At 34.2% G+C, this 43,663-nt stretch carries 33 protein-coding genes and 1 other RNA gene (1 of these 34 running past the window's edge); 22 read left to right on the top strand and 12 right to left on the bottom strand.

Annotation, left to right across the window (positions count from 1 at the left end):
• From ACFSR1_RS19590 to ACFSR1_RS19570, 5 genes are all read left to right on the top strand, one after another.
• The coding region (locus ACFSR1_RS19590) for a T9SS type B sorting domain-containing protein (RefSeq protein ID WP_378294746.1) at positions 1-5,344 on the top strand (5,344 nt) is incomplete at its 5' end.
• A gap of 56 nt (positions 5,345-5,400) precedes the next feature.
• Positions 5,401-6,363: a PorP/SprF family type IX secretion system membrane protein gene (locus tag ACFSR1_RS19585; RefSeq protein WP_378294745.1), complete on the top strand. Its 963-nt coding sequence runs from the start codon at positions 5,401-5,403 to the stop codon at positions 6,361-6,363.
• 15 nt (positions 6,364-6,378) lie between these two features.
• On the top strand, positions 6,379-8,346 hold the full coding sequence (locus ACFSR1_RS19580; RefSeq protein ID WP_378294744.1) for an OmpA family protein: 1,968 nt from the start codon (positions 6,379-6,381) through the stop codon (positions 8,344-8,346).
• 575 nt (positions 8,347-8,921) lie between these two features.
• Positions 8,922-9,578, top strand: coding sequence for a TrmH family RNA methyltransferase (locus tag ACFSR1_RS19575; RefSeq protein WP_378294743.1), 657 nt, complete (start codon positions 8,922-8,924; stop codon positions 9,576-9,578).
• Positions 9,579-9,780: 202 nt separating this feature from the next.
• A complete protein-coding gene (locus ACFSR1_RS19570; protein ID WP_378294742.1) occupies positions 9,781-9,924 on the top strand; it encodes a hypothetical protein in 144 nt (47 codons plus the stop codon).
• A gap of 295 nt (positions 9,925-10,219) precedes the next feature.
• On the opposite strand, the gene ACFSR1_RS19565 is transcribed toward ACFSR1_RS19570, so the two are convergent.
• The gene (locus ACFSR1_RS19565; protein ID WP_378294741.1) at positions 10,220-10,921 is read right to left on the bottom strand and encodes a hypothetical protein; all 702 of its coding nucleotides are present in this window, start codon (positions 10,919-10,921) and stop codon (positions 10,220-10,222) included.
• 185 nt (positions 10,922-11,106) lie between these two features.
• On the opposite strand from ACFSR1_RS19565, the gene ACFSR1_RS19560 reads away from it, so the two are divergent.
• Entirely contained in the window at positions 11,107-11,472 is a 366-nt protein-coding gene (locus ACFSR1_RS19560; protein WP_378294740.1) for a VOC family protein, read from the top strand.
• A 26-nt stretch (positions 11,473-11,498) separates the two neighbouring features.
• On the opposite strand, the gene ACFSR1_RS19555 is transcribed toward ACFSR1_RS19560, so the two are convergent.
• From ACFSR1_RS19555 to ACFSR1_RS19545, 3 genes are all read right to left on the bottom strand, one after another.
• Positions 11,499-12,263, bottom strand: a complete 765-nt coding sequence (locus ACFSR1_RS19555; protein ID WP_378294739.1) for a carboxypeptidase-like regulatory domain-containing protein — start codon at positions 12,261-12,263, stop codon at positions 11,499-11,501.
• Between the two features lie 117 nt (positions 12,264-12,380).
• Entirely contained in the window at positions 12,381-14,153 is a 1,773-nt protein-coding gene (locus tag ACFSR1_RS19550) for a DEAD/DEAH box helicase (RefSeq protein ID WP_378294738.1), read from the bottom strand.
• A gap of 117 nt (positions 14,154-14,270) precedes the next feature.
• Entirely contained in the window at positions 14,271-15,350 is a 1,080-nt protein-coding gene (locus tag ACFSR1_RS19545; RefSeq protein ID WP_378294737.1) for a glutaminyl-peptide cyclotransferase, read from the bottom strand.
• Between the two features lie 87 nt (positions 15,351-15,437).
• On the opposite strand from ACFSR1_RS19545, the gene ffs reads away from it, so the two are divergent.
• From ffs to fsa, 3 genes are all read left to right on the top strand, one after another.
• An RNA gene (gene ffs, locus ACFSR1_RS19540) (signal recognition particle sRNA small type) lies at positions 15,438-15,536 on the top strand.
• Between the two features lie 91 nt (positions 15,537-15,627).
• Entirely contained in the window at positions 15,628-16,449 is an 822-nt protein-coding gene (locus ACFSR1_RS19535) for an SDR family oxidoreductase (protein ID WP_378294736.1), read from the top strand.
• Positions 16,450-16,626: 177 nt separating this feature from the next.
• Positions 16,627-17,280 (top strand): fructose-6-phosphate aldolase, encoded by a 654-nt coding sequence (gene fsa / locus ACFSR1_RS19530; protein ID WP_378294735.1) that lies wholly within the window; start codon positions 16,627-16,629, stop codon positions 17,278-17,280.
• Between the two features lie 35 nt (positions 17,281-17,315).
• On the opposite strand, the gene ACFSR1_RS19525 is transcribed toward fsa, so the two are convergent.
• Complete coding sequence (locus tag ACFSR1_RS19525; protein WP_378294734.1) at positions 17,316-18,785, bottom strand: TlpA family protein disulfide reductase; 1,470 nt, start codon at positions 18,783-18,785, stop codon at positions 17,316-17,318.
• A 315-nt stretch (positions 18,786-19,100) separates the two neighbouring features.
• Between ACFSR1_RS19525 and ACFSR1_RS19520 the strand changes: the two genes are divergently transcribed.
• Positions 19,101-20,726 carry an ABC-F family ATP-binding cassette domain-containing protein gene (locus tag ACFSR1_RS19520; RefSeq protein ID WP_378294733.1) on the top strand — a complete coding sequence of 542 codons (1,626 nt, stop codon included), beginning with the start codon at positions 19,101-19,103 and terminating at the stop codon, positions 20,724-20,726.
• A 52-nt stretch (positions 20,727-20,778) separates the two neighbouring features.
• Here ACFSR1_RS19520 and ACFSR1_RS19515 read toward each other — a convergent pair whose 3' ends face one another.
• Positions 20,779-21,381: a TetR/AcrR family transcriptional regulator gene (locus tag ACFSR1_RS19515; protein WP_378294732.1), complete on the bottom strand. Its 603-nt coding sequence runs from the start codon at positions 21,379-21,381 to the stop codon at positions 20,779-20,781.
• A gap of 86 nt (positions 21,382-21,467) precedes the next feature.
• On the opposite strand from ACFSR1_RS19515, the gene ACFSR1_RS19510 reads away from it, so the two are divergent.
• A complete protein-coding gene (locus ACFSR1_RS19510; protein ID WP_378294731.1) occupies positions 21,468-23,321 on the top strand; it encodes a fatty acid desaturase in 1,854 nt (617 codons plus the stop codon).
• Positions 23,318-24,877 carry a GMC oxidoreductase gene (locus tag ACFSR1_RS19505; RefSeq protein WP_378294730.1) on the top strand — a complete coding sequence of 520 codons (1,560 nt, stop codon included), beginning with the start codon at positions 23,318-23,320 and terminating at the stop codon, positions 24,875-24,877. The genes ACFSR1_RS19510 and ACFSR1_RS19505 overlap by 4 nt, the downstream gene beginning before the upstream one ends.
• A 1-nt stretch (position 24,878) precedes the next feature.
• Here the strand turns inward: ACFSR1_RS19505 and ACFSR1_RS19500 are convergent, their stop codons facing one another.
• The 4 genes from ACFSR1_RS19500 to pheT form a co-directional block, all read right to left on the bottom strand.
• Positions 24,879-25,079 carry a hypothetical protein gene (locus ACFSR1_RS19500; protein ID WP_378294729.1) on the bottom strand — a complete coding sequence of 67 codons (201 nt, stop codon included), beginning with the start codon at positions 25,077-25,079 and terminating at the stop codon, positions 24,879-24,881.
• A gap of 6 nt (positions 25,080-25,085) precedes the next feature.
• A complete protein-coding gene (locus ACFSR1_RS19495; protein ID WP_299222978.1) occupies positions 25,086-25,313 on the bottom strand; it encodes a putative signal transducing protein in 228 nt (75 codons plus the stop codon).
• Between the two features lie 9 nt (positions 25,314-25,322).
• Entirely contained in the window at positions 25,323-26,042 is a 720-nt protein-coding gene (locus ACFSR1_RS19490; RefSeq protein ID WP_378294728.1) for a hypothetical protein, read from the bottom strand.
• A 173-nt stretch (positions 26,043-26,215) separates the two neighbouring features.
• A complete protein-coding gene (gene pheT, locus ACFSR1_RS19485; protein ID WP_378294727.1) occupies positions 26,216-28,642 on the bottom strand; it encodes a phenylalanine--tRNA ligase subunit beta in 2,427 nt (808 codons plus the stop codon).
• Between the two features lie 127 nt (positions 28,643-28,769).
• Between pheT and ACFSR1_RS19480 the strand changes: the two genes are divergently transcribed.
• The 8 genes from ACFSR1_RS19480 (at position 28,770) to ACFSR1_RS19445 (ending at position 37,671) form a co-directional block, all read left to right on the top strand.
• Positions 28,770-28,973 carry a hypothetical protein gene (locus tag ACFSR1_RS19480; protein ID WP_378294726.1) on the top strand — a complete coding sequence of 68 codons (204 nt, stop codon included), beginning with the start codon at positions 28,770-28,772 and terminating at the stop codon, positions 28,971-28,973.
• A gap of 64 nt (positions 28,974-29,037) precedes the next feature.
• Complete coding sequence (locus ACFSR1_RS19475) at positions 29,038-29,766, top strand: hypothetical protein (protein ID WP_378294725.1); 729 nt, start codon at positions 29,038-29,040, stop codon at positions 29,764-29,766.
• A 140-nt stretch (positions 29,767-29,906) separates the two neighbouring features.
• Positions 29,907-30,287: a hypothetical protein gene (locus ACFSR1_RS19470; protein WP_378294724.1), complete on the top strand. Its 381-nt coding sequence runs from the start codon at positions 29,907-29,909 to the stop codon at positions 30,285-30,287.
• Between the two features lie 95 nt (positions 30,288-30,382).
• Positions 30,383-31,609 carry a peroxiredoxin family protein gene (locus ACFSR1_RS19465; RefSeq protein WP_378294723.1) on the top strand — a complete coding sequence of 409 codons (1,227 nt, stop codon included), beginning with the start codon at positions 30,383-30,385 and terminating at the stop codon, positions 31,607-31,609.
• A 231-nt stretch (positions 31,610-31,840) separates the two neighbouring features.
• Positions 31,841-32,941: a DUF2911 domain-containing protein gene (locus ACFSR1_RS19460; protein ID WP_378294722.1), complete on the top strand. Its 1,101-nt coding sequence runs from the start codon at positions 31,841-31,843 to the stop codon at positions 32,939-32,941.
• 322 nt (positions 32,942-33,263) lie between these two features.
• The gene (gene pta, locus ACFSR1_RS19455; RefSeq protein WP_378294721.1) at positions 33,264-35,357 is read left to right on the top strand and encodes a phosphate acetyltransferase; all 2,094 of its coding nucleotides are present in this window, start codon (positions 33,264-33,266) and stop codon (positions 35,355-35,357) included.
• A gap of 19 nt (positions 35,358-35,376) precedes the next feature.
• Positions 35,377-36,561, top strand: coding sequence for an acetate/propionate family kinase (locus tag ACFSR1_RS19450; protein WP_378294720.1), 1,185 nt, complete (start codon positions 35,377-35,379; stop codon positions 36,559-36,561).
• A gap of 246 nt (positions 36,562-36,807) precedes the next feature.
• Complete coding sequence (locus ACFSR1_RS19445) at positions 36,808-37,671, top strand: type IV pili methyl-accepting chemotaxis transducer N-terminal domain-containing protein (RefSeq protein WP_378294719.1); 864 nt, start codon at positions 36,808-36,810, stop codon at positions 37,669-37,671.
• A 262-nt stretch (positions 37,672-37,933) separates the two neighbouring features.
• On the opposite strand, the gene ACFSR1_RS19440 is transcribed toward ACFSR1_RS19445, so the two are convergent.
• Positions 37,934-38,128 (bottom strand): hypothetical protein, encoded by a 195-nt coding sequence (locus ACFSR1_RS19440; protein ID WP_378294718.1) that lies wholly within the window; start codon positions 38,126-38,128, stop codon positions 37,934-37,936.
• 476 nt (positions 38,129-38,604) lie between these two features.
• The gene (locus ACFSR1_RS19435; RefSeq protein ID WP_378294717.1) at positions 38,605-38,796 is read right to left on the bottom strand and encodes a hypothetical protein; all 192 of its coding nucleotides are present in this window, start codon (positions 38,794-38,796) and stop codon (positions 38,605-38,607) included.
• Positions 38,797-39,168: 372 nt separating this feature from the next.
• Here ACFSR1_RS19435 and ACFSR1_RS19430 point away from each other — a divergent pair, with 372 nt between their 5' ends.
• Together ACFSR1_RS19430 and ACFSR1_RS19425 are read left to right on the top strand one after the other, a co-directional pair.
• Complete coding sequence (locus ACFSR1_RS19430; RefSeq protein ID WP_378294716.1) at positions 39,169-41,376, top strand: endonuclease; 2,208 nt, start codon at positions 39,169-39,171, stop codon at positions 41,374-41,376.
• A gap of 949 nt (positions 41,377-42,325) precedes the next feature.
• Positions 42,326-43,663, top strand: the 5' portion of a protein-coding gene (locus ACFSR1_RS19425) for an SMODS domain-containing nucleotidyltransferase (protein ID WP_378294715.1). Its footprint extends 144 nt past the window's final position; 1,338 of the gene's 1,482 nt are visible here — the first part of the coding sequence; the start codon lies at positions 42,326-42,328; the stop codon falls past the right edge of the window.

The raw sequence follows: 43,663 nt of genomic DNA, 5'->3' as shown, positions 1-43,663 counted from the left end.
CTTCAGAAGTATTTTAGATGCCGATAATGATGGTATAGCAGATAATGTAGATGAAGACGATGACAATGATGGTATTCCTGATGTGGTGGAGAGTGATGGTAACGATCCAAGCGGGGATGATGATGGTGATGGTATCCCGAACTACCAGGATGTGGACCCTGATGGACTACCGGGCACTCCAGATTTAGCGGACAGTAATGGAGATGGTATTCCGGATATTTATGACAATGACAATGATGGTGTTCCGAATCACTTCGACTTAGACAGTGACAATGATGGTATCTATGATATCATTGAGACGGGCAATGCCGGATTAGACAGTGATGACGATGGACAGGCCAATGGTAGTGTTGGATTGAATGGTATTCCAGATGTTGCAGAAGATGGTAGTGTTGATGGAGCAGGAGTTAGTGGAACCCCTGTTAATACTGATGGTAATGTAAACGACGGTCCAGATTACTTAGATATCGATGCTGATGATGATGGTATCGTTGATAATATCGAGAGTCAGACGACAGCGGGTTATATCGCTCCGTTAGTAGATGACCCTTTAACCCCTTTAGTTGATGAATCCGATACGGATGGTAATGGTGTTAATGACGCTTACGATAGTAACGGTACTGCTATAGACCCTACAAATACAGATGGGTTACCTGATGGAGCAGATTATATAGATCTTAACTCAGATGAAGACGGAGAAAGTGATACTATAGAAGCTTATGATATAGATGATGATGGCGTAGCGGATACATTACCTGCAAATAACGATGCCGATGGTGATGGATTAGATGATAATTATGATACAGATGATACTAGTTTAGATCCAACTAATGGAGGACAAACTGCCACTAATCCTTTCCCGAATACGGATAATCCTACAACTCCAGAACCAGATTGGAGAGATACAGATGATCAAGTTGATCTTGTAATAGGAAAGGTAGTTGATAATACTGCTCCAGATGAAGGAAGCATTATTGTTTATACTATTACTATTACTAACAATGGAGCTCCTTTAGCAACTAATGTTAATATTATCGATCAGTTACCAGTTGGCGTGACATATATATCTGATACACCAAGTCAAGGAAGTTATAATGATACAACAGGTGTCTGGACAGTAGGAGACATCCCTAATGGGAATAATGCAACTCTTGCTATTACTGCCACGGTGGATGTTGGTACAAGTGGAGATACGATTACCAATACTGTTACCGGAGTTGCCTTGGATCAGACAGATAATGATACTACAGCAGATGATCCAAGTGAGGATATCACGGTTAACAATGAAGTAGATTTAGTAATAGCTAAAATAGTTGATAATCCTACACCAGATGAAGGAGGTACAGTTAACTATACGATTACTGTGACCAACAATGGTCCGGCTACGGCAACCAATGTGTCTTTGACCGATGCATTACCGACAGGGGTTACTTTTGTGAGTGCTACACCAGCAGCGGATTATAATTCATCTGTAGGTATCTGGACAATAGGGAATATCTTGAATGGTGGTATAGAAACCTTAACCATTACTGCTACGGTGGATGCTGGTACAAGTGGAGATACGATTACCAATACTGTTACCGGAGTTACTTTGGATCAGACGGATAATGATACCACAGCAGATGATCCAAGTGAGGATATTGTGGTGAATAACGAAGTAGATTTAGTAGTTGCTAAGACGGTTGACAATGCTACACCAGATGAGGGAGGTACGGTTAACTATACGATTACTGTTACTAACAATGGTCCGGCACAAGCAACAACAGTATCAATTACCGATCAGTTACCAGTTGACGTGACCTATGTATCGGATACACCAAGTCAGGGAAGTTATGATGATACTACAGGGATTTGGACAGTAGGAGATATCGATAGCGGAAATGCAGTGACTTTAGTATTGGAAGCTACAGTGGATGTTGGTACGAGTGGAGATACGATTACCAATACTGTTACCGCAGTTACTTTAGATCAGACCGATAATGATACCACAGCAGATGATCCAAGTGAGGACATTGTGGTGAATAACGAAGTTGACTTAGTGGTTGCAAAAACGGTTGACAATGCTACACCAGATGAAGGAGGTACAGTTAATTATACGATTACGGTTACTAACAATGGTCCGGCACAAGCAACAACAGTATCAATTACCGATCAGTTACCAGTTGGAGTTACGTATGTATCTGATATCCCAAGTCAGGGAACGTATGATGATACTACAGGGATTTGGACAGTAGGAGATATCGATAGCGGAAATTCAGTGACTTTAGTACTGGAAGCTACAGTGGATGTTGGTACGAGTGGAGATACGATTACCAATACTGTTACCGCAGTTACTTTGGATCAGACGGATAATGATACTACAGCAGATGATCCAAGCGAGGACATTGTGGTGAATAACGAAGTTGACTTAGTGGTTGCAAAAACGGTTGACAATGCTACACCAGATGAAGGAGGTATGGTTAACTATACAATCACGGTTACTAACAATGGTCCGGCACAAGCAACAACGGTATCGATTACGGATCAATTACCAGTTGGCGTGACCTATGTATCTGATACCCCAAGTCAGGGAAGTTATGATGATACGACAGGTATCTGGACAGTAGGCGACATCGATAATGGCAATGCAGTGACTTTAGTACTGGAAGCTACAGTGAATGTTGGTACAAGTGGAGATACGATTACCAATACTGTTACCGGAGTTACTTTGGATCAGACGGATAATGATACCACAGCAGATGATCCAAGTGAGGACATTGTGGTGAATAACGAAGTTGACTTAGTGGTTGCAAAAATAGTTGATAATGCTACACCAGATGAAGGAGGTACAGTTAACTATACGATTACTGTTACTAACAATGGTCCGGCACAAGCAACAACAGTATCAATTACCGATCAGTTACCAGTTGGCGTGACCTATGTATCGGATACCCCAAGTCAGGGAAGTTATGATGATACTACAGGGATTTGGACAGTGGGAGATATCGATAGCGGAAATACAGTGACTTTAGTATTGGAAGCTACAGTGGATGCTGGCACGAGTGGAGATACGATTACCAATACGGTTACCGGAGTTACCTTAGATCAGATGGATAATGATACTACAGCAGATGATGCAAGTGAGGACATTGTGGTGAATAATGACGCTGACTTAGTTATAAGTAAGATCGTAAGTAATTCAAATCCTAGCGAAGGAGAAACAATCACGTATACAATTACAGTTACTAATAATGGAGTTGCCCAGGCAACAAATCTAATCGTTAATGATCAATTACCAAGTGGAGTCACGTATGTAGATGATACCCCATCACAAGGTAATTATGTACCTGCTTCAGGTGATTGGAATGTGGGTATACTTGATAATGGTGATACGGCAACAATAGATATTCAAGCAAGTGTTGATATTGGAACGAGTGGAGATACTATTGTAAATTCTATAACTGTTACCTCAGATCAAAATGACCCTAATATAACAAACAACGATCTTGAAGAGACTATTGTGATAACGAATTTGGCAGATCTTGTTATTAGTAAAACAGTAGATAATAATAATCCTAACGAAGGAGATACCATCAACTACTCAATTATAGTTAGAAACGATGGCACTGAACAAGCAACACAATTAATAATAAATGACTTGTTGCCTGCCGGAATTACATATACTTCTGATTCACCTAGTTTAGGAACATATAACAATGCAACAGGAGATTGGATAATTGGTATGTTGGATGCAGGAGCTACAGCAATTTTAACGATCACCGCTATCGTAGATACGGGCACAAGTGGAACAACCATTAACAACGTAATTACCTTTACAATGGATCAAACCGATCCAGATCTTACCAATAATGATCTTGAAGAAGAGATAAACGTAGTAAGTGATATTGATCTTGTAGTGTCAAAATCTATAGTAGAACCAGGTCCTTATGTACTGGGAGGAACCTATACCTATAGTATTACCATAGCTAATTCTGGCCCTGCGCAAGCTACCAATGTTACTATAACAGATCAGTTGCCAACAGGTATAACGTATCTTTTAGATATACCAGATCAGGGAACCTATGATAATGTGACTGGAATCTGGACAGTAGGTACTATCCCACCTGATGAAATCAGATTACTTACGATTAGTTTCTCTGTGGATGCTGGAACTGCAAATAATAGTATTACAAATGTGATCACTGATGTAACCCTAGATCAGGTAGACCTTAATATTATTGAAGATGACTTAGATGAAACCATTATTATTGATGGAGACAATGATAGTGATGGAATATCGGATAGTATTGATATAGATGATGATAATGATGGTATTCTTGATGTTGTTGAAGGAACAGTAGATATGGACGGAGATGGTATTATAGATTCATTTGATCAGGATAGTGACAATGATGGAATTCCAGATAATGTGGAAGGACAAACTACAGACGAATATATCTCTCCTACCGGAAATGATAGTGATGGTGATGGATTGGATGATGCTTATGAAGGAACAGGAGATGAAGGGATAAATCCAGAAGACACAGACAGAGATGGAGTTCCTGATTATTTGGATGATGATAGCGATAATGATGGAATCCCGGATGAAGTAGAAGGATTTGATTATGATAACGATGGAATCCCAGATACACTGCCAACTGGAGAAGATCTAGATAATGATGGGTTAGACGATGCTTATGATGGAGATACAACTGGTTACGAAGATCCTAATGGGGATATTGTTAATGATGATCCTGACACAGATCTTAATAATACAGATGGAGAAGGAGAACCGGATTATCGGGATACTGATGATGATGGAGACGGTGTAGATACTGTAGAAGAAAATTATGATGGAGATGAAGATCCTTCAGATACGGATACAGATGGAGATGGTATTCCTGATTATTTAGATACTGATGATGATGGCGATGATATTTTAACAGAGGATGAGAACCCTGATCCAAATAGCGATGGTATTCCTGATGATGCTATAGATACCGATGGTGATGGTGTTCCTGATTATTTAGATCCAAATGGCCCGGTTGACCCTAATGCAGAAGATGGAATTGAAATCTTTACAGGTATTTCTCCAAATGGAGATGGTATTAATGACGTATTTGTGATTAGAGGAATCGAAAATCTAGAGAATACCTTAGAAATCTACAACAGATGGGGAGTAAAAGTGTTTGGCACTGATAACTATGGTAGGAATGATAATTTCTTCAGAGGTATTTCTAATGGAAGAGCCACCGTAGAGACCAAGGATGAACTGCCAATAGGTACATATTACTATGTCTTAGAATACATTCTGGATACCGGTGAACGTAAAAGCAAGGCAGGATACTTATACATCAACAGATAATCGATCAAAGCAAAATACCCACGAGTATAATATTCGTGGGTTAAAACGAAATACATATGAAAAAAGCATACATAGTTCTAATTATTGCGGTGATTTTGAGTTTTGTCAATCAACAGACTAATTATGCACAGCAAGATGCTCAATACACCCAGTATATGTACAATACAATTAGCGTAAATCCTGCATATGCAGGTAGTAGAGGAGTAATGAGCATTACAGGATTACATCGCAGTCAATGGGTTGGGTTAGATGGAGCACCTCGTACTCAAACATTAGCATTGCATACACCTATTGGCGAGAATAACCGTGTAGGATTAGGCTTGTCCATTATCAATGATGAAATCGGACCCACAGATGAAACCTATTTTGATATTGATTTTTCGTATACAATTCCTACTTCTGATAATGGGAGATTAAGTTTTGGATTAAAAGCAGGAGGGCATTTATTAAATGTAGATTTTCAGCGATTGAGTCAGTTTGATATCGATGATCCTAATTTCGAAAATAATATTGATAATAAATTTAGTCCCAATGTGGGAGTGGGAGTATATTATCACACCGATAAGTTCTATTTTGGATTAAGTGCTCCTAATTTATTAGAAACAGATCACTTTGATGAAGAAGCCACGGTCAATAGCAATGATTCTTCAACTTTTATAGCAGAAGAGCGAATAAACTATTATCTAATTGCAGGTCATGTTTTTGATCTTAATGATAACCTAAAGTTTAAACCCGCAGTGTTAAGTAAGTTGGTTTTTGGAGCTCCCTTGCAAGTTGATGTATCTGCCAACTTCTTATTATATGATCGTTTAACTTTAGGAGTAGCATATCGATGGAGCGCAGCTTTTAGCGCTATGGCTGGTTTTCAGGTGTCTGACTCCCTGATGGTTGGATTTGCCTATGACAGAGAAACTACAGAGCTTGGAACATCACAATTCAATGATGGAAGTTATGAAGTAATGCTTCGTTTTGAACTCTTTAGAAAATATAACAGAATGCTAACACCTAGGTTCTTCTAGAAAAAAATAGAGATTATGAACTTAAAAAAATACTTTGTCAATATATCTTTAAGTATTATTCTATGCAGCACAGTAAATGCACAGGAAAAACGTTTAGAGAAAGCAGATGAAAATTTTAATCGATATGCTTTTGTAGATGCCCGTAAAATCTATCTGGATGTAGCTAGAAGTGGTTATGCATCTGCAGATTTGTTCAAAAAATTGGGAGATTCCTACTATTTTAATGCCGAATTAGAAGAATCTGTAAAATGGTATGAAGAATTAGTAGCAAACTATTCTGATGAGATAGATCCCGAATATTTATTCAGATACTCTCAAAGCCTAAAAAGTGTCAAACGATATAAAGAAGCAGATCAGGTAATGGAAAAGTTTAATACTGTTACCGGTAATGATCAACGAGCAGAATATTTTGTAAGTACAAGAGATTACCTTCGGTTTATAGAAATGCAATCCGGAAGATATACCCTTAGAAGGCTCTATATCAATTCTAAATTTTCAGAATATGCGCCTAGTTTTAATAATCAGGGGCAAATGATATTTGCTTCCTCCAGAGGTGGAGGAAACTCTATGGTAAAAACACTACATGAGTGGAATGAAATGCCATTTCTGGATTTATACACTTCAGATATAATAGGGAAAAGAAATGCGTTAACTGAGCCTAAAAAAATAAAAGGAGATATTAATACCCGGTTCCACGAATCATCCAGTACGTTTAGCAAGGATGGACAAACTGTATATTTTACAAGAAATAATTACACAAAAAGAAAACTTGGTTCTGATACCAATGGTACTATTCTTTTAAAATTATATCGTGCCACTCTGGATGGAGAGAAATGGATAAATGTAGAAGAGTTGCCTTTTAATAGTGAAGAATATTCTGTAGCACATCCTGCATTAAGCGCAGATGGTACCAAGCTATATTTTGCTAGCGATATGCCGGATAGTAGAGGACTGTCTGATCTATATGTTGTGGATGTGAATGAAGATGGTAGTTTTGGAACCCCCATAAACCTCGGGGATAAAATAAATACTGAAGGTAGAGAAACCTTTCCGTATGTAAGCGATTCAGGAAGATTGTATTTTGCCAGTGACGGTCACGTTGGATTAGGTGGGCTTGATATATTTGTTGCCGTACCTGATGTATTAGGGTTTTCACAACCCTTTAATGTAGGTAAACCCGTTAATAGTTCTGAGGATGACTTTACTTTTGTTTTAAATGAAGAAACTAAAATCGGATTCTTTGCTAGTAATAGATCCGGAGGTAAAGGTAATGACGACATCTATAGTTTTAAACAAACAGACGATTTGATTACAACTTGCGGTCAATATGTAGAAGGAACGATTACCGATGCTTATACTAGAGAGATTCTTCCAGGGACAGAAGTATTACTACTGGATAGTAATAATCAAGAATTAGGAAGAACTACAACGAATACCAAAGGAAAATATAAATTCCCGGTATCTTGTGAAACAACCTATATCGTTCGAGGATCGAAAGAGAACTATAGTCCTACAGAAGCCCCTCTGGAAACAAACACGGCATTAGAATATACACACCAGCTACCGTTACAACTAGGAAAAGGTGGATTGAGCGGACAAGAAGTAAAACCTGGAGATGATTTAGCTAAGGTGCTAAACCTACAGATTATTTATTTTGATTTGGATAAATCGTTTATAAGATCAGATGCCGAAGTAGAATTACAGAAAATTATTGCTGTGATGAAAGAGTATCCACAAATGAAGGTTGATGTACGCTCTCATACAGATAGTCGTGCCTCAGACGATTACAATATGTACTTAAGTGAGCGACGTGCAAAAAGTACGATTAAATATATCGTTGAAAAAGGAGGGATTGATAAATCTCGACTTTCAGGGAGAGGATATGGAGAAACATCACTTATAAATAAATGTAGTAATAATGTTAACTGTAGTGAATCAGAGCATCAGCAAAACAGAAGAAGTGAATTTATTCTGCTAGAATAATAGTATAATTCTTTTAATAGCCTCTGGATTGGATGCAATGAATTATATGTAAAGGTGATTAGATAGGAACCGTAAAAATTAAAAATATGATTTGTTAATAGGAGCTAATTTAATTTCAAAAATGACTTGGTTTTTTATTTTTATATGACGATGGGAATAAAAACGTTAAGCAACAAATTTTCTTACAATAGTTTTTGATCTTATTTTAGTACAGACCTCTCTAAGCGTATGGGTAACGAAAGAGAGGTCTTCCTTATTAATAGAAATCTCATTAGATATTTTTTTAAGAAATTGTTTATCATAAATGTCTTTGTTATGTAGACGTTTACTTCCTTGAAAAACTTCGTATTTGTGTAGTATCAAAATCACTTTTTTCCTTTCTAATACCAGTTATATTTTGAATTTACTTTAAAAGAAAATCAACTATTTTTTGTCTGTGTGAAGAAGAAAAAATAAGCATAGCCATAGCTACGGTTAATTTTTATTCTAAAACATAGGCGCAAAAGAGTATTTTATTGCTGTAAATTCAGAGTGTAAATGGTATAAAATATCAATGTTTCCTATTTTAGCGATCTATGATTGATCAAAAGCTATTAGAATATTTAGAATCTTTTCTCACGTCAAGAAGACAGAGTTTGTATAAAAAAGTTATCGAACAGCGTACCAATTACTTTACGGTAGCGGTAGAAGATGTCTATCAATTGCATAATACCAGTGCTGTTATTAGAAGCTGTGATGTTTTTGGGATTCAGAACGTACATGTGATTGAAGAGATAAACGCAAAACGTATCGATAGAGAAATCGCAATGGGAGCTCAGAAATGGGTGGATATTAATAGGTATACTACTACAAAAGAATGTATTAATTCGCTTAAGAAGAAAGGTTATCAAATCATAGCGACGACTCCGCATGACGATTCGATAAAATTAAAGGATTTTGACATCAGTAAACCTTCAGCGTTTTTCTTTGGGCAAGAACAAGAAGGATTAAGTGATACTGTCCTGGACGCTGCAGATACAAAATTGCATATTCCTATGGTTGGATTTACAGAAAGCTTGAACATTTCTGTTTCTGCAGCTATTATTTTACAACAAGTTACTTCACTTCTTAGAAATTCAAATATTGATTGGCAGTTATCCGAAGAGGAAAAACTAGAAAAAAGATTTGATTGGGCTAAAAAAGTGATTAAAAGTCACGAAAAAATTATAGCTAGATATGAAGAAGAGAATTAATGACAAATACTAATCAACGAATTGCGAATTACGAATAATGGACTACAAATTCTAATCAGGAACCTTTTGTTTTAGCTGTAATTTGCTTATAAATAATGGTTTACACGTAAAATGTTAATGTACTTAAATCAAAGGTTTTAAGAAATAATTCCCTATATTTGATAAAGACTAAACGTTTTAACTCCCTAAAAACACCCTTGTCATGAGCAAAAAACAGTCACCTACTAACAAAATGAAAACGTTTTTAAAGCATGTAAAAACAGGCTTTAAATCAAACAAAACAGTAATCAACTATCCAACAGAAGTTGTTCACGATATCTTTCAGAAAAGAACAAGTACTTCTTAAGAAATTTCGAATTTCAAAATATAATAGGATATAATTTAAAACAGCTCTTTGGCTTTTTAGATTACTGAATATCGGTAATAAGTAATATTTCTATAATAGTGTCGTGCTGAATTTATTTCAGCATCTCATAAAGATACGGTTCATAGTGTTCTGTGAATTGAGACCCTGAAACAAGTTCTGGGAGACGCATGGATTACGAGCCTTAACGAACATTGAATTTATATAAAGAATAATAAGGCAAGGTTTAAAAGTTAGTACTAACTTTTAAACCTTGCCTTATTTTATATTTGTGGTATTACCTTTTAGTTAAAAATACATTTTGAGTAAAATAATTGTTGTAATAATAGTTTTCTTTTACCTCGATAGTTCTCGAAAAATTTTGATATCTAGAGTCAGTAACTCTTAGCTCCCAGGTTCCCTTTGGTAGTTGTAATGCATATAATCCGTTTTCTGATAAAGTAGAAAAATGTCTGATCCCATCTTTGAATACTTCAACGGATATCGGGTGTTCGATTCTTAGAAACGTACTATTGTCTATAACTTGCCCTTTTACATTATAAAAACTCTTTAATACGGGTTCTCTTTTGGATGTTTTAGACCCATTCCAATTGTACCAGGTAGTTGCATTATTCCAGATCCATTTACCGGTGAAAGAATTATTATAATTAGGATTATTCATTTCAAAACGAATAACACCCTTTCTATTCATGTTATAGTTTTCAAAAGTTCCCTCAAAATATTCCTTACCATTGATATAATGTCTATATCCATAAATAACTCCGATATTGGCATAATCTCCATAAATAAGTTGACCTCTTTCTACTAACCTCAACTCTCCATAAGTTGAGTTCCAGGTGCCGGTCCAATCGATAGCTGAGTAGCGACTATTTTTCTGAGATATAGACGTATCTTCGATAAATAACCCATCGTCTTCGTTAGAACAATTAAAGAATGCTAAAGAAATAAATAATAAACCGAATAGTTTTAATGTTTTCATGTTTTGTATTAGTTTTAATTACTCTTATTAGTGTTCAGTAATTTGTGAGGTTAACATAAAAATTAAATTTTCCTAAATGTTTATTTTCAATTCTAGATAACAGTCAGTAAATTACTAACAACTAACAACTAACAACTAACAACTAACAACTAACAACTAACAACTAACAACTAACAACTAACAATATGGTTACTTGGTTTGAAATTCCGGTTACAAATATGGATCGTGCAAAAACTTTTTATGAAAAAGTTTTTCAGATCGAAATAGGGCTTTATAAAATGGAAGGATTACAAATGGGATGGTTTCCTAACAAAAACCAAACTGGTGTGGCTACAGGAACGTTAATTGATGCAGGAGAGCATTACAAACCTAGTCAGGATGGTGTGTTGATTTATTTCTCTTGTGATGATGTCGCCAATGAGATAGGTAGGGTAGAAGCAGCTGGAGGTAAGGTATTGTCTGATAAAAAACAAATATCACCGGAGCATGGATATATGGGATATTTTATAGATTCTGAAGGAAACAGAATTGCACTGCACTCTCAGAAATAAGAATTAAATCAGAAATAGTATTGATATTACTTTCTATCCAAAACTTTGTACTCTTCGTAGCAGTCACTAATGGCATCAAGAATTTGAAGATCATTAGCGAATTTTATAAAGTCAACCGAATAATTACAATTCCTAAGTATTTCGTCAATATCAAGACGCTCTACCTGTAAAAGAGCCATTAAGGTTGCTCTATCGAATTTTGTTTCCAATAGATTTCTAATTTCATCATCTTTCTTCATTTTTCTCAGCTTACGCAATTCATTAGAACGTTTACCGAATATATTGTAAAGAAAATCCGCAGGATTAAAAATGGCTCCGAGTACTTTATTTACAGCTCCAGGCTGTCTGTTACCACCTTCATATCCAGAGTTTAACCCAGAGATACTGTATCTGTAATTGTTGTACACCGGAATTTTTTTGGCATCGATTTCCAAATATCCGGTAAGCTGAACATCTGCCACAACCACTTCTTCTAAGGCGATACCAAGCTCGGTCATTTTGATTTTTACTTCACCAAATTTTTTCCAGTCATTAGTTACTCTAACTCTAAGAGGTTTGTATCCAATATATGTAAAATATAAGGTGTCATTTACTTTTGCTTTTATTTCAAAATTACCTTCATCGTTGGTAATGGTTCCTATTACCTGGCTAAGGTTAACCACATGAACATTTTGCAATTTGATATCAGTAGAGGCATTAAGTACTTTTCCGGATACTGTTTCTGATTCAGTTTCTTGAGCATATGTACCAATGCCTATAACAAGTATTATGTATATAAATATTCTTCTCAAAAGTTTATTTTTTGTAGTAATCTTATATTAACTATTATATTAGAACGACCAATTTATACGAACATAACATAAAAATCGGACCAAAAATCATATAGTTTAGTTAATTCAGAAAAAAAATTATCTACGATCACTACGTTTTCTTCGGTCTCTTCTGCCGCTGCCTCCTCGATCACCGCCACTGTCATTATCCCGACGGCCTTTTCCTTTTGGCTTAAATCCATCGCTTCTGCGTTTTCCTTTAAAACCACCTCCGCTATTATTGTCTTTTCTTCGTCTACCGCCACCTCTACTGCGACCGGAATCTTTAGAAATCTCTACGTTTACTTTTCTTCCTTCTAGTTTGAAATCTTCAAAAACGGCTAGGATATTATCCTGATGTTCTGAGTCTGTGTTAAAGAAAGAGAAACTTTCTTTGACATCTACACGGCTTACTCCATCTCTGTCTAGTCCCAAAGTTTCTTTCAGGAAATCTTTAAGGGTCATCCAATCAAATCCATCTTTTTCACCAACATTAATGAAATAACGGGTACTGCCATCTCTTCCTCTACCGCCATCTCCACTTTCTCTGGAAGCATTAAGATCTTTAGCTTTCTTATAATAATTATGAAAACGCGAAAATTCTACCGAAAAGAATTTTTTAATAAGTTCTTCTTTAGTAAAATCTTTCAGCACTTCATTTATAGAAGGTAAGTAGCTATCGATCTCATGATTAATTTCGGCTTTAGCAATATCATTGGCTAAGTGAAATAACTGAACCTGGCAGATTTCTTCACCACTAGGTATTTCTTTTTCTTCGAACTTCTGTTTAATGATTCGCTCTACGGTTTTAATCTTTCTAAGTTCACTTTTAGAAACAATAACCATAGATACTCCACTTTTTCCTGCACGTCCGGTTCTACCACTTCTATGGGTATAGGTTTCGATCTCGTCTGGTAATTGATAATTGATTACGTGCGTAATATCATCTACATCAATACCACGTGCAGCTACATCTGTAGCAACCAACATCTGTATCTGACGGTTTCTAAAACTCTTCATAACCAGATCTCGCTGATTCTGACTAAGATCACCATGTAAAGCGGCAGCATTATATCCATCTTCGATAAGGCTTTCTGCAACTTTTTGCGTATCTCTTTTTGTACGACAAAAAATTACAGAGAAGATATCCGGATTCGCATCTGCCAATCGTTTTAGAGCTGCATAACGATCTCTGGAGTTTACTACGTAATACTCGTGAGAAACATTCTTAGAACCTGTATTTTTATGTCCTACAGTAATTTCTACCGGATCGTGCATAAAACGCTTAGCGATCGTAGAAACTTCTCTTGGCATAGTAGCCGAGAATAACCAGGTACTTTTATCATCAGGAGTGTGGGATAAGATAGCAGTGATATCTTCATAGAATCCCATATTAAGCATTTCATCTGCTTCATCAAGAACGCAATAACCAATGTTAGAGATATCCACCATTTTTCGGTTAATCATATCTTGCATTCTTCCCGGTGTCGCAACAATGATTTGTGCACCGCGTTTAATCTCTTTAGCTTGGTCGTGAATACTGGCACCTCCGTAGATGGCAACAGTACGTAATCCTTTACTAAATTTTGAATAATTTTTTAATTCGTTGGTAATTTGTAAACAAAGTTCACGCGTAGGAGATAATATTAATCCTTGTGTAACTCTACTTTCGCTGTCTACTTTTTCAATTAACGGAAAACCAAACGCTGCCGTTTTTCCCGTTCCGGTTTGTGCTAATGCAACAATATCCGTCTCTTCATTAAGCAAAATAGGGATCGCCTTTTCCTGTACTTCACTTGGGGTTTCAAACCCCATTTCATTCACCGCCTTAAGAATGGCTTCGCTGAGGCCTAATGCTTCAAATTTGTTCATATAAATAAAAATAAGCCGCAAAGGTACGGTTTATTATCTGTCTATAATAATAACGAAGTACTTATTCTGATGTTACAAAAGAATTGATTTGTATAACTAACCAATTCCTGTCAAGAATTACTTAATGATCTCAATTTCAAAAAGTTTGTCCCAGTTTTTTCCGGTTACAAATAATTGTTTAGTGTCTTTATTATAAGCAATACCATTGAGAACATCGAGCTCAGAATGTTGGGTTACTTTATCCCTTAATCCTCTCAGGTCGACAACAGCCTCAATAGCTCCGTTTTTTGGATTTATCACGGCAATGCTACTTTTTAAATTAGATTTATTGGTCGAACCGTTTTTAGGCCAAGTATTGGCGTAAATTTTACCTTCTACCCATTCTAATTCATTAAAATTAGATTTTATACTCTTGTTGGTGACGACTTCTATATATGATTTTTCTGCCAGCGTCTCTGGATCTAATATCCAGATTTTTTCGGTACCATCACTTTTATAGATTCGTTTACCATCATTACATAATCCCCAACCTTCTTTACTTTTGTTATAGGCAAAACTTCCTGTTTTCTCTAAAGTATTCAGGTCATATATAAATCCTTCTTTGGATAGCCAGGTTAATTGTAATATTTTGTTATTTACAATGGTAATGCCTTCTGCAAAGTATTTTTTATCAATGTCTTTTTTAGTAATTACTTTGCCAGTTTTATAATCTACTTTTCTTAATGATGATAAACCATTTTTACCTGTGCTTTCGTACAGTGTATCTCCATTGAATTCTAATCCTTGTGTAAAAGCATTTTGATCATGAGGGTATTCTGCTATAATCTTGTACTTATATAATTTGGGTGGTGTATTATTAAAGAAAGTCAGTTTTTTGTAAACATCTTCCTCTTTACCTTCATAATATACAATAGCTTTCAACAAATGTTTACCTAATCTTTCTGTATCAATTTTTTCTTCTAAGGTATTGTTGCCGGTGGATTTTAATTTTATAGCTCCTAAAAAGAATGCTACAGAGTCAATTTCAATTTTTTTGTTGTTAACGATACTCGCTTTTACCGTTTCTCCTAACTGAAATTTGGTTTTATTATCATCTGTTTTTATCGAAAAAAACTTTTTTTTTGCATCAGCATTACTCCCACAGGAAAAAATCAGAGTACATAATGTAATGATGACGAATAGGTTACGTTTGTTCATGATATTGGTAATATTTAGAGCAAGATATTTATTTTAATTGGGTTTAAAAAATCATTGTTTTATATACTAAAGATTGTATCTTTGCAGCGGCAAGTCCTACACAACCAGCTCCTGTTGAATCCTCCAGGGCGGGAACGCAGCAAAGGTAAATGGTCGTAGCGGTGTGATGTAGGTAGCTTGCCTTTTTTTGTACCCAAAAGTTTCCTCTTTTCAATGTTTTCGATTATTTCGTAATTCATAATTCGTTATTCGTAATTCCAAATGTATATTTGCGGATATGAACACAAATCCAAATGCTAAAGTTGTTTTAATTACCGGAGGGTCTTCTGGGATTGGTAAATCTATAGGGATCTTTCTGACCAATAAAGGGTATGTCGTATACGGAACCAGTAGAAATCCTTCTAGGTTTAATGATTTTGATGCTTTTACCTTACTTCAATTAGATGTTGCCGATAAAAAGAGTATCGCATCTGCAGTGGATATCATTGAAGAAAAGCACGGGCGATTGGATGTTCTGATAAATAATGCAGGAGCCGGAATTACAGGTCCATTAGAAGAGATTCCTGAAGAAGAAATTCTGAAGAATTTTACGACTAATTATTTTGGACCTATTAATGTCACCAAAGCTGTGTTACCAATCATGAGAAAACAAGGCAGTGGTTTGGTTATTAATATCACCTCAATCGCAGGATATATGGGATTGCCATACAGAGGTGTTTATAGTGCTTCGAAGGCTGCATTAGAAATAACTACCGAAGCCTGGAGAATGGAGTTGAAGACCTTTAATATTCATATGACTAATATTGCTCCTGGGGATTTTGCTACCAATATTGCAGCCGGACGATATCATGCCCCGGTTATCGAAGGATCACCTTATGAAAAATCTTATGGTGAGTCATTGAAATTAATGGATGAACACGTGGATGAAGGTATGAATCCTGATGAAATGGCTAAAGCCGTATATAAAGTTATAGAAACCCATAATCCAAAAGTACATTACAAGGTAGGAGCGTTTATGCAAAAATTTTCTGTTGTATTAAAGCGAATTTTACCAGATAAAGTATATGAGAAATTACTCATGAATCATTATAAGTTGTAATTTTATCTCCTCGAATGAGGAGATCTCATGAAGTTGATACTCATAAGATAAAGACAGAAACTTATGAATACTCAAAAATGTATGTAAGGACGAAAACGGAAAGATTACTCATAGCAATGACAATAATTTTTATATTCGCAGTCTAAAAGGATAAATCATAAATCTAAACACAACAATATGAAGTTTTTTATTGATACTGCTAACCTTGATCAGATTAAAGAAGCACAAGATCTGGGTGTACTGGATGGAGTAACAACGAACCCATCTTTAATGGCTAAAGAAGGTATCACAGGGAAAGAAAATATTATAGAACATTATAAAAAAATATGTGATATAGTAACAGGAGATGTAAGTGCCGAAGTAATTTCTACGGATTTCGAAGGTATTATTAAAGAAGGTGAGGAGCTTGCTAAACTTCATGATCAAATCATCGTAAAAGTACCGATGATCAAAGAAGGTGTAAAAGCAATAAAATATTTTAGCGATAATGGTATTAAAACCAATTGTACGCTTGTTTTTTCAGTAGGTCAGGCTTTATTGGCTGCAAAAGCAGGAGCAACCTATGTTTCTCCTTTTATTGGTAGACTAGATGATATTTCTACAGATGGGCTGAATTTAATTGCAGAAATCAGATTGGTGTATGATAACTATGGTTTTGATACACAAATCTTAGCGGCTTCTGTAAGACATACGATGCACGTAATTGATTGTGCAAAGATTGGCGCAGATGTGATGACAGGACCACTTTCGTCTATAGAAGGATTGCTAAAACATCCATTAACGGATATAGGTTTAGCAAAATTCTTAGCTGATTATAAAAAAGGGAATTAAATTCTCATAAATAGTAAAAACAAAAAACTGTTCTTTTAATCGAGAACAGTTTTTTGTTTTTGTATAGTTGCCAAGCTACTATAATTCATAAGTTGTTTTTCAAAGAATGGTGAAAATAAATCCGCATTAGGGTTTATTATTTTTCCGTCCTGATCAACAAGGATCACTTTGTTTGTATAATGAATTACTAACTCGTCTGATGAGCATTTAGGAAATTTAAATTCGTACTCACGATCTAGATTGTAATTATGTCTTTTAATCGTTTTTAACCAATTATCCGTTTGTTCATCATCTGTATTAATACCTATAAAATCAATCTCAGGATATATTTTACTTAAATAATTCGTTTTCTTGTGAGCCTTTATATAATGATCTTTTCTTTCTATAGACCAAAAATATAGAGCAGTAACAGGTTTTTCGAAAAGAGAAGATAACTTAGTCATCTCTCCGTTAGAAGAAATTAAATCTTGATCAGGAATGATATTATCAGGTTTTAATCTAGCTGTGGATTTTGCTAATTTTACAAGCTCAGTCTGAAATTTCTCATCACTACTTATAGACAAGTAATGATTTAATACTTTTTGTGAAGTGTAGTCGTTTTTATTGTCCAATATAAAATTTGTAGTGATCCCGCGTAAAAGGTTATTTTTAATATAGGAGTGCTGTATCATACTATCCACGAGGTCTAATTTGTACAGAGTATATTCAACCTTACTCTTTGAGAAAGATTTTTGATTCATATACTTGGTGTACGATGAGTTTGTGAAATAATGGTTCAGAAATCGATTATAAGAATATAACCTCATTAAATCATCATCATTAAAATTCAATTGCTTTTTGTAGTCAAAAAAATCTTCTGGAAAGCCTATTGAAGCATCCATGTTTTTCATTTTGGAATATTGATAGCGGTATAAAAACATTTCATATCTGGAATAGAAGTCATATTCAAAACTAGATTTACAGATTTTTTTAGAAAGATCGCTGAATTCATATTTATCGGTAAGACTATTAAATCTTTTTAATCTTATATTATATAATGAATCTTGTTCTTTTTTAAATTGTCTTGGAGTTTGTTTGACTCTTCTTTTTTCTAGATCTTCTCTTTCTAATTCATTTTGCAAAAACATATCAATCAAGAAGTTGTTTTTTCTGGAACCTCTACCTGTAAACACCAATGATTCATCAAATTCTAAAGTGTTTAATCGTAACAAAATACTATCACCTTTTTCTAACAGTACCAATTGGTATTCTGGATTATGTCTAAAAGAATACAATCCTTCTTTTAGTCCTTCTACGCGATGAGAAAATTGATTATTCTTGTCGAGATATATAGTATCTTTTTGTTTGTTATCTTTAAAAAGGACAATATAGTCGGTATGTGGATTTACAATTTCTCCACCAAAATAGATATAATCCTTTGCAACTTCAGTTTCAGAGTCACAGCTTAATAAACAAAAACCGACAATAGAGATACAAATACAATATTTTATCTTGAAGAAATACATTTTGGGCGCTATTATTTTACTGACAAACACTCAAAAATAAATGGAAAGACCTCCATGACTTGTTAAGAATACGTTAATTGTGTTATTATTAGCCAATGTCTAAACCAGACCATAATATAGTAATACTAGGTACTCTTTGAATTTATTGAGGAAAAAAAACAATTTATCCAGATAAATTCAAATGATAAATGATATGCTTACAAGTTTTACAATGTGTTATCAACCTATGTTCTGATAATAGAGCTTAAAATATACTATATTCTTTCAGGTTCTGAATCCATTTTTCTACTTTTGCCGAAAATACAATTTATAACTATGTTATCAGTTTCTAATCTTTCTGTTCAATTTGGTAAGCGTGTCTTATTTGATGAAGTAAATACTACCTTTTCGCAAGGTAATTGCTATGGTATTATTGGTGCTAACGGAGCCGGAAAATCTACGTTTCTTAAGATTCTTTCGGGAGTTACAGACCCAACCTCGGGTCATGTGCATTTAGAACCTGGAAAAAGAATGTCTGTTTTGGAACAAAATCATTATGCCTATGATGAATATACTGTGTTAGAAACGGTGATTATGGGTAACAAAGAATTGTATAAAATCAAAACAGAAATCGATGCGCTGTATGCGGATTATACAGATGAAAATGCTGAGAAAATAGGAGAACTTCAGGTACAATTCGAAGAGATGAACGGATGGAATGCAGATAGCGATGCCGCCACTATGCTTTCTAATCTAGGTATTAAAGAGGATCTTCACTATACCAGCATGGCAGATTTAGATACTAAACAAAGAGTACGGGTATTACTTGCACAATGTTTATTTGGTAATCCAGATGTGTTGATTATGGATGAGCCAACGAATGACCTGGATTATGAAACGATTTCCTGGTTAGAGAATTTCTTGGCTAATTATGAGAATACAGTGATTGTAGTTTCTCATGATCGTCACTTTTTGGATTCTGTATGTACCCATATTTCAGATATCGATTTTGGTAAAATCAATAACTATAGTGGTAATTATACATTCTGGTACGAGTCATCTCAATTAGCTGCACGCCAAAGAGCACAGCAAAATAAAAAGGCAGAAGAGAAAAAGAAAGAATTACAAGAGTTTATCGCCCGTTTTAGTGCAAATGTTGCAAAGTCAAAACAAGCTACTTCTCGTAAGAAAATGATCGAGAAACTTAACATCGAAGATATAAAGCCTTCTAGCCGTCGCTATCCAGCAATAATTTTTGAAAGAGATAGAGAAGCGGGAGATCAGATCCTTAATGTAGAAGGATTGGCAGCTAGCAATGAAGGAGATATTCTTTTTAAAGGAGTAGATATTAATTTGGCAAAAGGAGATAAAGTAGTAGTGTTTTCTAAAGACTCTCGAGCTACAACCGCTTTTTACCAGATTTTGAATAATAAACAAAAAGCAGACGCTGGTAAATTCTCTTGGGGAATTACAACTACGCAGTCTTATTTGCCGGCTGATAATAGTGAGTATTTTCAGAATGATCTAACATTGGTAGATTGGTTACGTCAATGGGCGACTACAGAAGAAGAACGTGAAGAAGTTTATATCAGAGGTTTTCTTGGTAAAATGATTTTTAGTGGAGAAGAAGCGCTAAAAAAGTCAAATGTGTTATCCGGAGGAGAAAAAGTACGTTGTATGTTATCTAAAATGATGATGACCAGAGCAAATGTATTAATGCTGGATGAGCCAACGAACCACTTAGATCTGGAATCGATTACAGCATTTAATAACTCATTAAAAAACTTTAAAGGAACCATTCTTTTTACAACACACGATCACGAATTTGCACAAACCGTGGCCAATAGAGTGATAGAACTAACGCCAAATGGAGTAATAGATCGCTATACTACTTTTGATGAGTATATGAGCGACAAAAAAATCAAGGAATTGCGTGAGAAAATGTATGCTGTTAATGTTTAATGAATACATTTCTAAGACAAAAAAAGTCTCGCAATATGCGAGATTTTTTTTGTTATTTTAATACCAAACCTTCAAATTTTATATACATATATTCTTTGATCGCAGATTCTAAAGTTTGCCGATTATTATTAAAGAAAGTATGATCAGTAATAAGTTGCATGATAAAATACTCATCCAATTTTATAAGTAATTCCGGCGAAACAGTTTTAAACATATTATTTTCAATCCCTAAAATGTAAAACTCTTTAAGATCTTTTAATAGGCCTTGCAAAAAATCTTCAATGATGTTCCAGGCATCGGGATAATGAATTTGTAATTGTTTTAGGTAAAAAGGGGAAATATCTTTAACACCTTCTGCAAGAATCTTAGCTAAGGTTTCATATTGATAATTTAATCCGGATAGTTCTCCGGAAATTTCATTTTTATATGTCTTAAGTTGGTCGATTCTAACCTGTGTGATATATTCAAAAATTTCCTCTTTAGTTACGAAGTATTGATAGATAGTAGATTTACTCTTGTTCATTAACAAAGCTAAATCATCTATGGTAAGCTCACCTAACTCCGTCTGTGCAAGTTTTGGAAGGAGCGCTTGTGTCCATTGCTCTACTTTTTTGGTTTTATCTTTTCTTTCTCGATGAATTGATTTTCTTCCCATATTTGGTATTTTCTAATAATCGAACTATATTTGATTAAATAGTTCGAAAAAATAAAATATCTTTTTCAAACATAACCATTTGACCTGTGAAAAATCAAGCAGTTTGGCAAAAATATTCAGGAAAAGTAGCTTGGCCAACAATAATTTTGTTTTCCGTTTTATGTATTGGATATATTTTGCTTTGGAAATTTTATTTATCAGGGCTCTGGCCAATATGGACCGCCATTATTGGAGCTGTATTAGCTTATGGAATGTTTACAATTGCCCACGAAGCTAGTCATGGTAATATTTCTGGAGGAGTTCAGTCTTTTGTGAAATTAGAAAAAGTCTTGGGTTGGGTATCTAGTTTCTTTTTGTTATTTCCTTTTTCTGCATTTGTGGTAATACATCTTAGGCATCACGCGCACACAAATGACCCAGTAAATGATCCGGATCATTATGTTAATGGTAGTAACCCTTTATCAATTTTCTTTCGTTGTCTAACATTGATCGCCTATTATTTTGAATTGGCGTTAGGTAAGCACAGTAAAAAGAACGAAGCAATGAATAAAATTAGAGGTCAATCCATTTTATTTTTATTTTTTCTAATTACGATCTTAAGCACTGTGATTTTTTTAGGATATGGAAGTGCATTATTTTTTGTATTTATTTTATCAGCACTTATTGCAGCACCAGTATTAGCTTTTTCTTTTGATTGGTTACCGCATTATCCGCATAATAATTTAAGTAGGTATCGTAATACACGTATTATTACGATTCCAGGCTTAGAGTTTTTGTCACTATACCAAAGTTACCACCTAATACATCATTTACACCCTAGAGTGCCTTTTTATAAATATAGAAGTTGCTTTTTGGATATGGAATCCGAATTATTAGAAAAACAATCTGTGATTGAGGGTTATAGAGATCAGGACTTAAAATTGTTAGATAAAAAAAATACATATTCAGATATTCAATTAGGGAAAAAATGGAATTATGTTTTAGAAGTAGAAGAAGTATATAGAGAAACATCAAACACTATTAAACTTGTTTTCAAGAATTTAGACCAGATTCCTTTTCTTTATGAAGCTGGTCAATATGTAGTCATTTCAGACTTAGTCAATGAAGATTTAATAAGTAGATGTTATTCTATTTGTGAGGATCCTGTTTCAGGAAAGCTTGCGGTAGCTATAAAAAGAATTGCAGGAGGGAAGTTATCTAATCATTTGGTAAATGCTATTAAGGAGAAAGATAAACTGAGAGTTTCTGGTCCATTTGGTAAGTTTTTGTTGCCAAAAAGTATTAATAAACCATTTGTATTTATTGCTGGTGGAAGCGGTATTACGCCTATTATGTCTATGATCAAATTTGTTTTAAGGACTTCAGAAGAAAAAGTGACATTACTTTATGGATCTAGGAGTAAAGAAGAAGTAATCTTTGATCAAGAACTTAAAGAACTTTCTGGACATTATCCAAACCGTTTAGATATATTATTAAGTTTCGAAATATTAAATGTAGACTTACAATATGAGTATTTATTAAAGTTATCGGTAGATTCCTATTTTTATATATGTGGTCCATCGGCAATGATGGAGGCTTCTAAGAAAGTATTAAGTAAGCTTGGTGTTTTGGATGACTTAATTAAAGTGGAAGAATTTTCTCAGAACTTTAATAAACTTTCTGGTGTAAAACGTAAGATTGATATAGCGATGAGTGGTAACAAATTTTCTTTTAACACTGATAGTTCTGAGACAATATTACAAGGGTCGATTAAAACTAAAAATACATTACCACATGCTTGTAAAATGGGGGATTGTGGTACTTGTAAAGCTTTATTGATAAAAGGAGAAGTAAACTGGAATTCTAAGAAAGATATAGCTCTTTTAAAGAATGAAATAAATCAGGGATATATACTTACTTGTATGTGTACTCCACAAACCGATATAATATTAAAAGTATGAAAATTGAAGAGACATATGATTATGTTATTATAGGTAGCGGTTTTGGAGGATCTGTAAGTGCATTGCGTCTTTCTGAAAAAGGATACAAAGTTTTAGTCATCGAAAAAGGAAAATGGTATGAGCCTGAAGATTTTCCAAAAACGAATTGGAATCTTCGGAAATGGTTGTGGGTTCCTTTTTTAAGATGGTTCGGCATCATGAAAATGTCTTTTTTTAAACACGTTGTAGTGATTTCAGGAACTGGAGTAGGAGGTGGGTCTTTGGTGTATGCAAATACACTTCCTGTTCCTAAGAAAGAATTCTTTACCTCTGGTAGCTGGAAGAATCTGGCAGATTGGCAATTAGAATTAAGACCGTTTTATCAAACCGCATTAAAAATGCTGGGCGCTCAGAAAAATCCTCAACTTTTTGATGGCGATAAGGCGCTTCGAGAGTTAGCAGATAACTTGAATATAAAAGAGGATTTCTCTGCTACTGATGTTGCTGTTTTTTTCGGAACGCCCAATAAAACAGTTCCCGATCCATATTTTGATGGAAAAGGACCTGATCGCACAGGTTGTAACTTTTGTGGTGGTTGTATGACTGGATGTAGAGTAGGAGCAAAAAATACACTGGATAAAAACTATTTATACTTGGCACAGCAATTAGGAGCGCATATTTTGGCAGAAAATGAAGTTTTAGATGTAGTGCCTGATAAAGATGGATATCATGTGAAATATGTATCGTCAACAGGCTTTTTTAGTTCTAAAAGAACCGTAAAAACTAAGGGTGTTATTTTTTCTGGAGGGGTTTTGGGTACCGTTAAATTACTATTGAAGTTGAAGCAGAAATCTTTGCCTAAATTGTCGAATTGCTTGGGAACAGATATTAGAACCAATAATGAAAGTCTCATTAGTGTGACTAATCATAATGGTAAGAAGGATATGTCTAAAGGCGTAGCTATTGGATCAATTTTAAACACGGATGAAAACAGTCATCTAGAAATTGTACGATATGCAAAAGGTTCCGGTTTTTGGAGATTGTCTCATTTACCATTAACCCATGGAAAAAACACCATCATCAGGGTCACAAAAATGGTTACTAGTTTTTTTAAGTCACCATTGGCATATCTTAAATTATATACAACAAAAAACTGGGGTAAGAGCACGGCTATTTTATTGTTTATGCAAACATTAGATAGTACCCTGAAATTTAAACTAAACTCATTAGGTAAAATGAACACCACAGTAACCGAGGGTAAAAGACCAAGTGCTTTTATTCCACAATCGCTTCATCTGGCTAAACAATATGCAGCAATAACAGAAGGCAAAGAAACGGTTTTTGGTTTAGAACCACTTGCGGGGATTCCATCTACTGCTCATATCTTAGGAGGTGCAGTTATGGCAGCAAATTCTAATGAAGGTGTTATCGATAAAAACAATAAAGTTTTTGGTTATGAAAATATGTATATCTGCGATGGATCGATGATCTCTGCCAATCCAGGAGTGAATCCTTCTTTGTCAATTACTGCGATAACCGAAAGGGCCATGAGTAAAATACCATCTAAAAAATGTTAATTTAATCTCTTTTATTGTTTTGAAAATGTCTGAAAATTAAGAATCCGCCATATGCTATAAATGAAACCGTGAGTATAATTCTGTAATCCCATTCTGATCCAGCCTGAGTTCTTTGGTATAATCTAAAACTGCCAAACAAAACCAGCGCTATACCGATCATGAAATCCCAGTTTTTCCTAGGCATTTTATTTTCTTCTTCCATAAGCTCCTAAGATAAGCTTTTTTCGATAATAGGAATTGCTTCTTCTACGTCGGTCTTTTTTACAAAAAGCTGAATATGGTCAGGAATTCCACCACCAAAACCTGCCGCCATACCAGATTTCATATCATCTCTGGTTATAGAATTAATACCACTATCCTGAAGTAAGTTTTGAAGAAATTGAATATTAATTAAACTACCGGTATACACTCTTTCGTATTCACTTTCGGGAAACATATGTTATTATTAAGCGTTAAAATATTTACTATCCCAGATTGCAGTATTGAAATTTTTACCTAAAGCAAATCCGTAGAATAAAACAACAGCTGCAACAGATTTAAACATAAAGAAAAATATCATTATAAATTCAGAGGTAGTACTTTCTTTACTAAACAATCCCTGTGGGACCATAAAGGTAATTAAAAGACTCACTAAAAAAGTAAGAATCAATAAATTTTCGAAACTTTTAAAGAACCACATCATCAACTTACGAAAAGGGTGCAGATCATCTCCCCATTTATGAATTAAATAATAATAATCATTTCCTATGGGAGCAAAAAGTAAAGGATCATCAGCATTGGCTAATTTAAATAGTTTTGAAGGAGCAACAATTTTAAAACCTTTTAACTCAATTTCATGAACTTTCTCAAGATCCTTTATTTTTGATAATGCCTCCTGAGGAAGTTTACCTTTAAAATATTTAGAATCTAAAAAACGTAATCGATAATCAATACAGATTTTTTTGATCTGATTGATGTGATAGATCTTTGAACTTTCTAGATGGTCAAATACAAAATCATTTTCTACAGCGGGAGTACCGTTTTCTAATGTTCTAATAATACGATCATTCTTTTTGTTTTCCTCACTAAAAATAGCTTGAATTTGTAATTCCCAACTTCCCGGATCAAATTGTTTGTTTCGTAATTGAGTTAGCTTTTTTTCTACGTTGGTTTTAGGAAACATCATTTTTTCTTTCTTTAGCATCACTAAATTAAGTATTTATGATCTGGATTACAAGATTTTAGTGTTTTTAACAACTGTTGAATCAAACCTTTCACTAAAGAGATTCTTACCAATAAAAAAAGCCTTTGAAATTTTCAAAGGCACTTTTTAAAATATCTATATATAGATCAATTTTTTTATCTCAGTTCTGCTCCTAATTTATTTTCAAAACTGTGTTGCAGCTTATTCATAATTTTATCAATTTGTTTATCTGTAAGTGTTTTGTGTTCATCTTGTAACGTAAAACTAACTGCATATGATTTTTTACCTTCTGGTAAATTCTTGCCTTCATAAACGTCAAATAAATTGATGTTTTTTAGCAGTTGCTTTTCTGTTTGCTTAGCAATGGTATGAATTTCTTCAAAAGTTACGGCATTATCAAGCAAAAGAGCAAAGTCACGACGCACTTCCGGAAACTTAGGGATATCCGTAAACTTAATCTTAGTACGTCTTGCAAATTCCAGAATGGTATCCCAATTAAAATCAGCATATAATACCTCCTGGGAAATAGAAAAATGTTTTAATACAGACCTTCTAATAATACCAAACTCTACTAATTTTGATTTACCCAAACTATAAACAACACCTTCAGAAAAGATATCGTTCTTAACCGGAGATGTCTTTGAAGTTTTAATACCTAAACGATTCAAAATAGCTTCTACAATTCCTTTCATATAAAAGAAATCACCGCTTTCTTGTGCTACTTTCCAGTTTTCATAGGTTTTATTTCCTGTGATTGTTAAACTTAAATGTTTGTTTTCAATTCTACCGCTTTCATAGTTGTGGTATGTTTTTCCAAATTCGAACAACTTAAGGTCAGAACGTTTTCTATTGATATTATAAGAAACTGCTTCTAAACCAGAAAATAATAATGATTGTCGCATTACCGCTAAATCATTACTTAATGGATTAAGCATCTCTACATTGTTTTCTGTTTTTAATTGCTCTGATAATGAAATATACTCAGGAGATGTCAGAGAGTTTGCCAGCATTTCGTAAAAACCCTGACCAACCAACTGATTCGAAATAGTGTTTTGAACGTTATGATCAGAAAATTTATCAATATTAGCGATAGAAGCATTTAGCTTTTGAGTAAACTGTATATTGTTATATCCATACACTCTCAAAATTTCTTCAATAACATCGGCTTCTCTCTGAACATCGTTACGATATGCAGGAATAGTAAGTCCAAGACCACTTTCTGTTATATTATTTACTTTAATTTCCAAAGAACTCAAAATATCCTTTATAGTTTCTTGTGGTAATTCTTCTCCAATTAATTTTGCTGTATTTTCAAAGGACAAAAACACCTGAAAATCTTCCGTTTTTTTAGGATACAAATCAATAATATCACTGGTAATATCCCCACCTGCAAGTTCTTGTATAAGTAAGGCTGCCCTCTTTAGTGCATATTCAGTAATATTAGGATCGATACCTCTTTCAAACCTAAACGATGCATCCGTATTTAACCCGTGACGCTTAGCAGTTTTACGAACGCTTACAGGATTGAAGTAAGCACTCTCTAAGAAAATTGAAGTTGTACTTTCTGTAACACCAGAATTAATTCCACCAAAAACTCCAGCAATACAAAGAGGTTTTTTGGCATCACATATCATTAGATCTTCTTCGTGTAATTCACGTTCTACCTCATCAAGCGTAGTAAACTTTGTACCTGCTTTTAAAGTTTTAACTTCTATGCTGTTTCCTTCTATGTAGTGCGCATCAAAAGCATGTAAGGGTTGCCCTAGTTCGTGCAAAACGTAATTTGTTATATCTACTACATTATTTTTTGGGGTAATACCAATTGCTTTGAGTCGATGTTGTAACCAGGAAGGAGATTCGGCTACTTTTAACCCCGAAATTGTAACACCACAATACCTTGGTGCCAGTTCAGGATTTTTTACTTCGATGTCAAATTTGTGTAACCTATTATCTACTTTAAAGTTACTAACAGATGGTGTGATTAGTTCCAGATTAAGATCTTTTTGCTGTAGTCCGGCTTTTAGGTCTCTGGCAGTTCCCCAATGACTCATAGCATCCGCACGATTGGGTGTTAACCCAATTTCAAATACGTGGTCATTTTCGATATCAAAAATATTGGCAGCAGGAGTCCCGACAGAAATGTCTTTATCCAGTACCATAATACCATCGTGACTTTTGCCAAGCCCTAACTCATCTTCGGCACAGATCATACCGTGACTTTCTTCTCCCCGGATTTTACCTTTTTTAATCTTCCATTCTTTGCCTTCTTCATCATACAATTTAGTCCCAATTGTAGCCACAGGAACTTTTTGACCTTCAGCAACATTTGGAGCTCCACAAACAATTTGTACTGGCTCTCCGTTCCCCAAATCTACTTTGGTGATTTTAAGTTTGTCTGCATTGGGGTGTTGCTCACAACTAATTACCTGTCCTACTATTACACCTTCTAACCCTCCTTTTACACTTTGGTAGGTTTCGATTCCTTCTACTTCAAGCCCTAAATCCGTGAGTAATTCTCCAGCTTTTTCTGCTTCCCAATCAAGCTTGATAAATTGCTTCAGCCAGTTATATGAAATTTTCATTAATGATGATTCTGAAATTAGGCGGTAAAGATACTACTTTGGGTAAAGTTGACAAACAAGAAATCTTTCTTATGTAAAATAAAAAAGTGTATTTTTAAAATAAATATTCACCTAACCAAATAGTATTATGAAAACAATAACTAATTTTTTTGCTTGTATGTGTTTATTCGGAATTATTTCTTGTACCGATAAGAAAAAAGAAGAGGAAGAAACAAAAGCGGCTGTAGAACAGATTGAATCTGTAGAACAAGAATTAGACAAAGTAACAAAAGAAGTCGAAACAAAGGCTGAAGAGCTTGAGGATTCTCTTAAAGATCTGGATAGCATTTGATCTAAGTAATTATTAATAAACTTTTTTCATACCAACAACTAATAGTAACTTAAACAATATTATAATGAAATTATTTAGAATTGTGATGATATCAATGATGGTTTTCGTTTTTGGAAACCATGTAACTATAGCTCAAGGAAAATCTAAAGAAGCTAAAGAAAAAGTAACCCAAAAAAAGAATAAAGGGCAAGAGAAGCTTAAAGAAGCTAAGGAAAAATCTGAAGGTAAGCTTGATAAAGAAAAGCAAAAAGGAAAAGATAAAATAAAAGAAGCGAAGGATAAGGGTAAAGAAAAGGGTGATGATCTAGTAGAAGAAGGCAATAAGCTAAAAGGAGAAGCCAAGAAAGCAGAAAAAACGGCTGAAAAAGAAGCTAGAAAGGCTGAGAAAATGGCTGAGAAGGAAGCAAGGAAAGCAGAAAAGAATACTGAGAAAGAAATAAAAGGAAATGCTTACGGTAAAAATAAAGAGGGTCTTACAGGAAGAGCGTTTGGAAAGGCAAGAGCTGCGGATGCAAAAGAAAAAGCTGAAAAAAGTGAAAAACAGCTAGGCGAAAATGAAGAAAAGTTGCAGAGAGGAAGAAATAAGATAGCTGCTGCCAGAGAACGATTGGCAAAAGCAAAAGCAAAAGAAGGGGACGATGCTTTGACACCAGAGGAGATTGCAGAAAAGGAAGCCAAGATTGCCAAAGCAGAAGAGAAACTAAAGGCCCTTGAAGAGTCGTTAAAAAAAGGAAGAAAAAAAGTAAAAGAGGAAAGTGATAAACTTGATAAAGTGTATCCTAAAGAGCAATAATTTTTCTTAGTAAGCAGCCTTTTGATTTTAAAAATGGCTGCTTATTTGATTAAGAAGAAGGCGATAATGTATTGATAATTATTATTAAACAAGAATATTATGTATTTTTGAGCTATAATTAATTACCATATAAGCCCTAAATGAAAACATTTAAATTAATTATGTTGTCCTTGTTTTTCTTAGGATTAGGAAATCACAAAACTATTGCACAACAAACAGATAGAAGCAAACCAGAACAATATCTGCCAAATTCGGTAAAGCCGAAGTCAGCAGCTAAGTCAAAGGTACAAACAAAAGGAAAAAATATTGACCTAGTAAATACCTCAGAAACGGCAAAATTGTATTCCAAAGAAGAAAAGGAAGCTAGAGCATTGACTGCTAGAAAGTCTAAAGAAAGTGGAAAAGGAAACATTACACCCGAACAAGCGAGAAGGCAGAGAGAAGCGAGAATAGCTGCTATCATAGAGGCAAATAAAACTAAAAAGAAAACGACCTCAAAAAGGAAAACAAAAACTAATTAATCTTTTACAACTGTAAAACATATTGACAATTCATATAAGCTGTCTAGTTAGATCCAACCATCTCTCTAGACAGTTTTTTATATTCACACAAACTTATGAATAAACACATAATACTAGTAGCATCTGTACTCTTAATGTTCTCTTGTAAAGAAGAGAAATCAAACAATGATATATTGCTAAAAAGTGGTCCTTGGAAAGCATCCCTAACATTGCAAGATGATAAAGAATTGCCTTTTTTGTTTGAAGTGTTTGATGACCAAACTTTAAAAATTTTTAATGCAGAAGAAGTAATAGATGTTGATGAGGTGAGAATCGAAAACGATTCCGTATTTATTAAATTTCCTGTTTTTGAAGGATATATAGCGGCAAAATTTGAGGATTCTTTAACGATTTCTGGAAGTTTTATTAAAGAAAGTCTGGACAGAATTGTTCCTTTCAAGGCAGTTTTTGGAGTAAAAGATAGATTTGATATTACTTCAAAACCGTCAGCAAATATAGAAGGGAATTGGGAAGCTGTTTTTAGTAAAGACGCTCCCGAAGATCGATATATTGCCAAAGGAATTTTTAAGCAAAATGGGAATGTAGTTACGGGAACTTTTAGAACTACTACAGGAGATTATCGTTTTCTGGAAGGAGTACTAAACAATAACCTACTAGAGTTATCGGCTTTTGATGGAGCACACGCTTTTTTGTTTACGGCAGAAGTAACTGATAGTATAATGAACGGACATTTCTATTCCGGCAATCATTGGAAAGAACCTTTTACAGCGATCCGAAACGACGAATTTGAACTTCCTTCCGAAGATTCTCTAACTTTTATTAAAAAAGGCTATGATAAATTCGAATTTAGCTTTCCGGATGCGAAAGGAAATCAGGTCTCGCTTGAAGATGATCGTTTTAAAGATAAGGTAACGATGGTTCAAATTATGGGAACCTGGTGCCCTAATTGTATGGATGAAACCAAATATTATGTAGATTATTATAAAAAAAATAAGGATAAGGATATAGAATTTGTTGCCCTTGCTTTTGAATATGCTAAAACTTCAGAAAAAGCATTCAAATCAATCGAGAGGTTACGTTCTAAACTTAAGGTAGAATACCCTATTCTTTTGGCTCAATATGGAACATCTAATAAAGAAAAGGCGCAGGAAAAGCTACCAATGCTCAATCATGTATTATCATATCCTACGACAATTTTTATCGATAAAAAAGGAAAAGTACGTAAGATCCACACAGGTTTTAATGGACCGGCTACAGGTCAGAAGTATATTGATTTTAAAAATGAGTTCGAAGGCTTTGTTAACCAGCTGTTAAAAGAATAGAGGATTTAACAATTATTAGGACTTCTGTTTTTACTTTAACACTACCGTAACATCAGGATTAACAATATCATATTATTATTGTTGGGAGTGTATGATTTTTCTCTCATATATAATCCAATAAATAATTCAAACAATTCAGTTATGAAATGAGCCTTGATGATTAGGTAGCTACTTTCCTTGATGATTATTGGCGAATTCCATCTGACCAGTAAAAAGTAAAAATAAAAACAGATGAAACAATCCAACCTGATGATGGCATGCATTGCTGCTGCAATGATGTTGTTTACGATCCAATTAAATGCACAACTTACAACTCCTGAAGCTAGCCAGCGGGCACAGGTAACTCAAAGAGTAGGAATAACCGATATCACTATAGATTATGGAAGACCAAGCGTAAAAGAAAGAGAAGTTTGGGGGAAACTGGTTCCTTATGGATATAATAATCTTGGGTTCGGAACATCTACAGCTGCACCCTGGAGAGCCGGAGCTAATCAAAATAGTACTATAGAATTTTCTCACGATGTCAAAGTAGAAGGAAAAGAGATTAAAGCCGGACTTTATGGACTTCATATCGCACTAAAAGAAGATGGAGGCGCAACCATCATATTCTCTAAGAATGCAACTTCTTGGGGTAGTTATTTTTATGATGAAAAAGAAGATGCATTGCGCGTAGATGTTCAAACAAAAGAGACTCCTCATACAGAAACACTTTTGTTTTTATTTCCTTCTTTTGATGCGAATAGTACAACTGCTGTATTGAGATGGGAAAAGAAAGAAATCCCCTTTAAGATTGAGGTAGATGTTACAGCTACAGTGATGAAAGGAATAAAAGATGATCTTAGGAGCAGTGCCGGATTTACACAATCTAATTGGGATAATGCTGCTAACTACGCTTTTAATGCAGGCGATATGGATCAGGCATTAGAGTGGGTGAATACTTCTATTAGTGGTAATTTCTTTAGTAAAGAAACATTTGGCAACCTATCTCTGAAATCTCAGATTTTGGCAAAACAAGGAAAAACACAGGAAGCAATGACTCTGGTCGATAAAGCAGCTAAACTAGGCAATGCGACTCAGGTTTTTCAATTAGGAAATGGCTTGATTGCCCAGGGACAAAAGAACAAAGCTTTAGAGGTTTTAAAAAATAATGTAAAAAATAACAATGGTGCCTGGCCTTCTAATTATGGATTGGCAAGAGCATACGCTGCAACTGGTGATTATAAAAATGCTGTTAAATCCATGAATATTGCTATGAGTAATGCGCCTGAAAGATTTAAAGGTAGATTATCCGGTGAACTGGAAAAACTAAAAAAAGGCGAAGACATAAATTAAGTAAGTGAAACTCTATTTTTAATAAAGCTGTAAGCGTATTAAAAATAGTTAGTTGAACTTATCCCGTTGCAGAACGGGATCTGAAATTTTGCGAAGATTTTTATTTTTAATAAAGCTGTAAGCGTATTAAAAATAAGCACTTCAAGCAATTAAAAATGATAGCGGTTTACAAAAGGATCAGCGTTTTGCAGATCCTTTTTTTATTGACTTTAAAATAAATAAGTTAATTTTTTAAATCCTTCGTAGAATATAATTTCTTGCTATATTACAGTGTATTATTTTAGTACGATTACTATATCTTTGCACGACCAAATTTATATACATGAGTAAAGCCGTTTATATTGCTACTATTGAACCTAATAGTGGTAAATCTATTGTTGTTTTAGGATTAATGAGAATGCTACTCGGAAAAGTAGCTAGAGTAGGGTACTTCAGACCTATAATTGATGATCCTAAAGAAGGAGAGACAGACAATCATATTAATACTGTTATATCCCATTTTGAATTGGATATTAATGTTAAAAATGCTTATGCATTTACTAGAAGTGAGGTACTTCAAAAATATAATCAAGGACGTGCAGGAGCGATCATCGACGGAATTATAGAAAAATATAAAAACCTCGAGGAAAAGTTTGATTTCATTTTGGTAGAAGGAACAGATTTCTCTGATGAAGGAAGTATTATAGAATTTGATATCAATGTAATCATTGCAAAGAATTTAGGAATTCCATCCATTATTGTCGCAAGCGGGGTAGATAAAACAAAAGAAGAAATAGTAGGTAATCTAAAACTAGCCTATGATACTTTTACAAGCAAAGATGCAGAAGTAGTAGCAGTATTAGCAAACAAGGTGGCGAATGGTTGTGAAAAAGAATTAAAATCAGCACTGGAAAGGGAATTCAAAAAAGATGTTGAGCAGATCATTATTCCTAAAATTGGTTCTTTGATTAATCCTACCATAAAAGAAATTGTAAAGGAACTAGATGGTAAAGTGCTCTTCGGAAAAGAGTTTCTAAATAATCAGGCAGGTAGTTTTGGTGTTGGAGCTATGCAGCTGCGCAATTATCTTACCCATCTTAAGGATAATAGTTTGGTAATAACTCCAGGCGATCGAGCAGATATTATTTTAGGTGTTTTACAAGCGAATATATCGGATAATTATCCAAAGATTTCGGGCATTATTCTTACCGGAGGAATCATTCCTGAAGAACCTATTCTTAAGTTAATAGAAGGGGTGTCTTTATCCGTACCCATCATATCGGTACCACAAGGAACATTTTCTATAACTAATAAAATAGGAGCAATACGATCTAAAATATATGCTGATAATTTGCAAAAGATAAATACTTCGATCAGCACTTTTGAGCAATATGTGGATGCAGACCAATTAGTAGATCCGTTAATTACTTTTGAGTCGGATAGTCTGACTCCAAGTATGTTTCAGTATAATTTATTAAAAAGAGCACTTAAGCATAAAAAACATATCGTGCTACCTGAAGGATCTGATGAGAGAATTCTTAGAGCTACCTTTAGGTTACAGGCATCCAATGTTGTAGATATAACGTTAATTGGAGATGAGAAGAAAATAAAAAGTAAGGCTACTAAGCTGGATATTCCAATTGACTTTAGTAAAGTAAACATCGTTTTACCAATAAAATCTCCTCATTTTGATGATTACGTAAAAACATTTTACGAGCTTAGAAAGCATAAGAATGTGAATATGGATATGGCCAAGGATATGATGGCCGATGTTTCCTATTTTGGTACGATGATGATTTATAAAGGTCACGCAGACGGAATGGTGTCGGGAGCGGTTCATACTACGCAACATACCATAAGACCAGCATTACAGTTTATAAAAACGAAACCGGGCGTAAAAGTGGTCTCTTCGGTATTTTTTATGTGTTTAGATGATAGAGTTTCTGTATTTGGGGATTGTGCTATCAATCCTAATCCTAATGCAGAACAACTGGCAGAAATTGCGATCTCATCTGCGCAATCAGCTGCAGCATTTGGTATCGAACCAAAAGTAGCAATGTTATCGTATTCTTCTGGTACATCCGGAAAAGGAGAAGATGTAGAAACAGTAAGAGAAGCTACCAGAATAGTAAAAGAAAAGCATCCAGAACTTAAAATTGAAGGTCCGATACAGTATGATGCTGCTGTAGATATGAGAGTTGGACAGAGTAAGCTTCCGGATTCTGAAGTTGCAGGACAAGCAAGTGTTTTGATATTTCCTGATCTTAATACCGGGAATAACACCTATAAGGCTGTACAGCGAGAAACTGGAGCTTTAGCAATTGGTCCAATGCTACAGGGGTTAAACAAGCCCGTAAATGACTTAAGTAGAGGCTGTACAGTAGATGATGTATATAATACAGTTATTATTACGGCAATACAGGCACAAGGATTATAAAAAAAGAAGAGAATAAACTATGCGAATACTAGTATTAAATTCAGGAAGCTCATCTATTAAGTTTCAATTATTCGATATGCCATCTGCTCAGGTTCTTTGTTCTGGATTAGTGGAACGTATTGGGTTAGAAAATGCCAAAATCAATTATAAAACAGATACTCAGGATATCGAAAAGGAGATGGATATTCCTGACCATAAAATTGGCTTAGAATTAATAGCTTCTTTTTTATTAGATACTGGTATTGGAGTGATCGCCTCTGCTTCTGAAATCCAGGTTGTTGGTCATCGCGTAGTTCACGGTGGAAGTACTTTTGCTAAAACCGTAGAGATTAATGATGAGGTAAAACAGAAAATAGAAAAACTTTCAGCATTAGCGCCATTACACAATCCTGCTAATTTACAAGGCATTTTAGTTTCAGAAGAGATTTTTACGAATGCAAAACAAGTAGCAGTTTTTGATACAGCATTTCATCAGACAATGCCTGTTGAAGCCTACAAGTATGCAATTCCAAATTCTTTTTTAAACGAACATGATATAAGAGTTTACGGTTTCCATGGAACAAGCCATAAATATGTATCAGAACAAGCAATAGAATACTTAGGAAAACAAAATTCCAAGATCATTACTATACATTTAGGTAACGGATGTAGTATGACAGCGGTTAAAAACGGTAATAGTGTGGATCATACGCTAGGTTTTGCACCAATGAACGGATTGATTATGGGCACCAGATCGGGAGATATTGATCCTGCAGTTATCTTTTATATGGTAAAATCCTTAGGATACTCTTTAGATGAGGTAAACTCATTACTACAAAAAGAAAGTGGCATGCTGGGATTGACCGGCTTCAGTGATTTACGAGATATAGAATCCAATGCGGAAAAAGGAAATGTTGACTGTCAACAAGCATTAAAAATGAATGCGTATCGTATTAAGAAGTTTATAGGAGCTTATGCAGCTGCTATGAATGGTGTAGATGCGATCGTATTCACTGCAGGAATCGGAGAAAACTCAGATGTTATGAGAAACCTGGTGTGTTCTGAATTAGATTATTTGGGTATCCAACTGGATCAGGAAAAAAATAAGGTTAGATCAAAAGAGATCAGGGATATTAGTAAGGACACTTCCAAAGTTAAAATCCTAGTAATTCCTACAAATGAAGAACTGGAGATTGCGAAGCAGTCTATGGAGTTATTGGAGTGATTTAGTTTGATTTTATAGCATATAATATTTACGTTAAAAACTTGTATAAAAGGTTTTAGCGTTTTTTTTATGGGGAAATTTTAACATTTGTTTTTTTTGAATTCACAAAAAAAAGTATATTTTCGACATGTGTTTGTAAGAAAACACTAAACCTACTTAACGTATACTTCTTACATTTTTGCTCTATTTTTTAATCAATTCTTCCAAAGTATATATGGGGGAAAATAAAACCTAAATCTATTTATTATGATCACAAAAAACAATTTTGTAGGTGGTATGGTGATGCTACTTATTATGGTATTAAGTCCTTCGTTACAAGCTCAGCAAAACATTAAATTTGGAAATGTTTCCTTTAATAATGCAATTAACGTAGCCGGAAAACAAAGAATGTTATCACAAAAAATGTCTAAGGCATATCTGTATTTGGTGTCAAATCCCAATGATATGAAAGCGAAAAAGGATTTATTGACGTCTAAAATTTTATTTGAAAGACAAAATGCTTTTTTATTACAAAATTCCAGAAACAAATTAACTACTGCCAATATAGAAAAGGTTAATCAACTGTTTACTGATTTTAAGAAGGTATTAGAAACCACACCGGGTTACGAAAATGCCAAGAAGATAACGGATCTCAATACAGACTTATTGATGGCTTCTAACCAAACTGTAGTTTCAATCATTAATAATTCTAAATTGATTAACTCTTCGACTGATGCAGAATTGCTGGGAGATAATGTCAGTGTGGAGGATAGATTGGAATTGCAGAATACTATTAATATGGCAGGAAGACAAAGAATGCTTTCGCAGCGATTAGCCTTATATTACTATGCGAATACGATAGCTGTAAATGATAAAAATGTTTCCAGAATATTGAATAATACTTTTAATGAATTAGAAGGGGCATTAACGAAATTGATGATTTGTCAATTCAATACTCCAGAACTAGATGAAAAAATTGGGTTAGCACTGACAAAGTGGGATGCAATTAAAACTCAAAAGGAAAAATTAATGAATAAAACTTTAAAGAAAGAAGAAGTATATAAACTGAGCGATGGACTCACCATTGTGTTTAATGACATTACTAATCTTTATGAGAAAATAAATCTTTAACTCTATTAATTAAAACCCAAAACCAAATCGTATTGGAGTTTTTTTGAAGTAAGGTGTTTAATTTTTAGACACCTTACTTAGTTTTTAATAAAGTTTAGAATTCTTCTAAGCTCTGAAGAAATAAAAAAAGTGGTTTAGAATTTTCTAAAGTCAAAATACTCACGATTCTAACTAATTGAACAGGGAAACGGTTTAACTAAAAAAGACTACTTAAATAGGTTTTAAGTAGTCTCTAATCTTCAAAATGGTTTACTAATTCTTTTTATGCCCAGATACAAGTCCCATTAGGCTGACAATATCCAAAATCACAATATTCCGGCCCTCCTAAAAAAGCCATACAGCACATTCCGGGAGCTCCACAGTATACATAACGACGTGGAATTGAGGAACCTTTGATTTGTTGTTGATCTTCTTTTGTTAATTTCTGAATTCCTTTGAGGTTTAAGATTTTTTTCATTGTGTAAGTATTTAAAGTTAATAATTACAAGCAAGATAATCGTATATAAAACCTATATGCAAATGTACTTTCTTGATATTTATAAATTTCAAGAGCTTGTTTACACCGTTAGATTAGCTACAAAAAAAAAGAGACTGAATATTAGACAGTCTCTTTTGAATATGTAATTGTCAGTAATTAGTAAAGGATACATTGATTCCATCCCGAACATCTTCCTGGCTCACAAAAACTTCCTCCAGGGAAGCTGATGCGGCATTTATTACCTGTGCCTGTTCTTGGGTTTGGATTACAACATGAAATACTTGTCATAGCCCCTTTAATAGATCTTTGTTGTCCTTTAGTAAGTTTCTGCACTCCTTTTAATTCTAAGATTTTTTTCATTGTGTAAAATATTTAAGTTAATAAAGATGTTTTTTATTGAAGAGAAAAAAGGCAAACTAGTTAAGAATGCCTTTAGAGGTTTTAAACCTTTATTTTTAGTAAAGAATACATCTCCCGTATCTGTATGGATCACAGTAGCCAGGCTCGCAGAAACTTCCTCCCGGAAAACTGATCTGACAACCTCTTCCGGATGGACAGCAAGAGACATTGCCCCAAGCTCCTTTGATAGATCTTTGCTCTCCTTTACTTAATTTTTGAATTCCTTGTAAATCTAAGATTTTCTTCATTGTGTAAGATGTTTTAAGTTAATCCTTTAAAAATAAGTGAAAATTCCCTAAATATGATACGTGAAATACACTAAAAAAATAAGGTTTTTCTATAGGTTAAACTAAATAATAAGAGGCTTAAAATCATTTTTTTCACTCCTTAATGACTATTTGAAGTATAATTCTTATGTCAGAATGTAAGAAATAACTTATTAACAGGAGTGGTTTTTTGTAAAAACTTACTAATCAATACTTTATGGTATTTTAGTAAGCTAATTGTTACATTATCAACATATTGGGTAATGATTTGGTAACACATAACTCTGGTAATTTTAACAAAATAGTTTTAGCTTCGGAAGCGTTAAAATTTACTAAACTAACTCACAACGCACAATGAAAAATTTATTACTATTACTAATAATGGGATGTACCCTTATTGGTTTTGGTCAGGTACCGTCATATTATAGTGATGTGAACCTTTCTTTATCCGGACAAGCGCTAAAGAACGAATTAGCTGCAAAGGTAACCAACACACAAACCACCACTTTATCTTATACTCCCGGAGTTTGGGACGCGCTAAAGCAAACAGACCTAGATCTTGCGAACTCCTCTAAAGTGATCTTAATTTATGGCTATAGCGATACTGATGGGAATTCTACTACAGACAGAACAAGAGGAGTAAATAACAATGGTGGTGGATCTACAGATTGGAATAGAGAACATGTATATCCAAAATCTTTAGGTAATCCTAATTTAGGTACTTCAGGGCCAGGAGCTGATGCACATCATTTAAGACCTGCAGATGTACAAAGAAACTCCAGTAGAGGAAGCCGAAAGTTTGCAGATGGTTCGGGTAATTCAGGAGCAACATCTCAAGGACATTGGTATCCTGGTGATGAATTTAAAGGTGATGTAGCCCGAATGATGATGTATATGTATATTCGATATGGCAACCGTTGTTTGCCCTCTAATGTTGGAATAGGAACAGCAGTATCAGGAGATACTAATATGATTCAGTTGTTTTTAGAATGGAATGCAGACGATCCGGTTTCATCGTTAGAACTACAACGAAACCCAATCCTCGAAAATTTACAAGGAAACAGAAACCCTTTTATTGATAATCCTGCTTTTGCTACGCAAATATGGGGTGGTCCACAGGCAGAAGATCGCTTTGGAACTGGCGGTGGTGATACGCAAGCACCTAGTGTTCCTGCTTCTTTGGTAGCATCAAACACAACTACTACCGCTACACAATTATCCTGGAACGCATCAACAGATAATGTTGCAGTTACCGGATATGATATTTACAGGAACGGATCGTTTTTGAATTCTACTACGAATACAAGTTCTTCAGTAACTGGATTGTCTGCCGCTACAACCTACAGTTTTTCTGTACGGGCCAAAGATGCTGCAGGCAATGTGTCTGGATTTAGTACCGCTATCAATGTCACTACTCAGAATACTACGGGAGGAGGAAATACTTTGTGTAATTCTACAGTAACTTTATTTCCGTATAATGAAAGTTTTGAAAATACCTTCGGCGCTTGGAAACAAGCAACAACAGGAGATGATTTTAATTGGACGATTCGTTCCGGAAATACTCCGTCTTCTGGCACTGGTCCGGGTTCAGCTAATTCGGGATCTTATTATATCTATATGGAGTCTTCAACTCCAAATTATTCCAATAAAAGAGCAATTTTGTACTCTCCTTGTTACGATATTACCTCAGCAAGTCAGGCTACGTTCTCTTTTAAATATCATATGTACGGATCTTCAGCGATGGGAAGTTTAGCCGTAGAAGCAAGCTTGGATGGTACAAGCTGGACATCGATTTGGAATAGATCCGGAAATCAAGGAAATTCCTGGCAGACTGCATCCGTTAATCTAAATGCATATGTTGGTGAAAAAGTACAACTTCGTTTTAACGGAATAACAGGAACTACTTGGCAAGGAGATATGGCGGTGGATGCGGCCAACTTTTCTACTTCAGGAAATACAGGTGGAGGATCAACTACCAGTGATGTTAATTTAAGAATCACTTTTGATAATTATCCCGAAGAAACAAGTTGGGAGATACGAAACGATAGCAATCAAATAGTATATTCCGGAGGGACTTATGGATCTCAAGCTAATGGATCCACAATTAATTTATCCAGGACATTGGATTCAGGATGTTATACATTAGTAGTAAAAGATACATACGGAGATGGTATTTGTTGTAGTTATGGCAATGGCTCATACGCACTAACAGATGCTAACGGCGGAGTTCTTGTATCTGGAGGCTCTTTTGGATCGCAGGACAGTAATGGTTTTTGTGTAGGTTCGGCATCAAGGAATTTTTCTGAAGAGATGGTGAAAGAGAATGCAGCTGGACTAATGGATTTCGGTTTTTATCCCAATCCGGTAAAAGAGGTGTTGATTTTACAACTGGAAAATGCTTCAGAAGCAAATTACAAAATCGTAAATCAAATAGGTCAAGTTGTGAAAACAGGAAAAGTAACAAAACAACCTATTCCGGTAAACAGATTATCGTCGGGAATGTATTTTATATCGGTAAATGATGGAAACAAAACTGTTAGTAAGAAATTTACAAAAGAATAGTCGATAAAACAGAATATTATGAACCCCACTTTTTGTAGTGGGGTTTTTTGTTTGTATGAAAGAAAATGTATCCTGATTTCTGGACAAAATGATTTGTACACGTATATTTTTTCCAATTCCGTATAAAACGAAATGGTATCAAAACAAATTGTTATTAAGTAATTTAAATGATTAAGATAGATTAAAAATATAGCCGTTTATTCTTTTATTTTCGAATAAAAAAATAGGGAATTTTCCAACTTTTGATATAAAAATTACGGTTTATAAGTAGAATTTAGGTAATTACTCTGTAAAAACATTTATTTTTAGGGGTAAATTCCCTGTATTTTTTGAATTTAATTACTAGTATTTTACGATGAAATACACTTTTTTAATGTTTAAAATGTTAAAAAATAAAATTTTTAACATTTTCGTGTAGGTAAATTCTCTTTGAAACCTACAGGTTTTTCAGTACTTCCTACTTTTTTAGATTTTTTAAACGTAATATAATTACGGTTTAACCATATTTCTTTTTGTGTTTTTGTTTGTACATTGGAACTAAGAAAAATTATAATGCGCTTGTAATTAGTTTTTTAATAATCCCAAAATGAAATTGATATGAAAAAAAAATACTTTTTACTGGTTGACTTTTTATCACATTGGAAGTTTACCTTTTGTTAATTAAATGTGCTCTTAAAACCAATTAATTCAAATTTAGTTTTGGATTAATCCGGAGACTTACCACTCAACGATTATATAATAAAATTATTAGCTACTCATTATTACCCCACATTGATAATGAATCTATAATTAATATAAAAAAGTCGATAGCTTTTAGTTGTTAACATATATAATCGTGTTCAGACTGTGCTACTCAGTATATGCCATGTCCTGATGTGGGGAAATAAATTAATCATATAGTAATCAATAGGGTGATAAACCCGATGATATCTTAAAATATTTAGGACGGATGGGTATATCTGTAAATTTTAATATGTTTTGTGATGAATTAGAGATTTCTGAGAAAAAGAAGTCCATTATTTCATTACGCTACAATTCAATAAATAAAAAATTAAATAATGATTTTTGGAATATAAATACCAATTACGGGGGGATTTATATAGGGTGCTATGGAAGAGAGACTGCAAATGATGGTATTAAGGAGGTTGAAATGATCTTTGAGATGCCATCTCATTTGCTGGTCGAATACAAAGAATGTGGGGGAAACCCTCAGGCTAGGTTTCTAGAAGATGTTCGTAGATCGATAACATCTATATATTCTAAAACCAGTATTGATAAAGACAAACAATCCATTAAGATTCAATTTTCTGATGGGATGCTTTTCCGCGTATTTCCAGCTTTTATTAAAGATGGTGGAGGTTATGTTTTTGCAGATCTAACGGATGACGGACAATGGAATATACATAAACCTAAATCCTTACAAGAAGCTATAAAACATGTAGATGCAACCACTCATCATAATCTGAGAAAATTATGCAAGATGGTTAAGGCATGGAAACAAAACTGTAAAGTAAGGATCAAGGATGTTTTGATTGATGAGCTAGTGTACGAATTCTTATTGTACTCTAAGAAAAGGTATCTGTCGTATTTGAATTTTGATATTATGTGTTTGGATTTTTTTGAGTTTTTAATGAATCAGGAGCCATCCAAGACAACATGGAATATTGTAGGGAGTGATCAAAAAATTCATAACCCAGACAACTTTAGGTATAAGGCTATCGTTGCACATTTTAAAGCGGAAAACGCAATAAAACTTGAACATTCTGGAAGAAAATGGAATGCAACACAGAAATGGAAAGAAATATTTGGCTACAGATTCCCGGAGTCTGTTAAGGTAGAATCACAATTAAAAAAGTTATATGAAAGGGCGACATCCTTATACGAAGCGCAGAAAAAATGTGTCCGAATTTTAAATCAAAAAGTGATGACCTTTAAAGGACTTCAATTATTAATCGCTGTACTTATTGTATCTGCAATTTTGATAATCGGGTTTACGGAGGAATTTGATCTGGGATTAGGGCTGTTCATGATATCATCTGTAATGTTTTTGGTGGTTCTCTATTTTCAAAAATATAACCTAGGAAATATCTCGATGAGACATAAACAATCTGCATTGAGAACATTTTTGATAAAACAAGAATTTCAATCTTTATTAATAGATCTTAATAGGAGTGATTTAGATATTTCTGTGATTCGAAAAAGAAAAGATGAATTGCAACGTAAAATGACTGATGTATACAGAGGTACTTCAAAATCCATAGATAGGAGATATGCGAAAGCTTTAGAA

It is taken from the genome of Aquimarina rubra, assembly GCF_042684305.1.
GTDB classification, from domain to species: domain Bacteria; phylum Bacteroidota; class Bacteroidia; order Flavobacteriales; family Flavobacteriaceae; genus Aquimarina; species Aquimarina rubra.
Note: the sequence above shows the minus strand (reverse complement) of the source record. Positions and strands in the feature narration are given on the sequence as shown.

Bases quoted from the DNA above. Each gene is read 5' to 3' on its own strand.
- ACFSR1_RS19435 (WP_378294717.1), bottom strand. From the start codon at position 38,796: ATGAAGAAAATCTTAGATTTACAAGGAATTCAAAAATTAAGTAAAGGA.
- ACFSR1_RS19525 (WP_378294734.1), bottom strand. From the start codon at position 18,785: ATGTATTTCTTCAAGATAAAATATTGTATTTGTATCTCTATTGTCGGT.
- ACFSR1_RS19500 (WP_378294729.1), bottom strand. From the start codon at position 25,079: ATGGAAGAAGAAAATAAAATGCCTAGGAAAAACTGGGATTTCATGATC.
- ACFSR1_RS19515 (WP_378294732.1), bottom strand. From the start codon at position 21,381: ATGGGAAGAAAATCAATTCATCGAGAAAGAAAAGATAAAACCAAAAAA.
- ACFSR1_RS19445 (WP_378294719.1), top strand. From the start codon at position 36,808: ATGATCACAAAAAACAATTTTGTAGGTGGTATGGTGATGCTACTTATT.
- ACFSR1_RS19565 (WP_378294741.1), bottom strand. From the start codon at position 10,921: ATGAAAACATTAAAACTATTCGGTTTATTATTTATTTCTTTAGCATTC.
- ACFSR1_RS19575 (WP_378294743.1), top strand. From the start codon at position 8,922: ATGATTGATCAAAAGCTATTAGAATATTTAGAATCTTTTCTCACGTCA.
- ACFSR1_RS19450 (WP_378294720.1), top strand. From the start codon at position 35,377: ATGCGAATACTAGTATTAAATTCAGGAAGCTCATCTATTAAGTTTCAA.
- ACFSR1_RS19505 (WP_378294730.1), top strand. From the start codon at position 23,318: ATGAAAATTGAAGAGACATATGATTATGTTATTATAGGTAGCGGTTTT.
- ACFSR1_RS19480 (WP_378294726.1), top strand. From the start codon at position 28,770: ATGAAAACAATAACTAATTTTTTTGCTTGTATGTGTTTATTCGGAATT.
- ACFSR1_RS19585 (WP_378294745.1), top strand. From the start codon at position 5,401: ATGAAAAAAGCATACATAGTTCTAATTATTGCGGTGATTTTGAGTTTT.
- ACFSR1_RS19545 (WP_378294737.1), bottom strand. From the start codon at position 15,350: ATGAACAAACGTAACCTATTCGTCATCATTACATTATGTACTCTGATT.
- ACFSR1_RS19465 (WP_378294723.1), top strand. From the start codon at position 30,383: ATGAATAAACACATAATACTAGTAGCATCTGTACTCTTAATGTTCTCT.
- pta (WP_378294721.1), top strand. From the start codon at position 33,264: ATGAGTAAAGCCGTTTATATTGCTACTATTGAACCTAATAGTGGTAAA.
- ACFSR1_RS19440 (WP_378294718.1), bottom strand. From the start codon at position 38,128: ATGAAAAAAATCTTAAACCTCAAAGGAATTCAGAAATTAACAAAAGAA.
- ACFSR1_RS19560 (WP_378294740.1), top strand. From the start codon at position 11,107: ATGGTTACTTGGTTTGAAATTCCGGTTACAAATATGGATCGTGCAAAA.
- ACFSR1_RS19550 (WP_378294738.1), bottom strand. From the start codon at position 14,153: ATGAACAAATTTGAAGCATTAGGCCTCAGCGAAGCCATTCTTAAGGCG.
- ACFSR1_RS19580 (WP_378294744.1), top strand. From the start codon at position 6,379: ATGAACTTAAAAAAATACTTTGTCAATATATCTTTAAGTATTATTCTA.
- ACFSR1_RS19430 (WP_378294716.1), top strand. From the start codon at position 39,169: ATGAAAAATTTATTACTATTACTAATAATGGGATGTACCCTTATTGGT.
- fsa (WP_378294735.1), top strand. From the start codon at position 16,627: ATGAAGTTTTTTATTGATACTGCTAACCTTGATCAGATTAAAGAAGCA.
- ACFSR1_RS19520 (WP_378294733.1), top strand. From the start codon at position 19,101: ATGTTATCAGTTTCTAATCTTTCTGTTCAATTTGGTAAGCGTGTCTTA.
- ACFSR1_RS19570 (WP_378294742.1), top strand. From the start codon at position 9,781: ATGAGCAAAAAACAGTCACCTACTAACAAAATGAAAACGTTTTTAAAG.
- ACFSR1_RS19475 (WP_378294725.1), top strand. From the start codon at position 29,038: ATGAAATTATTTAGAATTGTGATGATATCAATGATGGTTTTCGTTTTT.
- pheT (WP_378294727.1), bottom strand. From the start codon at position 28,642: ATGAAAATTTCATATAACTGGCTGAAGCAATTTATCAAGCTTGATTGG.
- ACFSR1_RS19535 (WP_378294736.1), top strand. From the start codon at position 15,628: ATGAACACAAATCCAAATGCTAAAGTTGTTTTAATTACCGGAGGGTCT.
- ACFSR1_RS19495 (WP_299222978.1), bottom strand. From the start codon at position 25,313: ATGTTTCCCGAAAGTGAATACGAAAGAGTGTATACCGGTAGTTTAATT.
- ACFSR1_RS19470 (WP_378294724.1), top strand. From the start codon at position 29,907: ATGAAAACATTTAAATTAATTATGTTGTCCTTGTTTTTCTTAGGATTA.
- ACFSR1_RS19460 (WP_378294722.1), top strand. From the start codon at position 31,841: ATGAAACAATCCAACCTGATGATGGCATGCATTGCTGCTGCAATGATG.
- ACFSR1_RS19490 (WP_378294728.1), bottom strand. From the start codon at position 26,042: ATGATGTTTCCTAAAACCAACGTAGAAAAAAAGCTAACTCAATTACGA.